This is a genomic window from Hymenobacter piscis (assembly GCF_018760735.1).
Taxonomy (GTDB): Bacteria; Bacteroidota; Bacteroidia; order Cytophagales; family Hymenobacteraceae; genus Hymenobacter; species Hymenobacter piscis.
In genome coordinates this window covers 114,576-171,516 of the sequence record NZ_JAHHZN010000008.1, presented here as the reverse complement: position 1 = coordinate 171,516, position 56,941 = coordinate 114,576, and the positions used below count along the sequence as shown (strand labels likewise).

Annotated in this window: 47 protein-coding genes (1 of these 47 running past the window's edge); 22 read left to right on the top strand and 25 right to left on the bottom strand. The window is 64.2% G+C overall.

Going from position 1 to position 56,941, the window contains the following annotated elements; translation table 11 throughout:
- Positions 1-379 carry the 5' portion of a GNAT family N-acetyltransferase gene (locus KLP40_RS10985; RefSeq protein WP_215593826.1) on the bottom strand. The gene continues 71 nt to the left of window position 1, outside the view, so only the first 379 of its 450 coding nucleotides appear in the window; its start codon is at positions 377-379; the stop codon falls past the left edge of the window.
- Between the two features lie 196 nt (positions 380-575).
- Here KLP40_RS10985 and KLP40_RS10980 point away from each other — a divergent pair, with 196 nt between their 5' ends.
- The 6 genes from KLP40_RS10980 (at position 576) to KLP40_RS10955 (ending at position 8,908) form a co-directional block, all read left to right on the top strand.
- On the top strand, positions 576-2,501 hold the full coding sequence (locus tag KLP40_RS10980; protein ID WP_215593825.1) for a tetratricopeptide repeat-containing sensor histidine kinase: 1,926 nt from the start codon (positions 576-578) through the stop codon (positions 2,499-2,501).
- Positions 2,502-2,560: 59 nt separating this feature from the next.
- Positions 2,561-3,268, top strand: a complete 708-nt coding sequence (locus KLP40_RS10975; RefSeq protein ID WP_246558774.1) for a phosphodiester glycosidase family protein — start codon at positions 2,561-2,563, stop codon at positions 3,266-3,268.
- A 299-nt stretch (positions 3,269-3,567) separates the two neighbouring features.
- Positions 3,568-5,769, top strand: coding sequence for a TonB-dependent receptor (locus KLP40_RS10970; protein WP_215593823.1), 2,202 nt, complete (start codon positions 3,568-3,570; stop codon positions 5,767-5,769).
- A gap of 303 nt (positions 5,770-6,072) precedes the next feature.
- On the top strand, positions 6,073-6,780 hold the full coding sequence (locus KLP40_RS10965; RefSeq protein WP_215593822.1) for a hypothetical protein: 708 nt from the start codon (positions 6,073-6,075) through the stop codon (positions 6,778-6,780).
- 186 nt (positions 6,781-6,966) lie between these two features.
- A complete protein-coding gene (locus tag KLP40_RS10960) occupies positions 6,967-8,025 on the top strand; it encodes a sensor histidine kinase (protein WP_215593821.1) in 1,059 nt (352 codons plus the stop codon).
- A gap of 85 nt (positions 8,026-8,110) precedes the next feature.
- The gene (locus KLP40_RS10955; protein WP_246558773.1) at positions 8,111-8,908 is read left to right on the top strand and encodes a LytR/AlgR family response regulator transcription factor; all 798 of its coding nucleotides are present in this window, start codon (positions 8,111-8,113) and stop codon (positions 8,906-8,908) included.
- A 13-nt stretch (positions 8,909-8,921) separates the two neighbouring features.
- On the opposite strand, the gene KLP40_RS10950 is transcribed toward KLP40_RS10955, so the two are convergent.
- From KLP40_RS10950 to KLP40_RS10915, 8 genes are all read right to left on the bottom strand, one after another.
- Entirely contained in the window at positions 8,922-9,365 is a 444-nt protein-coding gene (locus KLP40_RS10950; protein ID WP_215593820.1) for a hypothetical protein, read from the bottom strand.
- A 12-nt stretch (positions 9,366-9,377) separates the two neighbouring features.
- Positions 9,378-10,157: a LytR/AlgR family response regulator transcription factor gene (locus KLP40_RS10945; protein WP_215593819.1), complete on the bottom strand. Its 780-nt coding sequence runs from the start codon at positions 10,155-10,157 to the stop codon at positions 9,378-9,380.
- A 255-nt stretch (positions 10,158-10,412) separates the two neighbouring features.
- Positions 10,413-11,471: a sensor histidine kinase gene (locus tag KLP40_RS10940; RefSeq protein WP_215593818.1), complete on the bottom strand. Its 1,059-nt coding sequence runs from the start codon at positions 11,469-11,471 to the stop codon at positions 10,413-10,415.
- 36 nt (positions 11,472-11,507) lie between these two features.
- A complete protein-coding gene (locus KLP40_RS10935; protein ID WP_215593817.1) occupies positions 11,508-12,464 on the bottom strand; it encodes an alpha/beta fold hydrolase in 957 nt (318 codons plus the stop codon).
- A gap of 302 nt (positions 12,465-12,766) precedes the next feature.
- Positions 12,767-13,891 carry a 3-isopropylmalate dehydrogenase gene (gene leuB / locus KLP40_RS10930; RefSeq protein WP_215593816.1) on the bottom strand — a complete coding sequence of 375 codons (1,125 nt, stop codon included), beginning with the start codon at positions 13,889-13,891 and terminating at the stop codon, positions 12,767-12,769.
- Entirely contained in the window at positions 13,879-14,478 is a 600-nt protein-coding gene (gene leuD / locus KLP40_RS10925; protein ID WP_215593815.1) for a 3-isopropylmalate dehydratase small subunit, read from the bottom strand. Before leuD ends, leuB begins: the two co-directional genes overlap by 13 nt.
- A gap of 120 nt (positions 14,479-14,598) precedes the next feature.
- Complete coding sequence (gene leuC, locus KLP40_RS10920) at positions 14,599-16,008, bottom strand: 3-isopropylmalate dehydratase large subunit (RefSeq protein WP_215593814.1); 1,410 nt, start codon at positions 16,006-16,008, stop codon at positions 14,599-14,601.
- Positions 16,009-16,263: 255 nt separating this feature from the next.
- Complete coding sequence (locus tag KLP40_RS10915) at positions 16,264-17,430, bottom strand: 2-isopropylmalate synthase (RefSeq protein ID WP_215593813.1); 1,167 nt, start codon at positions 17,428-17,430, stop codon at positions 16,264-16,266.
- Between the two features lie 271 nt (positions 17,431-17,701).
- Here KLP40_RS10915 and KLP40_RS10910 point away from each other — a divergent pair, with 271 nt between their 5' ends.
- On the top strand, positions 17,702-18,187 hold the full coding sequence (locus tag KLP40_RS10910; protein ID WP_215593812.1) for a hypothetical protein: 486 nt from the start codon (positions 17,702-17,704) through the stop codon (positions 18,185-18,187).
- A 7-nt stretch (positions 18,188-18,194) separates the two neighbouring features.
- Here KLP40_RS10910 and ilvA read toward each other — a convergent pair whose 3' ends face one another.
- The 6 genes from ilvA to KLP40_RS10880 all read right to left on the bottom strand — a co-directional run bounded on the left by ilvA (position 18,195) and on the right by KLP40_RS10880 (position 26,327).
- Positions 18,195-19,469 carry a threonine ammonia-lyase IlvA gene (gene ilvA, locus KLP40_RS10905; protein ID WP_215593811.1) on the bottom strand — a complete coding sequence of 425 codons (1,275 nt, stop codon included), beginning with the start codon at positions 19,467-19,469 and terminating at the stop codon, positions 18,195-18,197.
- 164 nt (positions 19,470-19,633) lie between these two features.
- Complete coding sequence (ilvC, locus tag KLP40_RS10900) at positions 19,634-20,728, bottom strand: ketol-acid reductoisomerase (RefSeq protein ID WP_215593810.1); 1,095 nt, start codon at positions 20,726-20,728, stop codon at positions 19,634-19,636.
- Positions 20,729-20,924: 196 nt separating this feature from the next.
- Positions 20,925-21,515 (bottom strand): acetolactate synthase small subunit, encoded by a 591-nt coding sequence (ilvN, locus tag KLP40_RS10895; protein ID WP_246558772.1) that lies wholly within the window; start codon positions 21,513-21,515, stop codon positions 20,925-20,927.
- Positions 21,516-21,741: 226 nt separating this feature from the next.
- Positions 21,742-23,487, bottom strand: coding sequence for a biosynthetic-type acetolactate synthase large subunit (gene ilvB, locus KLP40_RS10890; RefSeq protein ID WP_215593808.1), 1,746 nt, complete (start codon positions 23,485-23,487; stop codon positions 21,742-21,744).
- Entirely contained in the window at positions 23,444-25,171 is a 1,728-nt protein-coding gene (gene ilvD / locus KLP40_RS10885; RefSeq protein WP_215593807.1) for a dihydroxy-acid dehydratase, read from the bottom strand. The genes ilvB and ilvD overlap by 44 nt, the downstream gene beginning before the upstream one ends.
- A gap of 253 nt (positions 25,172-25,424) precedes the next feature.
- On the bottom strand, positions 25,425-26,327 hold the full coding sequence (locus KLP40_RS10880) for a branched-chain amino acid transaminase (RefSeq protein WP_215593806.1): 903 nt from the start codon (positions 26,325-26,327) through the stop codon (positions 25,425-25,427).
- 571 nt (positions 26,328-26,898) lie between these two features.
- On the opposite strand from KLP40_RS10880, the gene KLP40_RS10875 reads away from it, so the two are divergent.
- Complete coding sequence (locus KLP40_RS10875; protein WP_215593805.1) at positions 26,899-28,443, top strand: hypothetical protein; 1,545 nt, start codon at positions 26,899-26,901, stop codon at positions 28,441-28,443.
- A 108-nt stretch (positions 28,444-28,551) separates the two neighbouring features.
- On the opposite strand, the gene KLP40_RS10870 is transcribed toward KLP40_RS10875, so the two are convergent.
- The gene (locus tag KLP40_RS10870; RefSeq protein WP_215593804.1) at positions 28,552-29,397 is read right to left on the bottom strand and encodes a hypothetical protein; all 846 of its coding nucleotides are present in this window, start codon (positions 29,395-29,397) and stop codon (positions 28,552-28,554) included.
- Between the two features lie 11 nt (positions 29,398-29,408).
- Positions 29,409-29,873 (bottom strand): ABA4-like family protein, encoded by a 465-nt coding sequence (locus KLP40_RS10865; RefSeq protein WP_215593803.1) that lies wholly within the window; start codon positions 29,871-29,873, stop codon positions 29,409-29,411.
- Between the two features lie 154 nt (positions 29,874-30,027).
- Between KLP40_RS10865 and KLP40_RS10860 the strand changes: the two genes are divergently transcribed.
- Positions 30,028-30,726 carry a hypothetical protein gene (locus tag KLP40_RS10860; protein WP_215593802.1) on the top strand — a complete coding sequence of 233 codons (699 nt, stop codon included), beginning with the start codon at positions 30,028-30,030 and terminating at the stop codon, positions 30,724-30,726.
- 175 nt (positions 30,727-30,901) lie between these two features.
- On the opposite strand, the gene KLP40_RS10855 is transcribed toward KLP40_RS10860, so the two are convergent.
- The 3 genes from KLP40_RS10855 to KLP40_RS10845 all read right to left on the bottom strand — a co-directional run bounded on the left by KLP40_RS10855 (position 30,902) and on the right by KLP40_RS10845 (position 35,017).
- Entirely contained in the window at positions 30,902-31,357 is a 456-nt protein-coding gene (locus KLP40_RS10855; RefSeq protein ID WP_215593801.1) for a hypothetical protein, read from the bottom strand.
- A gap of 117 nt (positions 31,358-31,474) precedes the next feature.
- Positions 31,475-33,637 (bottom strand): dipeptidyl peptidase 3, encoded by a 2,163-nt coding sequence (locus tag KLP40_RS10850; RefSeq protein WP_215593800.1) that lies wholly within the window; start codon positions 33,635-33,637, stop codon positions 31,475-31,477.
- A 255-nt stretch (positions 33,638-33,892) separates the two neighbouring features.
- Positions 33,893-35,017, bottom strand: a complete 1,125-nt coding sequence (locus tag KLP40_RS10845; protein ID WP_215593799.1) for an AMP-binding protein — start codon at positions 35,015-35,017, stop codon at positions 33,893-33,895.
- Positions 35,018-35,180: 163 nt separating this feature from the next.
- Here KLP40_RS10845 and KLP40_RS10840 point away from each other — a divergent pair, with 163 nt between their 5' ends.
- Positions 35,181-35,384, top strand: a complete 204-nt coding sequence (locus tag KLP40_RS10840) for a hypothetical protein (RefSeq protein WP_215593798.1) — start codon at positions 35,181-35,183, stop codon at positions 35,382-35,384.
- Between the two features lie 336 nt (positions 35,385-35,720).
- Here KLP40_RS10840 and KLP40_RS10835 read toward each other — a convergent pair whose 3' ends face one another.
- From KLP40_RS10835 to KLP40_RS10815, 5 genes are all read right to left on the bottom strand, one after another.
- The gene (locus KLP40_RS10835; RefSeq protein WP_215593797.1) at positions 35,721-36,071 is read right to left on the bottom strand and encodes a DUF6370 family protein; all 351 of its coding nucleotides are present in this window, start codon (positions 36,069-36,071) and stop codon (positions 35,721-35,723) included.
- Between the two features lie 97 nt (positions 36,072-36,168).
- Positions 36,169-36,993 carry a 1,4-dihydroxy-2-naphthoyl-CoA synthase gene (gene menB, locus KLP40_RS10830; protein WP_215593796.1) on the bottom strand — a complete coding sequence of 275 codons (825 nt, stop codon included), beginning with the start codon at positions 36,991-36,993 and terminating at the stop codon, positions 36,169-36,171.
- Positions 36,994-37,111: 118 nt separating this feature from the next.
- Positions 37,112-39,031, bottom strand: coding sequence for a 2-succinyl-5-enolpyruvyl-6-hydroxy-3-cyclohexene-1-carboxylic-acid synthase (menD, locus tag KLP40_RS10825; RefSeq protein WP_215593795.1), 1,920 nt, complete (start codon positions 39,029-39,031; stop codon positions 37,112-37,114).
- Positions 39,032-39,095: 64 nt separating this feature from the next.
- Positions 39,096-40,310 (bottom strand): chorismate-binding protein, encoded by a 1,215-nt coding sequence (locus KLP40_RS10820; RefSeq protein WP_215593794.1) that lies wholly within the window; start codon positions 40,308-40,310, stop codon positions 39,096-39,098.
- A 234-nt stretch (positions 40,311-40,544) separates the two neighbouring features.
- A complete protein-coding gene (locus KLP40_RS10815; protein WP_215593793.1) occupies positions 40,545-40,961 on the bottom strand; it encodes a PaaI family thioesterase in 417 nt (138 codons plus the stop codon).
- A gap of 190 nt (positions 40,962-41,151) precedes the next feature.
- On the opposite strand from KLP40_RS10815, the gene KLP40_RS10810 reads away from it, so the two are divergent.
- The 12 genes from KLP40_RS10810 to KLP40_RS10755 all read left to right on the top strand — a co-directional run bounded on the left by KLP40_RS10810 (position 41,152) and on the right by KLP40_RS10755 (position 56,882).
- A complete protein-coding gene (locus KLP40_RS10810) occupies positions 41,152-41,775 on the top strand; it encodes a histidine phosphatase family protein (protein WP_215593792.1) in 624 nt (207 codons plus the stop codon).
- 455 nt (positions 41,776-42,230) lie between these two features.
- Positions 42,231-43,115, top strand: coding sequence for a sugar phosphate isomerase/epimerase family protein (locus tag KLP40_RS10805; RefSeq protein ID WP_215593791.1), 885 nt, complete (start codon positions 42,231-42,233; stop codon positions 43,113-43,115).
- 159 nt (positions 43,116-43,274) lie between these two features.
- Positions 43,275-44,951, top strand: coding sequence for a GMC oxidoreductase (locus tag KLP40_RS10800; RefSeq protein WP_215593790.1), 1,677 nt, complete (start codon positions 43,275-43,277; stop codon positions 44,949-44,951).
- 11 nt (positions 44,952-44,962) lie between these two features.
- Positions 44,963-45,577 (top strand): gluconate 2-dehydrogenase subunit 3 family protein, encoded by a 615-nt coding sequence (locus KLP40_RS10795; RefSeq protein ID WP_215593789.1) that lies wholly within the window; start codon positions 44,963-44,965, stop codon positions 45,575-45,577.
- Between the two features lie 217 nt (positions 45,578-45,794).
- Complete coding sequence (locus KLP40_RS10790; protein ID WP_215593788.1) at positions 45,795-46,949, top strand: Gfo/Idh/MocA family protein; 1,155 nt, start codon at positions 45,795-45,797, stop codon at positions 46,947-46,949.
- A 96-nt stretch (positions 46,950-47,045) separates the two neighbouring features.
- Positions 47,046-48,098 carry a sugar phosphate isomerase/epimerase family protein gene (locus KLP40_RS10785; RefSeq protein WP_215593787.1) on the top strand — a complete coding sequence of 351 codons (1,053 nt, stop codon included), beginning with the start codon at positions 47,046-47,048 and terminating at the stop codon, positions 48,096-48,098.
- Positions 48,099-48,110: 12 nt separating this feature from the next.
- Entirely contained in the window at positions 48,111-48,584 is a 474-nt protein-coding gene (locus KLP40_RS10780) for a c-type cytochrome (RefSeq protein WP_215593786.1), read from the top strand.
- A 378-nt stretch (positions 48,585-48,962) separates the two neighbouring features.
- Positions 48,963-50,222, top strand: coding sequence for a nucleoside permease (locus KLP40_RS10775; protein WP_215593785.1), 1,260 nt, complete (start codon positions 48,963-48,965; stop codon positions 50,220-50,222).
- Positions 50,223-50,224: 2 nt separating this feature from the next.
- On the top strand, positions 50,225-51,109 hold the full coding sequence (locus tag KLP40_RS10770) for a hydroxypyruvate isomerase family protein (RefSeq protein ID WP_215593784.1): 885 nt from the start codon (positions 50,225-50,227) through the stop codon (positions 51,107-51,109).
- Positions 51,110-51,354: 245 nt separating this feature from the next.
- Entirely contained in the window at positions 51,355-52,125 is a 771-nt protein-coding gene (locus KLP40_RS10765) for a 3-keto-disaccharide hydrolase (protein WP_215593783.1), read from the top strand.
- 189 nt (positions 52,126-52,314) lie between these two features.
- Complete coding sequence (locus KLP40_RS10760) at positions 52,315-54,033, top strand: pyruvate dehydrogenase complex dihydrolipoamide acetyltransferase (protein ID WP_215593782.1); 1,719 nt, start codon at positions 52,315-52,317, stop codon at positions 54,031-54,033.
- Between the two features lie 278 nt (positions 54,034-54,311).
- Positions 54,312-56,882 (top strand): TonB-dependent receptor, encoded by a 2,571-nt coding sequence (locus tag KLP40_RS10755; RefSeq protein WP_215593781.1) that lies wholly within the window; start codon positions 54,312-54,314, stop codon positions 56,880-56,882.
- Positions 56,883-56,941: the final 59 nt, after the last annotated feature.

Sequence of the window (56,941 nt, the reverse complement as noted above, 5' to 3'; positions counted from 1 at the left end):
AACTCTCGTAGAACGCCTGCAGGTAGCGCTGGGCCCCGATCTGGATGGGCTGGGAGCCGAACAGTTGCGCCAGGGCGGCCAACGACTCGCGCAGGAGCTCCCGGCCGTGGCCGCCGCGGCGGTGGCGCGGGCTCACCACCACCCGCCCGATGCTGGCCTCGGGGTAGCTGATGCCGGCCCCGAACAGGCGGCTGTAGGCGGCCAGTTCGCCCGCCGCCGTGTAGCCCAGCAGGTGCCAGGCGGCCTGGTCCTGGCCGTCGATATCCTGAAACGGGCAGGTTTGCTCCACCACGAAAACTTCGGAGCGCAGTTGCAGCAGGGCGTAGAGTTCGGCCGTAGTCAGGTCGGCGAAGGGTTTGAGGGTCCAGGTCAGGGGCATGGGGCAAAGGTAGCAGGGCGGAGCGGGTGGTCAAGGGCAGGGGGCTGCCCGGCCCGGCTGGTATTTATCTATTTTGTTGGATATTCGCGGTAAGCCTGACGGTGGCTGCGGGAGACATATTTCCGCCCCGCCCGCTCCGCCCGGCAAATCCGTGTTTTGTATGGCGTTCAGCGGCCGTTTTCTACTGTTCTGCGCGATGTGGCTGCTGAGCGTGACCGGCGTCGCTCAGCCCTCGGCCCACCGCTCCGCCATCGACAGCCTGCGCCAACTGGTGCTCCAGACCCCCGCCGACAGCAGCCGGGTGGAGCTGCTCTACCGCCTCAGCGACCAGTTCTGGGCTTCCAATACCGATTCGGCGGCCGCGTATGCCCACCGGTCTTTGGCCCTGGCCCGGCAGCTGGGTCACCGCCGGGGCGAGGGCGCGGCGCTCAACCGCCTGGGCGCGGCCCTGCGCGAGAGCAACCTGGCCGAGGCCCTGCGCCTGTTTCAGCAGTCCCTGCGCATTGGCCAGCAGCTGCGCGATACCAGTCTGCAGGCCCAGAACCTGCGCAGCATCGGCATCATCTACGTGTACCTGCGCGACCGGCAGGTGGGCCTCTCGTACTACTTCCGGGCCCTGGCTCTCGACCGCCTGCTGGGCGATGAGCGCCGCGAAGTGGTGGAAATCAGCAACATCGGGCTGGCCTACGACCTTTACGGGGAGGTCGATTCGGCAGCCTACTACCAGGAGCGGGCCTACGCCCTGGCCCGGCGCCTGCACTCCTCCACCAACTACATTCTCTACGGCCTGGGCAATGTAGCCCGCCAGCGCGGGCAAGTAGCCCAGGCCCGGGCCTATTACCGGCGCAGTCTGGCCGAGTCGGAGCGGCGGGGCCACCTGCGCAGCCTCAACTTCTCCTACCTGGGCCTGGCCGCCCTGCACCAGCAGCTCGGCCAGGCCGATTCGGTGATTTATTACGCCCGGCTGGGTGTGCAGGCCGCCCGGGCCAACGGCTTCCTGCGGGGCGTGCTCAATGGCAGCGTGCTGCTCACCCGGGAGTTCGACCGCTTGAACCGGCCCGACAGCGCCTTCCGCTACCAGAGCCTGCTGGTGGCCATGAAGGACACGCTCTTTGGCCAGGAAAAAGTGATGCGCCTGCAAAACGTGAACTACGAGGCCCGGCAGCGGGCCCAGCGGGCGGCGGCCGACGCGCGCGAGCTCACCAGCCGCTACCAGACCTACGGGCTGCTGGCCGGTCTGGGCGGCCTGTTGCTGCTCATCGGCCTGCTCGTGCGCCACGACCGGCAGCAGCAGCGCACCAACGCCGCCCTGCAGGCTTCCCTGGCCGAGCTCCGGGAAGCCCAGCTGATGCTGGTGCAGCGCGAGAAAATGGCTTTTCTGGGCGAAATGACGGCCGGCGTAGCCCACGAGCTGCAAAACCCGCTGGGCTTCGTGAAGCAGTTTGCGGCCGTGAGTGCCAACCTGGTGGATGAAATCAGCGGGGCCCAGCAGCTGGCCCGCAACGAGCGGCTGGAGCACGACATCTACGAGGGGCTAAAGGAAAATCTGCGCGAAATCAGCCAGCACGGGCAGCGGGCCACGGCCATCATCAAGGGCATGCTCGAACACGCCCGCACCGGCCAGTCGCCCCGCGCCGCCACCGACCTCAACGAACTAGCCCGCACCAACCTGCACCTGGCCTACGAGGGCGTACGCCACCAGTTTCCGGACTTTACGGCCACCCTCACGCCGGCCCTGGCGTCCGGGCTGCCTGCGTTGCCCGTAGTGGCCGCCGACCTGGGCCGGGTGCTGCTTAACCTCTGCACCAACGCCCTGTACGCCGTGCGCCAGCGCCAGCGCACGGCCCCCGCCGGCTACGTGCCCAGTGTGGAAATCGGGAGCCGGCCGCTCCCCGCGGGCGGGGTCGAGCTCTGGGTGCAGGACAACGGCACGGGCATTCCGGCGGCCGTGCAGGCGCGCATCTTCGAGCCCTTCTTCACCACCAAGCCCGCTGGCGAGGGTACTGGTCTGGGTTTGTCTTTATCGCACGATGTGGTGGTAAACGGACACGGCGGCACCCTGCGGGTGGAGTCGGAGGAAGGCGTGGGCACCCGGTTCGTGCTCACGCTGCCGGCGGGGTAGGGGGTGCGGATGGCGAATGAAACAAGATGAGGAGCCGCCGATACGCACTGCTGGTCGTTTTGAGTGGGCTGCTGCTACTCTGGCAACACCGGGCCGCGCCCGCCGCGGCGGGTACTTCTGACGACGACGACCGGTTTCTGGCATTTGAGGTAGACCCGCGCCGCCAGCACCTGCAACTCTACTACCAGGACGAGGCCGGCACGCGGCTGGGCAGCCTGGGCCGGCTGCGCGACTGGTTGGCCCGGCGCGGCCGCCGGCTGGTGTTTGCCTGCAACGGCGGCATGTACCGCCCCGACCACCGACCCGTGGGTTTGTTTGTGGAAAACGGCCGGACGCGCACGCCCCTGGATACCGGCCGGGGCGCGGGCAACTTCTACCTGCCGCCCAACGGCGTGTTCTACCTCACAGCTGCCCGCCGCGCCGGCATCTGCGCCACGGCTGCGTTTGATGGGGTGGGGTCGGTGCAGTTTGCCACCCAGTCGGGGCCGCTGCTGCTGGTGCACGGCCGCTTGAACCCGGCATTTCGGGCTGGTTCGGCCAATGTGCAGGTGCGCAACGGCGTGGGGCTGCTGCCCGATGGGCGGGTGCTGCTGGTGATGTCGCGCCGGAAGGTCAGTTTCTACGATTTCGCCCGCTACTTCCAGCGCTGCGGCTGCCGGGAGGCGCTGTATCTGGATGGGTTCGTGTCGCGCACCTACTGGCCGGCCGGCGGCAGCTTCCAAACCGATGGCGACTTCGGCGTGATGGTAGGCGTGACGCAGGAGTGAGTTGGTTGTCAGTTACTCGTTGTCAGTTGTCAGTAAAAAGGAGCGTCATTCCGAGTGCAGCCGAGGAATCTCGCGTGCTGACACTGGGACGGTAACCAGACGACAGAAGTAGTGTGGCAACCTCAGCACGCGAGATTCCTCGGCTCCGGCTTCGCCTTCGCTCGGAATGCCGTTCTTTCTTTAACAACCAACAACCAACTCAACCGACGCTTCATCCCGGAAATCCGACGGTTCGGTAAGGGCGAGTTTCAGCGGCTCCGGCGGCGACCCACTTTTGGGCAACCTTCCCCGCTACCGCTATGAAACGCCTGCTGTTCCTGCTCCTGTTGCTGCTGCCCGTGCTGACTGCCCGGGCCCAATCTGCCACCCTGCGCGGTACCGTGCGCGATGCGGCCGGCCAGCCCCTGCCGGGCGTGAACGTGTTTCTGCGCGGCACCTTCGATGGCACCAGCACCGATTCGGTGGGCGGGTTCCGGTTTGAAACCGGGGCCGCCCCCGGCTCCTACGTGCTGCAGGCGAGCCTGCTGGGCTTCATTACCAGTGAGCAGCCCCTGACGCTGCCCGCGCCGGCCGCGCCGCTGAGTTTCGTGCTCCGCAGCTCGCCCCACGCCCTGGGCTCGGTGGTGATTACGGCCGGGGCTTTCGAGGCCAGCGACGAGCACCGCAGCGCCGCCCTCACCACCCGCGACATCCAGACCACCGCCGGGGCCCTGGCCGACGTGGCGGCCGCCTTCAACACCCTGCCCGGCACCACCCGGGTGGGCGAGGACGGCATGCTGTTCGTGCGGGGCGGGGCGGCCGCGGAAACCAAAGTCTACCTCGACGGGCTGCCCGTGCAGAACCCCTACAACGCCACGGTGGCGGCCGTGCCGGCCCGGGGGCGATTTTCGCCCACCCTGTTCAAGGGCACCGTGTTCAGTACCGGCGGCTACTCGGCCCTCTACGGGCAGGCGCTGTCGGGCGTGCTGCTGCTCCACTCCACCGACCTGGCCCCCGAAACGCAAACCGGCCTGTCGGCCACCTCGGTGTTCCTGGGGGCCTCGCGCACCAAGCGCTGGGAGCGGACTTCGCTGGCTCTCACGGCCGACTACACCAACCTGGCGCCCTACGCCGCCCTGCTGCCCCAGAATGTGCGCTGGGACCAGGCCCCGCGCGGCCTCGCCACCTCGGTGGCGTTGCAGCACCGCACCGGGGCCGCCGGCATGCTGAAAGTGTACGGCACCTGGAACGGGCAGCAGCTGCAAATCGGGCAGCCCAGCCCCGAGCCGGCCGGCACCCAGACGGTGGGTTTGCGCAGCGGCAATGCCTACCTCAACACTACCTTCCGCAGTCCCCTGCGCCGGGGCTGGAGTCTGCAAAGCGGCCTGGCCCTAAGCCGCGACGACCAGCGCCTGCGTCCCGATTCCGTGCGCCTGCGCACCCTGGAGCAGGCCCTCACGGCCCGGGTGGTGCTCATCAACGATTCGGCCGCAGCCCGCTTCAATGTGAAGGTGGGAGCCGAGGGGCTGGTGCAGCAGGTCAGCCAGACGGTGCAGCCCCACGCTGCGCAGGCCCTGACTTACCGGCCGGAGTTCCGGGAGAAGCGGCTGGCCGGCTTCGTGGAAAGTGACTTTCAGCTCTTCAACCGGCTGGCCGGCCGGGTGGGGGCACGCGCCGAGTACTCGGGCCTGCTGGGCCGCTGGAACGCCGCCCCGCGCCTCGCCCTGGCCTACCAGACCACCGACAACAGTTCCGTTTCGGGAGCCTACGGCCACTTCTACCAGACGCCTGATAACAACCTGCTGCTGGTGGCCGCGCCCCAGCTGCGCTTCGAGCAGGCCCGCCACGCGGTGCTCACCTACCAGTACACCCGCGCCGGCCAGCTGCTGCAGGTGGAAGCCTACCACAAAACCTACCGGCAGCTCACCCGCTTCGATGGCCTCAACCCCCGCAACCCGCGGGCCTTCGACAACGGTGGCGCCGGGTACGCCCGGGGCGTGGACGTGCTCTGGCGCGACCGGAAAACGGTGAAATACCTGGAGTACTACCTCAGCTACGGCTTCCTCGACACCCGCCGTCAGTACCGCCAGGACCCCGTAGCGGCCGTGCCCACCTTCGCCGCCCGCCACAACGTGTCGCTCGTGACCAAGTACTGGGTGCCGGCCCTGCACACCCAGTTCGGGGCCACGGCCAGCTACGGCAGCCCCCGCCGCTACCACGACCTCAACCACCCTGAGGCCGGCTATAACCAGGGCCGCCTGCCCAGCTACCAGGACCTGAGCCTGAACGCCAGCTACCTCACCCGCCTGTTCGGGCAGTTCACCGTGGTGCACGCCGCTGTAACCAACGTGCTGGCCCGCCCCAACGTGTTCGGTTACCGCTACGCCACCCAGCCCGCCGCCGCCACCGGCCAGCTCAACCGCGTGGCCATCGGCCCCACGGCCCCGCGCATGGTGTTTCTGGGCGTGTTCGTCTCCATCAACAAGCAGAACCCCGCCAGCGTGAACGAGCGGCCGGAATGAGGTGAAATGGTGAGGTGGTGAAATGGGGAGTTTGACGTGCTGGCGGCGCTGATGGCGCGAAGTAGACTTTGGTAATTGTCGGCTAGCCGTCTATAAAAACCCGCCGTGCTACTGGCGCCGACAGGCATCTGGCACGTCAAACTCACCATTTCACCATCTCACCACCTCACCACCTCACCACCTCACCATTTTACCTCCCCTGACGCTTCATCCCCTTTATCCGACGCTTCGGTAACGGCAAATTTCAGGGGCGGCGGGTGGGGTGCACCTTTGACTCATCCTCCACCACAAATCCCTTTTGGTATGAAGACGACCCTGCTCACCCTCGCCCTGGCTGCCGCTTCCTTCGCGGCCCTGGCCCAGCAACCCGCCGCCCCCAAAGCCGCCCCGGTAGCCGCCGCCGCGCCCGCGGATGCCTACGACACGCTCCTGGCCGGAGCCATTGCCGAGCTCATGAGCACCGGCGACCCGGCCGTGCTGCGGGCCAGCGCCGCCAAAATGGAGCGCGCCGCCGCCGTGAAGCCCCAGGACTGGCTGCCCCGCTACTACCGGGCGTACGCGCTCATCATTCAGGTTTTTCAGAGCAAGGAAGACGGCGACGCCAAGGATCAGCTCCTCGACCAGGCCGAAAAAGCCCTGGCCCAGGCCCGCCAGCTGGGCGGCGACGAATCGGAGGTGCTGGTGCTCCAGGCCTACCTCTACCAGGCCCGGCTGGGCATCTCGCCCATGCTGCGCTCCATGAAATACTCGGGCCTGGTGGAGGAGGCCGTGGCCAAGGCCAAAACCCTGAATCCGGCCAACCCCCGCGCCTACCTGGTGGCGGCCAACAACGTGTACTACACGCCCGCCATGTTCGGGGGCGGGGCCGAAGCGGCCCGGCCGCTTTACCAGGAAGCCAGGGCCCGCTTTGCCGCCTTCCGGCCCGCCTCGGCCCTGGCCCCTAACTGGGGCGAGTGGCAGGTGCTGGGCCGCCTGAAAAAGTACGAAACCACCACGGCCGCCGCCAAATAGCCGGCCCCGTGGCGCGCCGTAGCGCGAACTTTGTAGTTCGCGCTACGGCGCCGTAGAAACGAAACCGTCCGAACGGCGCTGGGGCACGAACTACAAAGTTCGCGCTACGGCGCGTATGGCAGGCCAGGTACCCTGGTTCCGCAACGGCGGTGTATCTTTTCGCTTCGCTTGTTACGCTGCCTGCTCATGGAACAATCCTCGGTGTTGGGTAAATACTACCCCAAGTACCACTGGCTGAAAACGCTGGGCCTGATGCTGGTGCTGTCGGTGGGGCTGAGCTTCGCCTTTTGCCCCGGCTGCGCCCTCCGGAGTGAGGATTTTCTCGTCACCTTCGGCTACAACTTCTGCTACACTACCGGCCTGTGGCTGGCCAACGGCGTGCCCTCCGAACTGCTCAACCGCTACGTCGACTGGACGGAGAACCCGCTGCGGCGGTTCATGACCACGGTGGCCGTGTCGCTGCTGGCCTCGAGCGTCGTGATTTTCGGGGTGACGACGGCGTTCCGGGTGGGTTATTTTCACAAGCCGCTCTGGAGCATCAGCTGGAAGGCGTTTGTGGTGCCGCTGGGCATTACGCTGGTCGTGTCGCTGTTCATGCACAGCCGCTCGTTTCTGCTGAGCTGGCGCGAGGTGTCGGTGCGGGCCCAGCGGCTGGAAAAGGAAAACGCCCAGGCCCAGGCCGACAGCCTGCGCCGCCAGCTTGACCCGCACTTCCTGTTCAACTCGCTGAACGCGCTGACCTCCCTGGTGGAGGAAAACGACCCCGCGCGGGCCTCCCGCTTTATCCGCCAGCTCAGCCAGGTGTACCGCTACGTGCTCGACTCGCAGGACCAGGAAGTGGTGACGCTGGCCGAGGAAATGAAGTTCGGCGAGGCCTACCTGTTTCTGCAGCGCACCCGCCTGGGCGAAGGGCTGCAGGTGGCGCTGCCGCCGCAGCCGGCCGCCGCGCTGGAAAGCTGGCTGGTGCCGCCGCTGGCCCTGCAGCTGCTGCTGGAAAACGCCCTGAAGCACAACGCCACCTCCCAGCGCAACCCGCTGCGCATCCGCATCGAGCTAAACGAGGCTGCCCGTACGCTGCTGGTGCGTAACTCTCGGCAAACCCGCCGCCTGGCCGAGGGCGAGTCTAGGGGCGTGGGCCTGAAAAACCTGCAGGCCCGCTACGCCTTCCTCACGCCCCGCCCCGTGCTGATTGAAGCCTCCGAAACCGAGTTCGTAGTAACGCTGCCGCTGCTGGAGTTGCAGTAGCCATGCGGTGTCCAGGCACCCAGCAGCCCGTTACGTATCTTGCCCGCCCCTTCTGCTACGCTCCTGCCGCCCTTTACTTTCGCCTATGCTCCCAACCGTTACCCCCCTGCGTGCCCTGATTGTGGAAGATGAGCCGCTGGCTGCCTCCCGGCTGGCCGGTTTGCTGAAAAAACACCCGCAGCCGGTAGCCGTGGTGGGCACGGCCGAATCGGTGGCGGAGGCCGTGCTGCTGCTGCAAAGCCTGCAGGCGGCTCCGCCCGACGTGCTGTTCCTGGATATTCACCTGGCCGACGGGCTGAGCTTCGAGCTGTTCGAGCGGCTGGATATCCGCACGCCCGTCATCTTCACCACCGCCTACGACAAGTACGCCCTGCGCGCCTTCAAGGTGAACAGCGTGGACTACCTGCTCAAGCCCATCGACCCGGAGGAGCTGACGGCGGCCCTCGACAAGCTGCACCGCCAACAGCAGCAGGCTGCGCCCCAGTTCGATGCGGCTTTGCTCACGCGCATGCTGCAGCAGGCCCAGCCCGTCCGCGAGTACAAAACGCGCTTCGTGGTGCGGGTGGGCGAGCACCTGAAGGCCATTCCGGTGGAGCAGATTGCCTACTTCGCCAGTCTGGAGAAAGTCACGCTGCTGCACACCCGCGAGGGCCGCCGCTTCGTAGTCGACTATACCCTGGAACAGCTGGAAGGTCTGCTAGATCCGCTGGAATTCTTCCGCCTCAACCGCGCCTACCTGACCCACGCCGAGGCCATCCACGACATCATCCACTACACCAACTCCCGCCTGCAAACCATCCTCAAGCCCGCCGCTCCCGACAACGACACCGTGCTGGTCAGCCGCGAAAAGGTCAACGCCTTCAAGGCTTGGCTGGATCGGTGAAACACCTGTCTGGCTAATGCGGATCAGGTTGCACGCGCACGAGGCGGCCTTGTTCGCCCATTTTATCATACTCGATGAGCGTATCGCCACTCAGGTAGTAATCAAAACGGAAGTTGTCAGTATAAATGGCTACTCCGGGTTGATACTGGTTGCCAGGCTTATAGCGTACTTTTATGGCCGACTCGTATAGGAAGTAACGGTCGTCTGGGGAAGGTTGCCCGGTTTCCCTCTCGCGGTCAGTAAACGTGGTGTAGGCGCCCGTAGAATCGGCCTTGATTTTTACCAGCGTAAAACCTCCTTTATCATAGCCAGCCCAGGTGCCTTTCAAGCGTTGCAAACCACCCGTAGCAGGTGGTGACACTGATGTTGTCACCGTTGAAGAGATGGTAGAATCTGAGTGGCAAGCACCCAACAGGCAGATAATTGCAGCGTAGGCTACAAAATATGTGTGCTTCATTAGGCCAATATACTATCCTTCCAGCCAATTTTTAACAGCTCCTGCCTTCTCCCGGCTCACCAGCACTTCCTCGTTCGGGGCGGGGTGGAGGTCAACCAGCAGCTTGCCGTTGAAGTGGGGGTGGAGGCGCTGCACGGCGGGCAGCTGGGCCAGCAGTTGGCGGTTGAGGCGGAAGAACTGGGCGGGGTCGAGCAGGCTTTCGAGTTGCTCCAAGGGGTACTCTACCACGAAACGGCGGCCGTCGAGGGTGCAGAGGGTGGTGGTTTCGTGGCGGCTCTGAAACCAGGCGGCCTGGGTGGCGGCCAGCGGCAACAGCTGCTCGCCGCTGCGCACCAGAAACCGGGTTTTATGCTGCCGCTCCGGCCGGGGCAGGGCATCGAGCAGGCGCTCCAGGCGCTGGGCGGTATCGTCAGGGGCGATTGGGGAGGCGGTTGGGGTGCGCCATGCGTGCAGCTTGGTGAGGGCGGCCGTCAGCTCGGTTAGCTTCACGGGCTTGAGCAGGTAGTCGACGCTGTTGGCTTTAAAGGCCCGGATGGCGTAGGCGTCGTAGGCGGTGGTGAAGATGATGGGGCTGCGCACCACCGTTTGCTCGAACACGTCCAGGCTCAGCCCGTCGGCCAGCTGAATATCGGACAGAATCAGGTCGGGGGCGGGGTGGGTATCGAGCCAGTTCAGGGCCCCGGCCAAGGTATCGAGCACGGCCAGCACCCGGGCCTCGGGCGCGGCCTGGCGCAGCAGCCGTTGCAGCCGCTCGGCGGCCGGGTATTCATCTTCGAGCAGCAAAACGGTCATTCAGTTGGGATTGATGAGGTGATGGGGTGACAGGTGATGAGGTGATGGGGTAATGGGGGAATGAGGTAGAGAAAGAACGTCATTCTGAGCGAAGGCGCAGCCGTAGTCGAAGAATCTTGCGTGCTGACGTTGGCAGGGCAAACTACGCAACGAAGCGGTAGAGATTCTTCGACTACGGCTGCGCCTTCGCTCAGCATGACGTTCTTTCTCTACCCTGTCACCTCCTCACCTGTCACCCCATCACCTCCTCACCTGTCACCTCATCACCTCATCACCTGTCACCTCCTCACCTGTCACCCCATCACCCATCAACAACGGCAGCTGCACCCGGAACCAGCCGTCGTCGGTGCTGACGGTGACGGGGTGGGGGGCGCGCAGGAGCTCGTAGCGGTGGCGCACGTTGCGCAGGCCGGTGCCGGTGCCCGGGGCCAGGCCGGCCGAGCGGGGCCGGAGCGTGTTTTCGACGGTGAAGTAGCCGGTGGCGGGGTGGGCGCTCAGGTGGAGCTGCAGGGGCTGGTCGCGGGAGGCCACGTTGTGCTTGAGGGCGTTTTCTACCAGCAGCTGCACGCTGAGCGGGGCCACGCGGCGCTGGCGCAGGGCCGTCGGCACGTCGATGCGCACGCGCAGGTTGTCGCGGAAACGGGCCTTGTGCAGGGCCAGGAAGGTATCCACAAAGGCCAGTTCCTCGTGCAGGGGCACGGTGGGTTGGTCGCGGGCCAGCAGCACGTAGCGGTACACGTCGGCGAGCTGCTCCACGAACTCCTGGGCCGGCTCGTTCTCGGGTTCGATGAGGGCCGAGAGGGTGTTGAGGGAGTTGAACAGGAAGTGCGGGTCGAGCTGACTTTGCAGGGCTTCGAGCTGACTTTGCACCCCGGCGCTTTGCAGCTGCTCGGCCCGGCGCACGTTCTGCTCCCACTGCTGGAAGAAGCTCCTGCTCTCGTAAATGAGCTGAATGACTACCGTGGGTACCATGTTCAGCCCGAATTCGCGCCAGAAGAACTCTGCCGTAAGGTGCCCCTGCTGGGCCAGGGCCAGCAACTCGCCCAGCGCCAGCGTAACGGCTGCCGTGGTACTTGTATTGATGAGCGCCAGCCACCAGAGCCGCCGGCTGGTTTGCTCCACCCGTGGGAAGCGCCGGAACAGGGCCCGCCACAGCGCCCGCCCCGACAGCCAGAACGCGCAGGTGAAGGCCAGCGAGCAGGCGTAGTTGATGAGTAGTACCGGCACCGAGCGGATGCCCAGCAGGTCCCGGGGTAAGAGCACCAGCAAGGCCAGCACCGGGATGCCCAGCAACAAAAACCGACGGTCGTTCATGGGGCTAAAATAGCAGTTTGGCCTTAGCCCGGACCCTTAGCGAGGCAGGCGGCGCACGAAGCCGTGGAGGGCCTGGCTCAGCTCCGCAGGGTTGTCTATGAAGGGCGTGTGCCGGCCGGGCAATACTACCACCGTCTGGCGGGGGAAGCGGAAGGCGCGGTAGTGGTCGGGGCCGGTGAGGTAGTCCTGGGCGCCGGTAAGCACCAGCACGGGCATGGTCAGGGCGGCTGTGGCTGCGGTGAAGTCTTCCAGGTAGCGGCCGGGGTTCTGGAACAGGTTGGCGGCGAAATCGTGGTTCTGGGGCTGGCCCCGCAGCACCCGGCTCACCCGCGCCGCCCCGGAATCGGAAGCAAACTGGAGCTGGTTGTAGCGGTGTTGTTGCTGGAGCATTCCGGTGACCAGGAAATAGCGCTGGGGCAGGGGCGCGGCGGCATCCAGGGGCGGGCGGGTGGCGGCGTCCAGCAGCGTGTAGCCGTGGGCCGTGGTAGCTTCCATAGCGGCCGGCAGGTTCAGGATGCTGTTGACCAGAACCAGAGCCCGCACACGGTTGGGGTACTTTTGGGCGTAGGCCGTGGCCAGAATCCCGCCAAAGGAGTGGCTCATCAGCGTCCATTTATCCAGGTGCAGGTGCTGGCGCAGCTCTTCCATATCCTGCACCTGGCGCTCCAGGGCGTAGTTCTGGTGCGCGGCGCTGGCCGAGCGGCCGCTGCCGCGCTGGTCCAGGTAAATCATCTGCAAATCGGCTTCGAGGCGCGGGCCGGCCAGCACCTCCACGGCCTGACTGCCCGCCCCGGGGCCGCCGTGCACCAGCAGGCAGGCGGGCCCCTGGCCAGCCACGCGCACGTAGAGGCGCACGCTGTCGGAGGTTTGGAACGCCACCGGGCCGTTGGTCAGGGGGCGGGCCGGGGCGGAGAAGTGCAGGGTGAAAATCAGGGCCAGCGCGCCCAGGAAACGAAGCAGAACAAGGGCGGCGGCGGGGCGGAGCGTTTTCATAACGGGCGTTGGTAGCGGTGATAGGTTGGATTCGATGTCCCAAACATCCGCCAAAGCCCCGCCTTTCCCGAGGGCAAACCGGGTGAACCGTCGCCCGGCCCGGGTGAACCGTCGGACCCGCCGGGGCCGTCCGTCCGCCCGCAAAAAAGCCCAGGCAACTGGTCCGGCGACCAGCTACCCGGGCTTTTACCCCACCCCTGGGGTGTTTTTGAAATGAGTGAATGAGTGAGTTGGTGAATGAGTGAATGCTCAGGATGACAGTTCACTCATTCACCAACTCACTCATTCACAGAGTCACTCATTTAAATAATCGTGCTCAAGCCGAGCTGGATGTTGTTGCGGTGCATTTCGCAGTCGTGAATGTCGAGGACGGCGTAGGTGATGAAGCTGCCGACCTGCTCGGTGGTGTAGGCAGTGGCCGGGTTGAGCTCGGGGGTGACCACGCCGGAGTTAAGGGCATGCTGGACGGCGTCGCGGACGCACTCCGCCTCGGCGGGCAGACCGAAGTGGTCGAGCAGCAGGGCGGCCGACAGGATGGTGGCAATGGGGTTGGCAATGCCCTTGCCCCTGGCCTGGGGGTAGGAGCCGTGGATGGGCTCGAACAGCGCCGCTGTATCCCCCACCGAGGCGGAGGGCAGCAGCCCCAGCGAGCCGGCAATGACCGAGGCTTCGTCGGAGATGATGTCGCCGAACATGTTCTCGGTCAGGATGACGTCGAACTGGCGCGGGTTGAGGATGATCTGCATGGCCGCGTTGTCCACGAACAGGAAGTCGAGGGCCACGCTGGGGTACTCGGGGGCAATGCTCTGCACGGTTTCGCGCCAGAGGCGGGAGGTTTCCAGCACGTTCGCCTTGTCTACCAGCGTGAGCTGGTGGCGGCGCGTTTCGGCGGCCCGGAAGGCGCGGTGGGCAATGCGCAGGATTTCGTCGCGGTGGTAGGTGCAGTGGTCGTAGGCGCTGGCGCGGTCGTCGGAGCGGCCCTTTTCGCCGAAGTAGATACCGCCCGTCAGCTCCCGGAAAATGAGGATGTCGGTGCCCCGGATGCGCTCGGCCTTGAGCGGGGAGTGTTCCAGCAACTGGTCGTAGGCCGTGATGGGGCGGATGTTGGCGTACAGGCCCAGCTCCTTACGCAACGCCAGCAGGCCCTGCTCAGGGCGCACCGGGGCGGTGGGGTCGTTATCATATTTGGGGTCGCCGATGGCGCCCAGCAGCACCGCGTTGGCGCGGCGGCAGGCGGCCAGGGTAGCCGCGGGCAGGGGCGCGCCGGTGGCGTCGATGGCCGAGGCGCCCAGCAGCTGGTAGTCAAACTGAAACTCGTGCCCGAACCGGTCGGCTACGGCTTTGAGCACGCGCACGGCCTCGGCGCACACTTCCGGCCCGATACCATCACCGGGTACTACCACAATCCGTTTGCTTAAAATATCCATGGTCGGTTCTGTTCGAAGGTGGTAATGGCCGATTCCTGGCTCAGGAGAAAATCAATGTCGTCGTACCCGTTGAGGAGGCACTCTTTTTTATAAGCATCCAGCTCGAAGCGGATCGGTTCCGAGCGGCCCGGTACGCTCAGCGTCTGGGCGGCCAAATCCACGGTCAGGGCCAGGTCGGAGTCGGCGGCCACGGCGGCAAACAGGGCCTGCAGCTCGGGCTCCGTCACCTGCAGGGGCAGCAGGCCGGTGTTGAGGGCGTTGCCCCGGAAAATATCGGCGAAGTAGCTGCTGACCACCACCCGAAAACCGGCGTCGTACAGGGCCCAGGCGGCGTGCTCCCGGCTGGAGCCGCACCCGAAATTCTGGCCCGCCAGCAGAATCCGGTGGCCCTGGTAGCGCGGGTCGTTGAGCACGAAGCCGGTTTTGGGCTGGCCGTCGGCGCCGTAGCGCCAGTCAGCAAATAGGTTTTTCCCGAAGCCTTGCCGGGTGGTGGCCTTCAGAAAGCGGGCCGGGATAATCTGGTCCGTATCCACGTTCTCCACGGGCAGCGGGACCACCCCGGAGCGCAGAGTTTGAAATTGTTCCATCAGGGGTGAGAAATAGGGGTGGGGAAAGCGGGGGAGAAGTCGAGAAGCACGTCATGCTTCGACTACGCCTCCGGCTGCGCTCAGCATGACGTGCTTTCTGCTCAGGGCCAGTTGCTATGGTTACACATCTGCCAGTTGCTGCACGTACTCGGCCACGTCTACCAGCCGGCCTTCCACGGCCGTGATGGCGGCTACCAGCGGGGAGGCCAGCAGGGTGCGGGCGCCGGGGCCCTGGCGCCCCTCGAAGTTGCGGTTGGAGGTAGATACGCAGTAGGCCCCGGCCGGAATCTTATCCTCGTTCATGGCCAGGCAGGCGCTGCAGCCCGGTTCGCGCAGCTCGAAGCCGGCGGCGGCCAGCACTTGGTCGAGGCCCTCGGCCCGGGCCTGGCGGGCTACCTGCTGGGAGCCGGGCACGATGATAGCCTCCACGTGCGGAGCCTTCTGCCGGCCCTTCACAAAGGCCGCCACCGTGCGCAAATCCTCGATGCGCGAGTTGGTGCAACTGCCGATAAACACGTGGCTGATTTCCTGGCCCAGCAACGACTCGCCCGCCGTAAAACCCATGTACCGCAAGGATTTTTCGAGGCCAGCGGCCTCCGCAACGTCGGTGAGCACGGGGATGGTAGCGCCCAGCGGCATACCCAGGCCGGGGTTGGTGCCGAAGGTAATCATGGGCCGGATGGCTGAGGCCTCGAAGTGGTGCTCGGCGTCGAACACGGCGTCGGCGTCGGTGGGCAGGGTTTGCCAGTAGGCCACGGCCCGGTTCCAGTTTTCGGCCTGGGGGGCGTAAGGGCGGCCTTGGAGGTAGTCGAAGGTGGTGGCATCGGGGGCAATGAGGCCGCCGCGGGCGCCCATTTCAATGCTCATGTTGCAGACCGTCATGCGGCCTTCCATGCTCAGGGCCCGGATGGCGCTGCCGGCGTACTCCACGAAGTAACCCGTGGCTCCGCCCGTGCCCAGGGCAGCAATGATGTGCAGAATCACATCCTTGGCCGACACGCCCGCCGCCAGCTCCCCGTCCACGGTAATGCGCATGCGCCGGGGCTTATCGAGCAGCAGGCACTGCGAGGCCATTACCTGCGTCACCTGGCTGGTCCCGATGCCGAAGGCAATAGCCCCGAACGCCCCGTGGGTGGAGGTGTGCGAGTCGCCGCAAACGATGGTAAGGCCGGGCTGGGTCAGGCCCAGTTCGGGGCCGATGACGTGCACGATGCCCTGGTTCGCGTGGCCCAGGCCATACAGTTCCACGCCGTGGCGGGCGCAGTTTTCGGTGAGCTTGTCCACCTGGGAGCGGCTGAGCGGATCCTGAATGGGCTGGTTCTGGTGGCGGGTGGGCACGTTGTGGTCGGCAGTGGCCAGCATCTGCCCGGGCCGGCGCAGGGTCAGGCCCCGGACCGTCAGCTCGTCGAAGGCCTGGGGGCTGGTCACCTCGTGAATCAGGTGCCGGTCGATGTAAAAGACGGTGAGGCCGCCGGGTAGCTCGCGCACCGCGTGCGCGTCCCAGATTTTATCAAATAACGTCCTGGACATGAGAGAAGGGGTGGGGACGGTGAACGAGTGAGTGGGTGAGTGGGCGAGAAGAACATGTCATGCTGAGCGAAAAAAACGTCATGCTGAGCGAAGGCGCAGCCGCAGCCGAAGCATCTCGCGTGCTTCGTTGTGAGGCTAATTCAAGGTTAGCACGCGAGATGCTTCGGCTCCGCTCCGCTGCGCTCAGCATGACGTTCTTTTTACGCAGCATCACCCGTTCTTTTTACTCAGGGTGACCGCATAAAAAAACAGGCGTCAGCTGGCGGTAACCAGTTGCGCCTGTTCTACCAGTTGGTGCAGGTCGGTGTCGATGACTTCCTTCTGGCGGTCGGCCAACACGAGGAAGGAAGAGTAGGCTTTGTTGAGGGCCACGCGGTCGAAGTCGTAGCCGATTTTCTGGAGGCGGTAGGCCAGGGCGGCGCGGCCCGAGCGGGCGGTGAGCACAATGCTGGAATCGGGCATGCCCACCTCGCGCGGGTCGATGATTTCGTAGGTTTCGCGGTGCTTAATCACACCATCCTGGTGAATGCCGCTGGAGTGGGCAAAGGCGTTGGCGCCCACAATAGCCTTGTTGGGCTGCACCGGCATGCTCATCAGGTGCGACACCATCGCCGAGGTTTCGGCCAGCAGCTTGGTGTTGATGCCGGTGCTGAAGTTGAGGTAGGGATGCTGGCGGAGCACCATCACGGCTTCTTCGAGGGCCGTGTTGCCGGCCCGCTCGCCCACGCCGTTGATGGTGCACTCCACCTGCCGGGCCCCGCCCAACACGCCCGCAATGGAGTTGGCCGTGGCCATGCCCAAATCGTTGTGACAGTGGGTGGAGAGGCGCACCCGCTCAATGCCGCGCACGTTGTCGGCCAGGTACTTGATTTTGGCCCCGTATTCGGCCGAGAGGCAGTAGCCGGTGGTATCGGGGATGTTGAGCACGGTGGCCCCGGCCCGAATGGCGGCCTCGCACACGCGGGCCAGAAACTCGTTGTCGGTGCGGCCGGCGTCCTCGGCGTAAAACTCCACGTCCTCCACAAACGACTTGGCCAGCTTCACGGCCGCCACCGCCCGCTCCAGCACCTGCTCGGGCGTGCTCAGCAGCTTGTACCGGATGTGCGACTCCGAAGTGCCAATACCGGTGTGAATGCGCGGGTAGCGGGCCGCTTTCAGGGCCTCGGCCGCCGTGCGAATGTCGTTTTCCACGGCCCGGGAAAGGCCGCAGACGGTGGCCTCGCGGGTTTGGGCCGCAATGGCCGCCACCGCCGCAAAGTCGCCGGGGCTGGAAACCGGGAAGCCGGCCTCAATCACGTCCACGCCGAGTAGCTCCAGCTGCCGGGCAATGAGCAGTTTCTCGTCCCGGTTCAGTTTGCAGCCGGGCACTTGCTCCCCGTCGCGCAGGGTAGTATCGAAGATGTGGACTTTCTCGGTAGACATGGGCAATGACTTCGTGGCAGAAGGAAAGCCCCAAGTACACCCCCAGCCCCGGCCCCCCGAAACCGGTTTTCGGCACGCCTACTATTTCAAAAAGTTGCTGATGTGGCTGTAAGTCGCTGATTTAAAGAATATTGAATGTTTCTTGCTTACGAGGGCCAATACGATTCAGATAAAGGTCACATGCGGTTCTGTGGACGGTGGGTATGGTCTTCGTTACTTGTGTTATCTTCGAATAGAAACTACTCATCAAGTTACCATAATTGCGTTGATAATGACACTAAAAGAGTTTGTGCTGAAAGAGAACAACCATTTTGTTGCGATGGAATATTATAATTTAATCATGAATAGAATATTTTTAGTGCTTGTGACTCATGAGAAGTTAATTGCGCTAAAAGTAAATGGGATGGTTAGTATAGAAAGTGGTGGGAATATTCTCGCAAATGAGATGGTCAAATCATTAGTTGTTAGGGGTGATTTATCAAATCCATATTCATATATAAAGGAAAAATATATTAGAGATATAGAAAATATAAATTTTCTGAGTGATGAAGCATTGAATAAGCATAAAGGTAGCTTTGTGATTTCAAGAGATGATATTAAATCAGCTTGGCATAATTCGAATAAAAAATGGGGAATGGGATACTATCCTCATGATGGAAGAGTCTATATTGAAACAGTTCAAGGGGGAAATAAAGAATTGATAATATTGGGCAATCAATCGGGAGAAGAAATAGTGAATATGATTTATAAAAAATAGCTACACTTCACACCAGTAAACTCAGAAAATCCTGCTTGCCGTTTAAATACTCATACGAAAACCCCTCGGCCACCATGCGCTGCTGGATTTCGGCAATGTCGTGGGGGCGCTGCACTTCCAGGCCGACGAAAACGGGGCCTTTTTCCTTGTTGTTCTTCTTGATGTACTGAAACTGGATGATGTCGTCGTCCTCGCGCAGTACGTGGTTCACGAAGCGGCGCAGGGCCCCGGGCTTCTGGTTGAAGGTGACCAGGAAATAGTGCTTGCGGCCCTGGTGGCGCAGGGCCCGCTCCTTGATGTCCTCCATGCGGGTGATGTCGTTGTTGGAGCCGCTGAGGATGCACACCACCGTTTTGCCCCGAATCTGGGCGGCGTACTGGTGCAGCACCGAGACGCTGAGCGTGCCGGCCGGTTCCAGCACCAGGCCCTCCTCGTTGTACATCTTCAGCAAATCCTCGCACACCTGGCCCTCGGGCACCAGCGCCACCTCATCCAGCAGCTCCCGGCAGATGGCAAACGTCAGCTCGCCCGGGCACTTCACCGCCGCCCCATCCACGAAGCTCTCGATGTGCTCCAGCGGCTGCCGCTGTCCCGTCTGGATGGCCCGGTGCATGGAGGGCGCGCCCAGGGGCTGCACGCCCACCAGCCGGGTGGCGGGGCTGAGCTGCCGGAACACGCTGCTCACGCCCGCCGCCAATCCGCCGCCCCCGATGGGCATAAACACGAAATCAATGGGCGCGGGCGCGTCGCGGAGGATTTCCAGGCCCACGGTGGCCTGCCCGGCCACCACGGCCGCATCATCGAACGGGTGCACGTACACGCCCTGGCGCTGCTGGCAAAACTCCTGCGCCGCCCTCGACGAATCATCAAACGTGGCCCCGGTCAGCACAATCTCCACCTGGTCGCGCCCGAACAGGCGCACTTTGTCCACCTTCTGGGCGGGGGTGGCGGCGGGCATGAAGATGTAGCCCCGCCGCCCCAGCAACTGGCAGGCGTAGGCCACGCCCTGGGCGTGGTTGCCGGCCGAAGCGCACACCACCGGCCGGGTGGCCTCATCGGCCGGCAGCCCCGCCATCTTGTTGTACGCCCCCCGAATCTTGTAGGAGCGCACCACCTGCAAATCTTCCCGCTTCAAATAAATAGTGGCCCCGTAGGCCGCCGAAAGCCCCAGATTGTGCTGCAACAGCGTGGGGCTGATGACGCCCTGCAGCGTGCGGGCCGCCTGCTCCACCAGGGGCAGCGGCAGGGCTTGGGTGAGGGTGGCGGGTTGGGGAGGATGCATCGGGAAAATGAAAAACACCTGTCATCCTGAGCATTCCGCGAATCAAGCGGCGACGAAGGACCTTGCCACGCTGGAACGAGTCGTTATTACGATTACCGTTTTCACGTGATAAGGTCCTTCGCTCTGCTCAGGATGACAGAAGAAATATGACAGACGGTTGCGTTCTAGTTACCGTCGGCCGTGAGGGCGTAGGCTTCTTCCTGTTCTACTTTTTCGGCGGCGCGGGAGCGTAGCTCGCGCACGGTGGCGCCGGTCTGCCACAGCTCTGAGTTGCGCACTTCCTTGAGTTCGGCTTCCAGCTCCTGACGGTAGCCGGGCGTAGAGCCGCGCTGAATGGTGCGGGCGGCTTCCTGGCCCGAGGCCACGCTGTCGTACAGCTCGTTGAGCACGGGCAGGGTAGCTTCGCGGAAGCGGCCTTTCCAGTCGAGGGCGCCGCGCTGGGCCGTGACGGAGCAGTTGCTGAACATCCAGTCCATGCCGTTTTCGCCCACCAGCGGCACCAGGCTTTGGGTGAGTTCTTCCACGGTTTCGTTGAAGGCCTCGGAGGGCGAGTGGCCGCGCTGGCGCAGCACCTGGTACTGGGCCTCGATGATGCCGGCCAGCGCGCCCATCAGCACGCCCCGCTCGCCGGTAAGGTCGGAGTACACTTCCTTGCGGAAATCGGTTTCGAACAGGTAGCCCGAGCCCACCCCGATGCCCAGGGCCACGGCCTTCTCGTAGGCGTGGCCGGTGGCATCCTGGTACACGGCAAACGACGAGTTCAGCCCGCCCCCGGCCACAAACAGCCGGCGCAGGCTCGTGCCGCTGCCCTTGGGCGCTACCAGCACCACGTCTACATCGGCGGGCGGGATGATGCCCGTTTGGTCGTTAAAGGTGATGCCGAAGCCGTGGGAGAAGTACAGGGTTTTGCCGGCCGTGAGGTGGGGCTTAAGCGTGGGCCACACGGCAATCTGGCCGGCATCGGAGAGGAGGTTGGCCAGGATGGTGCCCCGCTCGGCCGCTTCTTCCAGGCCAAACAGCGTTTCGCCGGCCACCCAGCCATCGGCCTCCGCCTTGCGCCACGAAGCCGAATCGGGCCGCTGCCCCACAATCACGCGGAAGCCGTTGTCGCGCAGGTTCAGGGCCTGCCCCGGACCCTGCACGCCGTAGCCCAGCACGGCAATCGTCTCGCTTTGCAGAATGGTGCGGGCCTTTTCCAGCGGAAATTCCTCGCGGGTTACAACGTGTTCTTCTACGCCGCCAAAGTTGATGGTTGCCATGATGGTTGGGGTTATTAGTTGGTAGTTGTTTGTTGTCAGTTCTGAAAGGACTGTCATGCTGAGCGAAGCCGAAGCATCTCTCTCGCTTCGTTCGGGTTATTCACCAGCCCAGGATGTAAACCCTGGGCTACGGAGCGGCTTGGCAACGTCAGCACGCGAGATTCCTCGCGCTGCTCGGACTGACGTTCTGGTGGGGTCACATCGAAAACACCTTGTCGCGGCGGCCGAGGAACTCGTTTTCGCTGACTTCCTCGCCGGGCTGCTGGCGCTCGAACTCGCGCAGCTTGTGGTGGAAGCCCTGGCTGGTTTTGATGATGGCAATGCGGGCCGAGCGCACAAACTCGATGAGGCCGTAGGGGTGCAGCACGGCCAGCAGCTTGTCGGTTTCTTCGCGGTGGCCGGTGGTTTCAAACACCGTGTAATCCTTGCGGATGAGCACCACCCGGGCCCCATGCTCGCGCAGCAGCCGCTCCACCAGCGCCCGCTCGGCAATGACGTCGGTGGGCACTTTGTAGAGGGCCATTTCCTGCCAGATGACTTCCTCGTTGGGGTTGAAGTACACCTTCAGCACCTCCACCTGCTTTTCCATCTGGCGGGCAATCTTGCGCACCACCTCCTCCGACTCGTGCACCACGATGTTGAAGCGGTGAATCCCCTCGATTTCCGAGGGCGAGGTGTTCAGGCTCTCGATGTTGATTTTGCGCCGGGAGAAGATGATGGCCAGCCGGTTAAGCAGTCCCACCTGGTTCTCGGTGTACGCCGTGATGTTATATTCTTGCTTGGACATGAGGCGATGAAACATGAGAGGTGAGACGGGCAGCCCGCATGTCATTGCGAGCAAAGCGAAGCAATCCTTCCTTTTCAAGGGCAAAAGCTCCGACCTAGTCCAAAGCCTTTTATCGGTAGCTCCGGTCAGGGCTTGTCAGTTCTCCAGGGCTTTGCGCTTTGATAAGGACGGATTGCTTCGTCCTTCGTCCTCGCAATGACAGTTGCCTCTGGCTCGCAATGACACTTTACTTCAACCGGATTTCGCCCACGCCGCAGCCCTGGGGTACCATCGGGAAGATGTTGTTTTCGCGGGTCACGCGCACTTCCAGCAGGAAAGAGCCGGGGTGCTCCAGCATCTGGTGCAGGGCGGGTTGCAGGTCGGGGCGGCAGTCCACGCGGCGGGCGGCAATGCCGTAGCCGTTGGCTACCGTCACGTAATCGGGGCTGGCAATTTCCACGGCGGAGTAGCGCCGTTCGTGGAACAGTTCCTGCCACTGCCGCACCATGCCCAGAAACTGGTTGTTGAGCAGCAGAATCTTCACCTCAATGCCGGTTTGCATGATGGTGCCCAGCTCCTGAATCGTCATCTGAATGCCCCCGTCGCCGATGACGGCCACCACGGTGCGGTGCGGCGCGCCGTAGCGGGCCCCAATGGCGGCGGGCAGGGCAAAACCCATGGTGCCCAGCCCGCCGCTGGTAATGCTTAGGCGCGGGTGGTTGAGGCGGGCGTAGCGGCAGGCCACCATCTGGTGCTGGCCCACGTCGGTCACAATGATGGCCTCGCCCTGGGTCAGCTCGTTGAGCTGGTGAATCACCTCGCCCATGGTCAGCTCGTCCTGGGTCGGAAACAGCTCGTCTTGGATAACGGCGGCCACTTCCTCTGCGTCATGGTCGCGGAAGCGTTGGCGCCACGCGGGGTGCTGACGGGCGGCTACCAGCTGCGTGAGCAGGGGCAGGGTTTCCTTGCAGTCGCCCCACACCGGCACGGTGGCCGTTACGTTCTTGTCGATTTCGGTGGGGTCGATGTCGAGGTGGATGACCTGGGCCTGGCGGGCGTATTTGTCGAGGCGGCCCGTTACCCGGTCGTCGAAGCGCATACCGATGGCCACTAGCACGTCGCACTCGTTGGTGAGCACGTTGGGGCCGTAGTTGCCGTGCATGCCCAGCATGCCCACGTTCAGCGGGTGGCCGGTGGGCAGGGCCCCGGCTCCGAGAATCGTCCAGGCCGCCGGAATGCCGCTTTTTTCGATGAATTCCCGGAACTCGGCTTCGGCCTGGCCCAGCAGCACGCCCTGGCCCCAGAGCACCAACGGGCGCTGGGCCTGGTTGATAAGCTCGGCGGCGCGCTGCACGTACTCGGGGCGCACCACGGGCCGGGGCCGGTAGCTGCGGATGTGGGTGCAGGGCTCGTAGCCGGCGTGCTCAAACAGCTGCAGCTGGGCGTTTTTGGTGATGTCGAGCAGGACCGGGCCGGGCCGGCCGCTGCGGGCAATGTAGAAGGCCTTAGCCAGCGCCGCCGGAATATCCCGGGCGTCCGTTATCTGGTGGTTCCACTTGGTAACGGGCGTGGTGATGTTCAGAATGTCGGTTTCCTGGAAGGCATCGGTGCCCAGCAAATGCGCAAACACCTGCCCCGTGATGCACACCAGCGGGGTGCTATCAATCTGGGCATCGGCCAGGCCGGTTACCAGGTTGGTAGCGCCGGGGCCGCTGGTGGCAAACACCACGCCCACCCGGCCCGAGGCCCGGGCGTAGCCCTGGGCGGCGTGAATCCCGCCCTGCTCGTGGCGCACCAGCACGTGCGTCAGTTGCTCCTGAAAATCATACAGGGCATCGTAAATGGGGATGATAGCCCCGCCGGGGTAGCCGAAAATCGTGTCCACGCCCTCGGCCACCAAGCCCTGCAACAGGGCCACGGCCCCGGATACCTGCGGGGCGGCCAGGGCCTCAGGCGAGGCTGGCGCGGACTGAAGCTGCGGGTTCGGGAACATGGCGGTGGTCGGCTAAGTCGGTGATGCAGCCGTGGCTGGCGTCGCTCACGGTGCGGATGTATTTCAGCAGCACGCCCTGGCTGACCGGGGGCGCGGGCTGCTGCCACTGCTGGCGGCGCAGGGCCAGCTGCTCGTCGCTCAGGGCCACGTTCATGGTGTTGGCGGCGGCGTCCAGCGTAATCCAGTCGTCGTTTTCCACCAGGGCCAGCGGGCCACCGTCGTAGGCCTCGGGGCTCACGTGGCCGATAACGAAGCCGTGGGTGCCGCCCGAAAAGCGGCCGTCGGTGAGTAGGGCCACTTTGTCGCCCAGCCCGGCCCCGATGATGGCCGACGTGGGCTTGAGCATCTCGGGCATACCCGGCCCGCCCTTGGGCCCCACGTACCGAATCACGACCACGTGGCCCGGCTGAATCAGGCCCTGCACAATACCCTCGTTCAGCTCCTCTTCGGAGTCGAACACGATGGCCGGGCCGGCGAAGCGGGTGCCTTCCTTGCCGGTAATCTTGGCCACCGCGCCCCTAGGGGCCAGGTTGCCGTACAGAATCTGAATGTGGCCGTCGGGCTTGATGGGGTTGCTGGCGGGGCGCAGAATGTCCTGCTCGGGGCCCAGTGGAGCCACGTCGGCCAGGTTTTCGGCCAGGGTGCGGCCCGTTACGGTCAGTAAATCCCCGTGGAGCAGGCCGGCGTTGAGCAGGGTTTTGAGCACGGCCGGCACCCCGCCCCGGGCCGAAAGGTCTTCCATCAGGTACTTGCCGCTGGGCTTGAGGTCGGCCAGCACCGGCGTCCGGTCGCTCACGGCCTGGAAATCTTCGAGCGTGAGCCGGACGCCGGCGGCGTGGGCAATGGCCATAAGGTGGAGCACGGCGTTGGTGGAGCCGCCCAGCACGGTCGTCACCACCAGGGCGTTTTCGAAGGCCTCGCGCACCAGAATGTCGCGGGGCTTGAGGTCCAGCTCCAGCAGGCGGCGCAGGTAGGCGCCGGTGCTGCGGCATTCCTGCTGCTTCTCGGCGCTTTCGGCCGGGGCCGACGAGGAGTAGGGCACGCTCAGCCCCAGTGTTTCGATGGCGGCGGCCAGGGTGTTGGCCGTGTACATGCCCCCGCAGGCTCCCGGGCCCGGACAGGCGTTGCGGATAATGCCGCGGTAGTCCTCGTCCGAAATCCGGCCCTGTAGTTTCTGCCCGTAGGCCTCAAAGCACGATACAATGTTGAGCTGCTGCCCCTTGAACGTGCCGCCCCGGATGGTGCCGCCGTACACCATCAGGCTGGGGCGGTTGAGGCGGGCCATGGCAATCAGAGCCCCGGGCATGTTTTTGTCGCAGCCCACCACGCAGGCCAGGGCGTCGTAGTTGTGGGCCCCGGCCATGGCCTCAATGGAATCGGCAATGATTTCGCGGGACACCAGCGAGTAGCGCATGCCCGGTGTGCCGTTGGTGATGCCGTCACTGATGCCGATGGTGTTGAAGCGCAGCCCTACCAAAGCCTGCTCCTGCACGCCCTGCTTCACCGCGTCGGCCAGCTGGTTGAGGTGCATGTTGCAGGTGTTGCCCTCGAAGCCCGTGGAGCAGATGCCCACGAACGGCTTGCGCAAATCGGCCTCCGCAATGCCGGAGCCAATCAGCATGGCCTGCGAGGCCGGCAGACTGTCATCCTGGGTGTAAATGCGGCTGTATTTGTTGAGGGCCATGGTGGTAGGGGGTAGTGCCTGGTGCTTAGTGCGTAGGCTGGGTTGCCTCACCCCCCGGCCCCCTCTCCAGGGGGAGAGGGGGAGCCAGACGATTGGTGGAGTAGGCAGACGGGTTGGTGGTTGTAGAGACGCGACACTTCGCGTCTCGTCGTTGCTGATGTTGTGGGTAGAGAGGATGGACCAGTTGCTTTGGTGTCGAAAACGCTAGTTTCTGGGTTCTTACTTCTGGATTCTAAGCTCTAAGCTCTCAGTTCTAAGCTCTCACCTCTAAGCCCTCCGTTCTAACCGACTGGCCCGTGACCAGCGCGTGGTAGTGCTGGGCCAGCATGCCGCCGATGGTTTGCTGGAAGGGGCGCTCGAACACCACCTCATCCACGGAGGCAATACCGATGACCTCGGCGGCGGTGCCGGTCATGAAGGCGGCCTCGGCGGTGCGTAGCTCCTCAGGGCCGAAAAACCGCTCCGTGACGGTGATGCCGGCTTCGCGGGCCAGGTCGATGATGGTGTTGCGGGTGATGCCGCGCAGGATGCTGCCGGCCGGAGGCGTGATTAGCTCCCCGTCGCGCTCGAAGAAGAAGTTGGCCCCGGGGCCTTCGGCGACGTGGCCGTGCATGTCCAGCAGCAGGGCCTCGTCGTAGCCCCGGCCTTTGGCCTCGGTGCTGGCAATGATGGAATTCACGTAATGGCCCGCCACCTTGGCCTCGATGGGCACGGCCTTGGGGTTGGGCCGCTCGTAGGGCGAGACGGTGAGGCGCAGGCTTTGGTCGCCGAGATACTTGCCCCATTCCCACACGGCTACCAGCACGTTGCTGGTGCTGGCCGCCTTCAGGCTCATGTTGGGCGCGCCGGCAAACACCAGCGGCCGGATGTAGGCATCAGTCAGGCCGTTGCGCTCCAGCACCTCGTAGCTGAGCCGCGTCAGCTCCTCCACCGAGTAGGGCAGCGGCAGGCCAATGACCCGGCAGGAGTAGTGCAGCCGCTCGAAGTGCTCCTCGGCCTTGAAAATGCGCGTGCCGGCGGGCGTATTATAGGCCCGAATTCCTTCAAAAACGGCGTAGCCATAGTGCAAGGCCTGGGCATACACGCCGCAGGTAGCCTGCGCGGCCGGCACAAATTCGCCATCCAGGAAAGCCACGGTATCGGGAGAGTAGTACATGAAGGGAAATGAGGATTGCGTATTCAGTAGGGAGTGCCGGGTAGGGGGTAATGAGTGCTCAGCCTTGCTAGTGATCTGTTAGTCAGTCAAATGAATTTAAGTACTCCCTGCTCACTACCCGGTACTCCCTACTCTAACATTGGGGAAGCCAGGGCCGGCTTCCGGCGTCCGGCCCTGCTTCCCCACCCTGCCGGCGCATTCGGGCCGCCTGCCAGAATCAGCGCTGCCGGAGGGGAGAGAGCGTGTAAGAGCCCGGCCGGCTTCCGGGCTGGTAGAAGCCTTGGTTTGGTTCAATTCGGGATGGTATAGAGGCGAGGGCTCTGCGCCGGCCGGGCGGGGTGGCCGCTCGCCGGAGAACCTGTTGGGCCGCCGTTACGAGAGCCGAAAATAGTATCGGCCAGGGAGTGAAAAATAGTGTGGACATGGCATCTTTACCCGTTATTGTTGTCGGCAAGTACCACCGGCTACCTCGCCTCAGGAAACTATTATCCCGGCTGGGTACTATTTCTATAAAATTGTTTTTTGGAAATAAGTAATTGTAAATCAAAACGTTGACTTTTGACTGCCTACGATGCCCAACGGAAGTAACGACCCGGTTTTCCAGCTGATAAAGACCCTGAGCCGCACCGAGAAGCGGCACTTCCGCCTGTTTGCTAACCGGCAGGGCTCCACTGAGGGGCTCAAGTTTCTGCAGCTTTTCGACGCCCTCGACGGCCAGGAGCGCTACGATGAGGAGCGGGTGCTGGCCCAGGTGCCGGCCATCAGAAAAATACAACTCGCCAACCTCAAGGCCAACCTCTACCGCCAGCTGCTCTCCAGTCTGCGCATGTACCACGCGGGCCACAACCTCGATATTCAGCTCCACGAGCAGCTGGATTTTGCGCGCGTGCTCTACAACCGAGGGCTGTACCAGCACAGCCTGCGGATGCTGGAAAAGGTGAAAACCACTGCCCAGCAGGCCGAAATGCGCCACATTGTGTTGCAGGTTCTGGAATTCGAGAAGCTCATTGAGGGCCAGTACATCACGCGCAGCATCCGGGGGCGGGCCCGCCAGCTTTCCGACGAGGCCAGTCACACGGTGGCCCACGTAAGCCGGGAGCACGAGCTCTCCAACCTGGCTTTGCGCATGTATGGGCGCTACCTCAAAATCGGGCACACCCGCAACCAGCAGGATTACGAGAAGATAACGGCCTATTTCCGCGAAGGGCTGCCGGGGCTGAACCTGCGGGAAGCCAGCTTTTTCGAGCAGCTCTACTATTACCAGGCTCACGTGTGGTACTACACCATCACGCAGAATTTCAGCCAGTGCTTCCGCTACGCCCAGAAGTGGGTGGATTTGTTCGAGCACAACGACCTGATGCGGGAACAGCAGCCCATGCTCTACCTTAAGGGCCTGCACAACCTGCTCGTGACCACCTACAACATGCTCTATTACAGCCGGTTTGAGCAGGTGCTGGCCCGGCTGGAAGCCTACGCCCAGGACCCCGACCGGCGCACCAATCCCAACCTCGAAACGCTACTGTTTCTGTACCTCTACACCAACCGCCTCAACGGCTACTTCATGCGCGGGCAGTTCACCGAGGGGCTGCAAATCGTGCCCGAGCTGCTCGAAAACTTGGAGCGGTTCCGCCTCCAGCTCGACCCGCACCGCCGCTTAGTGTTCTACTACAAAATTGCCAGCCTCTACTTTGGCAGCGGCCAGCCCGGCCCGGCCATCGAGTACCTCAACAAGGTCATCTACTTCAAGGAAGCCAGCCTGCGCGAAGACATCCAGTGCTTCGCCCGCATCCTGAGCCTGATTGCCCACTACGAGGCCGGCCGCGACGAAGCCCTGGATTATCAGATCCGGTCGGTGTACCGCTTCCTGGGCAAGATGAACGACCAGCAGCCCATGCAGGAGGCCATTTTCCGCTTCCTGCGCACCCTCGGCGACTGGACGCCGTCCCAGCTCAGGGAGGCCTTCACCAAGCTCAAAAACCAGCTCACCCGCATTGCCGAAAACCCCTACGAACGGCGCCCCTTCCTCTACCTCGACATCATTTCCTGGCTGGAAAGCAAAATCGAAAACGTCCCCGTCCAGGACATCATCCGCCGCAAATTCACCCGCCTGCGGTAGCGGTGAATGAGTGAAGTGGTGAATGCGTGGGATGCCAACGTCAGGCATAAAGCCACAACATCAGCATCTCACGCATTCACCACTTCACTCATTTACCACTTCACTCATTTACCACCTCACCAACGGCACGCCGCGCAGGGCCTGGATGAAGAGGGCCGCCACGGCGGCTACGTACCCCGCGGTGCCCAGCCAGATGAGCGCGCCGGCGTGGCGCGGCAGCCAGCGGCTGAGCGCCCAGCCCAGCAGGGGCAGGAGTTGGAGGGCGTGCAGGCCCAGGAAGTGGGCTGCGCGCAGGTCGCCGGCCCGGGTGCTCCAGCCCAGACCGGGCAGGCCCGGGCCGCCATCGGGGGCGCCCACGGTGTGCTGGCTGAGGTGAATCATCATGCCGCCCAGCACCGAGCCCACCAGAAACACCAGCAGCCCCAGCCGCACGCCCCACACGTAACCGGCCGGGCCCTGGGGCCGGTGCCGCCAGACTAGGTAAACGGCCCAGCCGGTGAGCAGGGTGTTCATCAGAATGAACACGCCCATGAGGCCGAACAAAACCCCGTCGAAGGTGGTGGCGGCGTTGTAGTGGGAGGTGGTGCCCCGGGCTGCCTGCCCGAAAATGCAGGCCATTTCCACCCCCATGCTCAGGGCCACGCCCCAGCTGAGGCGGCGTACGTCGGGCTGCGTGGCCGCCGGCAAATCGGCCAGCAGCCAGCCCAGCGTCCAGACGTAGGCCACGATGGAGGCGGTGAACTTGAGCGGCTTCAGCCACACCGGCGCGCCCGTCACGAGGCGCCCGTCCAGGGGCAGCAGCACCAGCGTAGCCACCAGCAGGCCCAGGTGCAGCCAGCCCGTCAGGCTCAGGACCGGGTTCACGCGGTGGAGCACCCGCAGCCAGCTCGGCCCAGTGTTCAATTGGGAGTTGGCGGCAGTGTTTTTCGGCGAAGCAATGGCGACTGATAACATGGCGGTGGTGGTTAGGAAGGAACCGAAGCAACGGGTGTAACTGCCGACACGGGCGCGTAGAAGCGGCGGACCAGCGCGTAGAGCAGCAGCCCCACCGGCCCGAACAGGAAGGTGAGCAGCAGGCAGGGGACCAGCAGCAGGTGGGGCACGCCGCGGCGGCGGGCATCGAGGCTTTCCCAGATGCCCAGGCTCAGATCAAAACACAGGTAATGCACCCAGCCGGCCAGCAGGGCCCAGGGACTGCGGAACAGAGCGGCTACCTCACGCAGGGACCCAAAGCCGCCCTCGGTAGCGTGCGGACCCAGATAATGACTGCCAATGAGCAGGGCGTAGGCCCCGGCCAATACCAAGGGAAACGCCCCGCTGAGTACGAGCCGGTGGGTGCCGCGCCAGCGCGGAGCCAGCACCAGCAAGGCCCAACCCAGCAGGGCGATGGGGTTGGCCAGGGAAAACAGCAGGTCGGGGGAGAGGAACATATACCACCACGGTTGGTTTGCACCCGTAAACATGTCCAAAAGCCGCCACTTGGCCCACCGGATGCGGGGTGAACCCGCAGACCGGGCCGGTGGAACGGCGTTGCCGCCCGGGTGAGCCGGGCGCCGCTCCCGCCTCTGCCCCTACCTTTGCCCCGTGAAAGTTGCCCGTTTGGTTGTTGTAGTGCCGTTGCTGACGGCTGGTTGGCTGGCCGCCCGGCCGGCGGCCGCCACCGTTATTGCCCGGTTCGACACCACGTTTGTGCGCAATGGGCACCGGCGGCCCGTTTTTCAGTTCGACCAGCGCTTCTCCATTCTCAATGGCAAGGTGGTGGGCATCAACGGGGTGAAAGGCGGGCTGGAGTGGCGGGGGCGCTGGCGGGCGGGCCTGGGCGTGTACCGCCTCTCGGGGGGCGTGCCCACCCGGGCGGCGCAACCCGTCGGCACGCCCCCCGGTACCCGCGACGAAGTGCGCTTCCGCTACCTGGCCGGCTACGGCGAATACGTGTTCATTGGCAACCGCCGCTGGGAGCTGAGCACGCCCCTGCAGATCGGCATCGGGAGCTACTATACCAAGTATTCCTACCCCGATGGGGGCGTGTACCGCACGCCCTCCGAAATCCTGTACCTGGTGGAGCCCTCGGTAGCCGCCCACTACCGCGTGTTCCGGTGGGTAGGGCTGGGCGCGGGCACCGGCTACCGGCAGATTTTCGCCTCCGGCCCCAAGCCCGCGGACGAAATCAGCGGCTACATCTTCTTCGCCCGCGTCAAGCTCTTCCTCGGCGACCTGCACAAAGTTGTGCGCGGCCGGGAGCGGCTCTTCACCCAGAAAGGGCTGAAAAGAGTGAATGAGTGAGCTGGGGAATGGACCTGTCATCCTGAGCGGAGCGAAGGACCTTATCCCGTAAAAAAGGCTCTTATAACGACTCTTTTCTATTTGATAAGGTCCTTCGCTCCGCTCAGGATGACAGGTCCATTCCCCAGCTCACTCATTCGCCACTTCACTCATTCACCGAGTCACGCATTCCCCGCTACCGGCCGGGGGTGAGGGCTTTGGCCGAGAGGGCGCGGCGCAGCACGTAGCGGCGCACGTACCGGCTGGCATCGGCGGCGGCGCGGCTGTTGACGGGCGTTTCCAGAATCTGCACGATTTCCCAGCCCAGGCCACCCATGTAGTTGATGGCGCTGATGGGCGTGGCAAATACTTCGAGCCGGCCGGCCTCGCGCTTCATCTGCTCCGAGCCGCCCAGCTTCTCGTAGCCGTAGCCGAAATCCACGTAGATGTCCTCGGTTTTGCCTTTGTCGGGGGTGCCGGTGCCGCTGTTGATGACGCCCACGTGGGTCAGCTCGCAGTATTCGTAGCGGGCGGGTTGCACCATCACCGTGGCTGGCGCGGCGGCTGGCTTGGCCGGGGCCGTTTGGGCCAGGGCGGTAGTACCGGCCGCCAGGCTGGCGCCCAGCAGCAGGAAGGAGAAGAGGTATTTCATGGGGTTGTGGGGAACTGAGGGTCTGGGTTTCGAGGAACTGGGTTGCGGGGGAAGCGGAGAGTCTGGGGAATGAATATATACCAACTCAGTTCCCCAGACCCCCAGACCCTCAAAACCCTAGTTGAAATTCGGCAGGAGCTTGTACTTGCGGCCGTAGTCGAGCATTTGCTCGCTGAAGCTGGCGGGGTAGTCCAGCTTCACGTCTACCATCTGACCGTCGCGCATGACGGGGGTAAGGTGGGGCTGCACGAAGCCGGCGTAGGGGGCAATGCCCAGCTTCTGGTAGCGGGCCAGCACTTCCTTGTGCAGCACAGGGTCTACTTTCACGCCGTAGGTTTCTATCAGGGCCTTGCCGGCCGCGTAGTCGCCCTCGCTCGTGATGCGCTGCAGCTCCCGCAGCAGCTGCCCGAACAGGCCGCGCAGCTTCTCGTAGTCGGTCACGCGGAAGTAGGTTTTGCCCTCGCGGGTCACGCGCTCAATCACGTTGTCCTTTTTGCCCTTCTCGAAGGCCCACTTGGCCACCATCTGGCGGTTGCGCATGTGGGCTTCTTCCACCGTTTCACCCAGCTGCAGGCGCACGAGCTGGGTCATCAGGCCGTTGCGGATGTAGCTGTCGTACTCGGCCTTGGCCACGTCGGCCGAGGGGACCACGCCCAGCTGCACCAGCTTGGGGTCGGGCAGGTAGTAAAGGGCCACGAGGTCGGCGCGGGCTTCTTCCAGGGCCGAGGCGTAGCTTTTCAGGGTTTCCTTGGGCGTACCCACGCCCTTGTTGATCTGGCCCGAGGCGTGCCCGATGACCTCGTGCATGTCGGTGTGGAGCTTGCCGGCCAGGCCGGAATACTGCCGGGCCCGCTCCTGCTCGGCTTCATCAAAGGCGAATTCCTCCAGCATCCCGCCCGCGTCGGCCGCCCCGTAGGCATCCACGATGTTGCCCAGGTTCACCGATTTGGAGCCGTGCTCCTTGCGAATCCAGGTGGCATTGGGCAGGTTGATGCCGATGGGCGTGCCGGGGGCCGCGTCGCCACCTTCCACCACCACCGTAATCACCTTGGCCGTGATGCCCACCACGTTCTGCTTCTTGTGCTCGGGCTTGATGGGCGAGTTGTCCTCGAACCACTGGGCCTCGTCGCCGATGGCCTGGATGCGCTTGGTGGCCTCCAGATCCTTGAACGACACCACCGACTCGTAGCTGGCGCGGTAGCCCAGCGGGTCGCCGTAGACCTCAATAAAGCCGTTCACCACATCGGTGCGCGACTTGGTATCGTGCACCCAGGCAATGTTGTACTCGTCCCACTTCTTCAGGTCGCCGGTCTGGTAGAATTCCACCAGCTTCTGCAGGGCCAGCTTCTGCTCGGGCGTGTCGGTCACGTCCATGGCCTTCTTGAGCCAGAAGACCACCTTGGTCAGGGCCTCGCCGTACATGCCCTCGGTGCGCCAGACGCGCTCCGTAATCCGGTTCTGACGGTCCTTCACCAGCTTGGAGTTCAGGCCGTAGGAAATGGGCGTGGCGTCCTTGGGATTGATTTTCTTCTTGTAAAACGACTCTACTTCGGCCTGCGAAACACCTTCGTAGAAGTTGGTGGCCGAGGTCTTCACCAAATCCTGGCCGGCTTCCTGGTTCACCCGCTTGGGGGCCACGGTGGGGTCGAAGATAATGGGCGTCATCGTGGCCAGAAACTTGGTCACCGATTCGCCCTTTTCCAGGGGTAGCAGCTTGGAGTCGGTGGCGAAAATCAGCTCCCGGAAGTAAGCCGGCGTGCTTTCGGGCACGAACTTGCGGGTGCTGTAGTGGTGGTGGATGCCGTTGCTGAACCACACGCGCTTGGCATAGGTGGCAAACTTCTCGGCCTGGTCGATCTGGGTCTGGTTGGTGCTGGCGGTGCGACGGTCCTCGTTGGCCTGCCACACGGCCTCCAGGGTGCGGCGCACGCGCAGGTTATGCTTGTAGTTCTGGTCGTAAATGATGTCGCGCCCGCTCAGGGCCGCCTCGTACAGATAGTACAGCAGCTCCTTCTGGCGGGGCTCCAACTGCTCGAAGCCGGGCACCTGGTAGCGCAGAATGCGCAGGTCGGCGAATTGCTCCAGCACCACTTTGAAGGGCGGCTGAGCAGGTACCGCCGGGGCGGCGGCCGTAGCCGCGCCCAGCTGGTTCACGGCATCGGCCGTGGCGGTGCTGACGGCGGCGGTAGGTGGGGTGGTTGTGGTGGAAGTGCTGGCGCAGCCGCTGCCGAGTTGCGTGAGCAACAGGAGCACCGCCGCCGAGAAGCGAGTGGGAGTCATGAACGGGGAACTAGAAAAGGAACTTGTACAAATCAACGGATAATTTCACAATTGCTAGGGACTGGGGTAATGGGGGACTGAGGGTCTGGGGGTACAAGACAAAAACTGTCATCCTGAGCATTCCGCGCATCAAGCGGCGACGAAGGACCTTGCACCACCTGCTGTTGGGATACAAGGTCCTTCGTCGCCGCTTGATGCGCGGAATGCTCAGGATGACAGGACTTCTTCTAGCCTCTCAGCCCCCTGGACCCCCGGTTACCGCTTCAGGCTGCGCAGGGTGGCGGGGCGGTCGAGCTTGCCGGAGGCAGTGGTGCGGAAGGCGGGCAGGAACACCAGCTCCCGGGGCACTTCGTACTTGGCAAGGCGGCCGCCCAGCAGGGCCAGGAGCTGGCGCTGCTGAGCCTCAGGGAGGGTGGGCCCTTCGAGGAAGGCGGTGACCTGCTCGCCCAGGCGCTTGTCGGGCCGGCCGGCCACGAAGGCGCGGTGGGGCAGGCCCAGCTCCGTGAGGGCCACTTCCAGCACCTGCTCCACCTTTTCGGCCTGCACCTTCACGCCCCCGCTGTTAATCACGAAATCAACCCGCCCCAGCCACTCGAACGTCTGGGCGTCGTCGGCCAGCGTGATGCGGTCATTGGTGGTGATGAGCTGGTTATCGGTTACGTCGGCGCGTACGGTGAGGCAGCCGCGGGCATCCTGACCCACCGTAACGCCGGGCAGCACCCGGTAGCTGGCCTGGGCCTGGGGGCCGTTGAGGCGGCGCAGGGCAATGTGGGAGGCCGTTTCCGTCATGCCGTAGGTGAGGTAGAGGGGCACCCGCAGCGCCTGCAGCTCCCGCTCCAGGCTGCGCTCCACGGCCGCCCCGCCCACCAGAATGGCGCGCATCCGGTTCAGGCGCGGGGCGTGGCCGGCGGCCAGCACGGCCCGCAGCTGCAGGGGCACGAAGGAAGCAAAGTCGAACTCGGCCGCAGTGGGCACCAAAGCCAGCGGGTCGGCCTGGGGCTCCACAATGGTCAGGTGCATATTCCGCTCCAGCCCGCGCACGAGCATCATCAGCCCGCCCACAAACTCGCAGTTCAGGCACACCAGCATCCGGTCGCCGGGCCCCAGGTCGAAGTAGTCGCCGGTGCGGCGGGCGGAGGCTTCGAGCTGGCGGCGCTTCATCTGCACCAGCTGGGGCTGGCCGGTGGAGCCGGAGGTGCGCAACCCGAATTCCTGAGCTCCGTTGAGCCACTGGCGCACGAAATCCAGCACCCGGGCCTCGTAGCCGTTCAGGTCCCGGGGGGCGTTGGCAGGGTACTGCCGGATGTCGGCGTAGCGGAACTCGCGGCCGTTGAGCAGCAGCGAATCGGGAAGCAGGGGGCTGGAATCGGGAGCCGGCATGGGCAGGGGGCTGGGAAGAAGCAGGAGGTCTGGGCGCAAAGGTTTCCAGAAACAACCACAACCCCAACCGCCGGGTTGTGTTGGGGCGGCTGGTGGCGCAATTGGACTTGACAATGAGGGGATTAAAGTCGTATCTTAAGCTTTTCACCAACCGCGCCCCGCCATGTCTGCCCAGCCCGTGAGTCCGTTTGCCCTGGCCCGCACCTTCGTTTTCCGCCGCTACCTCACCGTCCGCCACCGCCTCACCGACCTGCGCGCCGCCGCCGAGGCCGTACGCCTGCGCCGCAAGCAGGAGCGCCACGACCGGCGCATGCGCGACTTCTACGGCTGGTGCGAGGCCTGCCGCGCCCTGGGCTCCATCTTTTAGGGCCGCAAGACCCGGCAGCACGTCCGTCCCCGGCAAGCTCGGCACGTCGTTCGGCTGTATTCGTCCGCCAACAAGGCCCGTCCGCAACGCTGCACGGACGGGCCTTGGTCTGTATGGGGGTGGGGGCTACTGCCGGCAACAGGCACGAGAATAAATTTGTGGTAGCGGCCCTATTCCAGAAGCCGAGGCAAGCAAAACACCCGGCTACATGGCACCTCCCACGTCGGCCGCGGCCCCTGATTCCACTCCTTGCCGGCTCGTGCATTGCCAAAACGCCGCGCTACCCCTTCCCGGGTGGCGCGGCGTTTTACTCGGTAAATCAATCCGGCGCGCCGGTTACCGGGCCGTTTCGGGCAACAGCCGGAAGTAGGTAGCCACAAACCGGTCGTTCACCACTTGCCCCTGCACCTCGGCTCTGCGGATTTTCTGGCAGAACCCGTCCGCGGCGTGCGCGTCGCCGTGGGAGTCCACGGTGGTGCCGTCCACGAAGTAGCTCTTGCCCTCGATGCGTACGGCCAGGTCGCAGCTTTTGCCCGGCAGGTCCAGGCGGCACTGCCCGCAGGCGGCCTCCACCACCTGCACCGGCTGGGTTTTATCGGGGGTGGCCGCAGCTTTGGGAGCCGACTGGGCCAGCGCTGCAGTGACCGGGGCCGTGCTGAGCAGCAGCAGGAGCAATAAGGATTTCATCAGGTAAATACAAGAGACGGACGAGGGTGAAAAAGGCGTAAAAAAGCCCGCAGAAGCCAGCTTGGCCGGTTCTTTCGGTGACCAGATGCCGCTCCGGTTACGGGAACTTGGGATACTTGTCGAAGTCGGGCTGGCGCTTCTCCACGAAGGCGTTGCGGCCTTCCTTGGCTTCCTCGCTCAGGTAGTAAAGCAGGGTGGCGTTGCCGGCCAGCTCCTGAATGCCGGCCTGGCCGTCGAGCTCGGCGTTGAAGCTGGATTTGAGCATCCGCAGTGAGAGCGGGCTCTTCTGCAGGATTTTGTGGCACCAGCTCACGGTAGCCGCCTCCAGCTCGGCCAGGGGCACCACCTTGTTCACCAGGCCCATGTCGAGGGCCTCCTGGGCATCGTACTGGTCGCAGAGGAACCAGATTTCGCGGGCCTTCTTCTGACCCACGATACGCGCCAGGTAAGAGGCACCGAAACCGCCATCAAACGAACCCACTTTCGGGCCGGTCTGGCCGAAGCGGGCGTTGTCGGCGGCAATGGTCAGGTCGCAGACCACGTGCAGCACGTGGCCGCCCCCGATGGCCCAGCCGGCCACCATGGCAATGACGGGCTTGGGCAGGGAGCGGATGAGTTTCTGCAGATCGAGCACGTTGAGGCGGGGCACGGCGTCGTCGCCCACGTAGCCGCCGTGGCCACGCACGCTCTGGTCGCCGCCCGAGCAGAAGGCCTTGCCGCCCTCGCCCGTCAGAATCACCACCCCGATATCGGTCCGGTCGCGGCAGATGTGCATGGCCTCAATCATCTCCTGCACCGTGAGCGGGGTGAAGGCGTTGTGCACCTGGGGGCGGTTGATGCTGATTTTGGCAATGCCGCCGTGCTGGGTGAAGAGGATTTCTTTAAACTCCTTGATGGGAGTCCAGGTGATTTGTTCAGCCATAAAAGGGGGGCGTTCTAAGCGAAGCGAAGCATCTTACCACGTCCGCGCCGCAAGGTGGGGAATAAGCCAACGAAAGCAGCCGTGGGCAGATGCTTGCTTCGTCAGCGTAAGAGGTCAGTTAGGAAAAGGACGATTTTACCGCGTTCCGGTAATGGTCGAAGAAGGCGGCATTGGTCGGGCTGTCGGTGGTGATTTCGAGCAGGGCCGCGCCGCCTTCCGCTGCAAAGAAAACCGGTAGCACCGACTCTAGTTCAGAAAAATCCGCCACCGGGAAGTAGCGCAGCCCAAAATCCCGGGCCGTATTGGCGGCCGTGAGCGGCTGGCGTGTCTCGAAAAACTCCTCCAGCTCCGGCTGCTGGCGGGGCCCCTCAATGAGGCGAAAAATGCCGCCCGCGTGGTTGTTGAGCAGCACCACCCGCAGGTTGGGCACCGGGTAGTTGTGCCAGAACGCGTTGCGGTCGTAGAAAAAGGCCACGTCGCCGGTGAGCAGTACGGTGGGCCGCCCGGGCCGGGCCAGGGCGCTGCCCACGGCCGTGCTGGTGCACCCATCAATGCCGCTGGTGCCCCGGTTGGCGAAGATTTCGGCCGCGTGGCCCGCCGGCAGCCCCAGAATGTTGGCGTAGCGCACGGCCATGCTGTTGGCCAGGTGCAGGGCCGCCCGCGCGGGCAGCTGCTGCAACACCCTGTGAATAGCCGAAAACTCGTTGAACGGCTGGTCGGGCCGCTGCATGAACTCTGCTAAAAAGCCGGTGGCCCAGTTCTCGGCCGCCAGCCAGGGGCGCAGGTAAGCCGCTTTTTCGGTGCCGCCCTCCGCCGATACGGGCCAGGTCAGGCGGGGCCGCGGGGCCACGCGGGTGGCATCCTGGGGCATCACCTCACGGGACCCCTCCGGGGCCGCCCCCCTCTCCTCGGGGAGAGGGGGAATGTTCTGACGGACTGCTTTAGGGCTGTTGATGTCAGGCTCCCCCTCTCCTGAGGAGAGGGGGTTGGGGGGTGAGGTCAACGCCGCGAAGAAGTCCGCGGGCTCCAGGCGCACCACCTGGGTCAAGGCCTGGAAAGTGTCGGCGACGGGACCGGCGGCCTGGATGTGCCAGTGTTGGGCCGGGCGGTGCTGGCGCAGGTAGAGCTTGAGGGCCTTGGAGATGAGCGACTGGCCGAAGGTGATGAGCAGCTCGGGCCGCAGGGCCTCCTTGAGGCCCGCCTCGGGCACGGCCATGAACACATCCTGGCGGCCCAGGGGGAGCAGGCGCTGGTCGTAGCTGGCGGCGGCGGGCTGGTGCAGGTTGGCAATCAGGTCGCCCACCACCGGTACCTGCCAGGCGGCGGCAAACTGGTGCAGGGCGAGCTGCAAGTCTGTATCGGCGGGGTGCTGGCCGGCCACTACCAGCACGCGGCTGGTGGCGCGCAGGGTATCGGCCAGCTCCCGCAGGACGGCGGCGGGCAACTGGGGGCGGCCGGGCAGCTCCCGCGTTACTTTTACCGGCCCGAAGGTCAGCTCCTCGTCGGCCTTAGGGTAGAACGGCTCCCGCAGCGGCACGTTCACCTGCACCGGCCCGGCCGGAAACTGCTCGGCCAGGGTGATGGCCTCGCTCACGAGGCGGGCGGCGTGCCACCGGGCGTCGGGGTGGGTGGTGTCGGTGGGAAAGGTGAAGGCGCCCTTGGCGTGCACGCCGTAGAGGTTGGTCTGGCGGATGGTCTGGCCGTCGAGCTGGTCAATCCACTCCGGGGGGCGGTCGGCGGTGAACACCACCAGCGGAATCTGCTGGAAAAAGGCTTCTGCCACGGCCGGGGCGTAGTTGAGGCCCGCCGTGCCGGAGGTGCAGACCAACGCCACGGCCCGCCGCTGGGACTGGGCCAGCCCGAGGCCAATGAAGGCGGCGGCCCGCTCATCGGGCACCGTGCGCACCGTAATGGCAGGGTGGCGGGCGAAGGCAATGGTCAGGGGCGCGCACCGGCTCCCCGGCGACAACACCACGTCGGTAATGCCCAGCTGCGCGCAGATTTCGGGGATGTTATGGACGGCTTGCAGAGTGGACATGGGGAATTTTCGGGAGTATTGAAAGAACTGTCATGCTCAGCATGACCCGGTTTTTGATACGCATTCATCCCAAAACCGCGCCCACGGTGCGTAGCTTCAGCTCCGTTTCTTCCCATTCGCGGGCCGGGTCGGAGTCGGGAGTGAGGCCGGTGCCGGCGTAGAGCACGGCCTGACCGGGGCGCAGCTGCAGGCAGCGCAGGTTTACGTAGAGGCGGGCCGCGCCGGGCGCGGGCAGGTTTACGGGCCCCAGGAAGCCGGCGTAGTAGGCGCGGTCGTAGCCCTCGTGGTCGCGGATAAAATCCAGGGCCGCCTGCCGGGGCATGCCGCCCACGGCCGAGGTGGGGTGCAGCAGCCGCAGCATATCGGTGCCGAGGGAGGCGAAGGGCACGTTGCGCAGGTCCACGGCAAAGTCGGTGCGCAGGTGCAGCACGTCGCCGGCCACTACGGTGCGCGGGCCGGTTTCCTGGTACTCACGCAGGCGCAGCTGCTTGAAGCAATTGACGATGTAGCGCGCCACCAGGGCCTGTTCCTCAATTTCCTTCTGCCGCCAGATGGCCTCGCTGGGCCGGTTTCCGGGCAGCAAAGGCTGGGTGCCGGCCAGGGCCATCGTCCGGAACACCTGGTCTTCGCCCACCTCGGCCAGCACCTCGGGCGTGGCGCCCAGCCAGGTGCCCGCCCCCGGCGCACTCACCAGCGACACGAAGGCGTTGGGGTAGCGCTGCTGCAACTCCCCGAAGGCCCGCAGCGCATCAAACCCGGCGGGCAGCTCCCGCTGCACGGCCCGGCTCGAGACCACCTTTTGCACCCGCCCGCTCCGGATGGCCTCCACCCCGGCCGCCACCAGCGCCTCGTACTCGGTGCGGGAGGCGGGTTTGGGGGCATGCCGGGGCCGCACGTGCCAGTCGAGGGGAGCGGGGCGGGGCAGGGCCGCGAACCGCTGCCGCAGCTCGGGCAGGCGGGCGGCGGCGGCCGGACTCACCCATACTTCCTCGGGGCGGGCTAGGTCGAAATACACATCGGCCGGCAGGAATAGGGGCGGGTTGTGGTCGGATTCCTGGAAGGGGAAGAAGGCGAAGCCGGCCGGGGCGGCGGCCTCCAGCACCGGCGGCAGCCCCACGTAGGCTGCTTCTACCCGCAGACTCAGGCAGAGCCGGGCCTGGGCCGCCCCGGGCAGCCGCCACAGGGCCACCGGCCGGCCGCTGCTCAGGGCCAGCGCCACCAGCTGCCGCAGCCGCTCCGGCGGCGTCAGGTCAGGATTCCAGGCAACGGGTTGGAGCATGATTGAGTAGTGAGTATTGAGTATTAAGTAGGGAGATGAGGGCGGGGCGAAGTTGGTTGAGGCATAAGTTGAAGTATAACAACATTGTCATGCTTCAACTTATGTCCGCGCAGCCGAAGCATCTTTACCGCAACGGTAAATCCGGATGCCAGAGTTAACGCCCCCGCTCCGTAGGCCAGGGTTTAAACCCTGGCCTACTGAACCGTGCGGGCGACGCCGTTGGAGCGTTTCTTCTCACTTCAAATCGATAACCGACATGGTAATGCGGCTGATGCAGACCAGGGCGCCGGTTTGCTCGTGGGTGATGCGGATTTCCCAGACCTGAGTGCTGCGGCCCACGTGAAGGGCGGAGGCTCGCCCGATAACGTAGCCGTCGCGCACGCCCTTAAGGTGGTTGGCATTGATTTCGAGGCCCACGCAGGCCTGTTTGGTGGGGTCAGCCAGGCGGGTGTGGGCGGCAATGCTGCCCAGGGTTTCGGCCAGGGCCACCGAGGCGCCGCCGTGCAGCAGGCCCATGGGCTGGTGGGTGCGCCCGTCCACGGGCATGCGGCCTTCGAGGTAGTCGGGGGTAAGGGCCGTCAGTTTAATGCCCAGCACGTCGGCCAGGGTGGGGCGGGTGGATACCCACTGGTTGAGTTGCTCCAGGGTCATGCGGGAAGTAAGCTAGGGCGGGGGAGAAGGACCGGGCGGCGGCGCCAGGCATAGTTTGGTTGCACAACCGGCCAGCTGCCCGATTGGCCGGCCGGCCGGGCCATTTACTACGGCAAAAGTGGCCGTAACGACAGGCATCCGGGTAAAAAGACCGTACTTTAACGGGGCAAACAGCAAAACTAGCGGGAAAATGGGCGTCAAAAAAATCTACCTCATTCGCCACGGGCAAACCGACTACAACCTGCGCGGCATCGTGCAGGGCAGCGGCGTCGACTCCTCCCTGAACGAGGCTGGGCGGCGGCAGGCGGCCCGTTTTTTTGCGGCCTACCGGCACGTGCCCTTCCAGAAAGTGTACACCTCTCTGCTGCGGCGCACCCACGAGTCGGTGGCCGGATTTCTGGCGCTGGGCCTGCCCCACGAGCAGCACGCGGGCCTGAACGAAATCAGCTGGGGCACCCGCGAAGGCACCCGCATCACGCCCGAGGAAGACGAGGAATACCACCGCGTGCTCCAGGACTGGCGGGCCGGCCACACCACTTCCCGCCTGGAGGGCGGCGAAAGTCCCGAGCAGGTGGCCGCCCGCCAGCGCCCGTTCGTGGAGCTCTTGCTGAGCCGGCCCGAGGAGGAAACGGTGCTTGTGTGCATGCACGGCCGCGCCATGCGGGTGCTGCTGTGCCAGCTGCTGAACTATCCTCTGAGCCAGATGGATTACTTCGAGCACCACAACCTGGGCCTCTACCAGCTCGATTACACCGGCTCCTTTTTTACGGTGCGCAGCTTCCTGAACGTGCAGCATTTGCAGGAAGCGCGCTAGCCGGGGCCGGACTTCAGCAAAGGCCGTTCAGCTGGATATGTATAACCGCCGCCAGCCTCGCGCTGCGGCCCCGGTTTCGCTGCCGGAAGAAGGGCGCCGGCGCCGGAAATGTGCTGCTGATCGGTTCTTAATATAGTGTTTTAACAATCGATTGCGCCCGGACTTTCGCTGGTTCGGGCAGAGAAAGTATGTCCTTGCCGGCTCCCAAAAGGGGAGTTTGGAGCCCCCCCATGCCGTAACGGCCGTTGGGCTGGTAAACTAACGCGCTGGCTGCATTTTGTTTAGTGAGAACAACTTGTAACTTACTCGCTCTGAGTGCCAGGCAGCATGTGCGCTGTCTGCCCGCAAGTGACAAAGTCCGGAACGGCTTCCCACAAGGCCGTCGGCGCCCGCCCGCAAAGGCAGGCGTCTATCCGGAAAAGCGCAGTTCTGTCTCCCGCCCCATTCCTGCCGTTATGCTCCACTCCCGTCGTGCCTTCGTGAAATCTGCCGCGCTGCTTTCCGCCGGCGTGCTCGCCTCTCCCGCTTTGCTGGCCAAGGGCCCGACCGACATCGGCCTGCAGCTCTACACCCTGCGCGACGCCATGCTGAAAGACCCGGTGGGCACGCTGGCGCAGGTGGCCAAGATGGGCTACACCACCGTGGAAGGCGCCACCTACACGGGCAGCCTGAAGTTCTACGACATGACGCCGGCCGCTTTTGCTCAGGTGCTCAAGAAAGCCGGCCTGCGGATGCCCAGCAGCCATTACCTGTTGGGTGAGCAGCAGAACAATGGCCAGCCCACGGCCGGCACCATTCTGCACGGCTGGGACAAGGCCGTGGACGACGCGGCCCAGGTGGGCATCAAGTACATGGTGTGTGCCTGGCTCACCGAGTCGGAGCGCGGCAGCCTCGACCACTACAAGCTGCTGGCCGAGCGACTGAACAAGGCCGGGGAACGGTGCAAAAAAGCCGGCATCCAGCTCTGCTACCACAATCACGACTTCGAGTTTGTGGCTCAGGATGGCAAGCTGCCCTACGACGTGCTGCTCACCACCGACAAGGACCTGGTGAAGATGGAACTGGACCTGTACTGGGCCACCAAAGCCGGCCACGACCCGGTAGCGCTGTTCAGCAAGAACCCCGGCCGCTTCCCGCTCTGGCACGTGAAGGACATGGCCAAAACGCCGCCGCACAGCTTCACGGAAGTCGGCAACGGCTCCATCGACTTCAAGCGCATCTTCGCCCAGGCCAAAACGGCGGGCCTCCGGCACTTCTTCGTGGAGCAGGACCAGACCCCCGGCTCGCCCTTCGACAGCATCCAGCAAAGCATCAGCTACATCAAGCGCAGCCTGGTGTAGGTCCAGAAGAGCGTCATGCTGAGCGGAGCGAAGCATCTCGCGTGCTGACGTTGCCAAAGTAATTTGATTACCCGCCGGCGAGATTCCTCGGCTCCGCTCGGAATGACGTTCTGGTAAATACTCTGCCTTCATCCGCCTACCCTCATCCCACCACATTCTATGGAAAAGAACACGTATGACGCCATTGTCATTGGGTCCGGCATTTCGGGCGGTATGGCGGCCAAGGAGCTAACCGAGAAGGGCCTGAAAACCCTCATGCTGGAGCGGGGGCGCAACATTGAGCACATCAAGGACTACGTGAATGCCAACAAGAACCCCTGGGAATACGAGCACCGGGGCGGCAAAACGCAGCAGATGATCAAGGACCACCCGGTCCTGAGCCGCGACTATACCCTCAACGAAAGCAACCTGGATTACTGGGTAAATGAGAAGGAAAGCCCCTACGTGGAGGCCAAGCCCTTCGACTGGTTCCGGGGCTACCACGTGGGCGGCCGCTCCCTGATGTGGGGCCGGCAGTCGTACCGCCTGAGTGACTATGATTTCGAGGCCAACGCCAAAGACGGTATTGCCGTGGACTGGCCCATCCGCTACAAGGACCTGGCCCCGTGGTACAGCCACGCCGAGAAGTTTGCCGGCATCAGCGGCTCGCGCGAGAACCTGCCCCAGCTGCCCGACGGCGACTTTATGCCGCCCATGGAGATGAACATCGTGGAGAAGGACGTGGCGGCCCGCCTCAAAAAACACTACGAGCACCGCCGCATGATCATCGGCCGCACGGCCAATATCACTCAGAACCATAACAACCGCGTGAGCTGCCAGTACCGCAACAAGTGCTGGCTGGGCTGCCCGTTCGGGGCGTATTTCAGCACGCAGTCGGCCACGCTGCCGGCGGCGGTGGCGACCGGCAACCTCACGCTGCGGCCGTTTTCCATCGTCACGCGCATCCTCTACGATAAGGACACCAAGCGGGCCAAGGGCGTGGAAATCCTGGACGCCGAAACCAACCAGACCTACGAGTACTACGCCAAAATCATCTTCCTGAACGCCTCGGCCCTGAACTCGGCCTGGGTGCTGATGAACTCGGCCACCGACGTGTGGCCCGGCGGCCTGGGCAGCAGCAGTGGCGAGCTGGGCCACAACGTGATGGACCACCACTTCCGGGCCGGGGCCTCCGGCGAAATGCCCGGCTACGAAGACAAGTACGTGTACGGCCGTCGCGCCAACGGCATTTACGTACCCCGCTACCGCAACCTGTTCGGCGACAAGCGCGACTACATCCGGGGCTTCGGCTACCAGGGCGGGGCCGGCCGCGAGGGCTGGGGCCGCGAAATTGCCGAGATGAACATCGGCGGCGACTTCAAGGACGCACTGACCGAGCCGGGCGACTGGACGATGGGAATCATGGGCTTCGGCGAAACGCTGCCCTACCACGACAACCAGATTTCGCTCTCCAAAACCCAGAAAGACAAGTGGGGCCTGCCGGTGCTGGTGATGGATGCCAGCATCCGCGACAACGAGCAGAAAATGCGCATCGACATGATGGCCGATGCCCAGGAAATGCTGGAAAAGGCCGGCGTGAAGAACGTGAGGACCTACAACAACGGCTACACGCTGGGCGGCGGCATCCACGAAATGGGCACCGCCCGCATGGGCCGCGACCCGAAAACCTCGGTGCTCAACCAGTACAACCAGGTCTGGGACGCCCCCAACGTGTACGTAACCGACGGCGCAGCCATGACCTCGGCGGCCTGCCAGAACCCCTCGCTCACCTACCTGGCCCTCACGGCCCGCGCCGTGGACCACGCCGTGCGCGAGCTGAAAAAACAGAACGTCTAACCCCGCCCATCATGAACAGAAGAGACGCCGTAGCCCGCGTAGCCCTCCTCATGGGCGGCACGCTCATCGGAGCCGACTACTTCCTGTCCGGCTGCACCGCCGACACCGACAAGAAGACCGCTACCAAAGCCAAAACCGCCCCGGCCAAGCCCGAAAAGCTGGCCGAGGTGCTGAACGCCCAGCAAATCAACCTGCTCAACGAAGTAGGCGAAACTATCCTGCCGGCCACCAAAACCCCGGGGGCCAAGGAGGCCAATGTGGGCGGCTTCATGGCCGTGATGGTGCGCGACTGCTACAAGCCGGAAGAGCAGAAAATCTTCCTCGACGGCCTGACTAAGCTGGAGGATGCGGCCAAAAAAAGCGGCGGCAAGGACTTTCTGGCCCTGGATGCCGCGCAGCGCACCACCCTGCTCACCGCCCTCGACAAGGAAATGAAGCAGTACGAGAAGGCCAAAACCCCGGAGCAGCCCAACCACTACTTCCGCATGGTGAAGGAGCTGACGCTGCTGGGCTTTTTCACCTCCGAGCCCGGCGCCACCAAAGCCCTGCGCTACCTCCCCGTCCCCGGCAAATACGACGGCAACGTGCCCTACAAAAAAGGCGACCGGGCCTGGGCTACGACGTAGCCTTTAGCTCTAGTCGCCTCACCCCCTAGCCCCTCTCCGAAAGGAGAGGGGGAACTAGACCTAAAAGCACTATCTAGAAAGCTAGATCTAGAGCCCCTCTCCTTTTTCGGAGAGGGGTTGGGGTGAGGCGACTAGAGTTACAACGAAGCGGTAGAGATGCTTCGGCTGCGCTCAGCATGACGGCCAGTAGATTACCTAATAACATAACAGGCACTGTATGAAATTACGCTTGGGCATGATTGGCGGGGGGCAGGGCTCCTTTATTGGGGCGGTGCACCGCATGGCGGCGGCGCTGGATGGGCTGTACGAGCTGACGGCCGGGGCCTTCAGCAGCAACCCGGCTACCTCCCGCGCCACTGGCCAGGAGCTGGGCCTGGACGCCGGGCGGGTCTATGACTCGTACCAGCAGCTGCTGGAGCAGGAGGCGCAGCGGCCGGCCCAGGAGCGGGTGCAGGTCATCAGCATCGTGACACCCAACCACCTGCACTTCGCGCCCGCCAAAATGGCTTTAGAGCTGGGCTTCGATGTGGTGCTGGATAAGCCGATGACGTTTTCCCTGGCTGAGGCCCGGGAGCTGGCCGCCGTGGCGCAGACCACTGGCCGTCGGCTCTGCCTCACGCACACCTACACCGGTTATCCCATGCTCAAGGAAGCCCGCCATTTGGTAGCATCGGGGGCTTTGGGCACTGTGCGCAAGGTGTACGTGGAGTACCCGCAGGGCTGGCTCAGCAGTTTCGAGGAAGGCAACGCCGACAACAAGCAGGCCGCCTGGCGCACCGACCCTGCCCGTAGCGGCGTGGCCGGTGCCATGGGCGACATCGGCACCCACGCCTTCAACTTGGCCGAGTACGTGAGCGGGTTGGAAGTAAGCCAGCTCTGCGCCGACATCCACACCGTGGTGCCCGGCCGCCAGCTCGACGACGACGGGGCGGTGCTGCTGCAGTTTGCCGGCGGGGCCAGCGGCGTGCTGGTAGCCACCCAGGTGGCGGCCGGCGAGGAAAACAACCTGCGCCTGCGCATCTACGGCGAAAAAGGCGGCCTGGAATGGCAGCAGGCCGACGCCAACACCCTGCTGGTGAAGTGGCCCGACCGGCCCACGGAAATTCGCCGCACGGGCGCGGGCTACCTCTGCGCCGCCGCCCGCCACAACAGCCGCATCCCGCCCGGCCACCCCGAGGGCTACCTCGAAGCCTTTGCCAACCTCTACCGCAACTTCGCCCTCACCCTGCGCGCCGACCTGGGCGGCCCGCCCGCCCCGCCCGAAGCCGCCGACTATCCCGGCATCCGGGACGGGCTGCGCGGCATGGCCTTCATCGAAACCGTCATTGCCTCGGGCCGCTCCGCGCAGAAGTGGACTGATTTTACCGTGTAGTTGTCAGTGAGTAGTTGCCCGTTGTCAGTTCGCTCGACAACCAACAACTCCCCACTGACAACCGACAACTACCTCCTGATAACTAGCTAGCCGCCTATGCGAACCATCAAAGGCCCCGGTATCTTTCTGGCGCAGTTCCTCAGCGACCAGGCCCCGTTCAACAACCTGGACAGCATCTGCGCCTGGGCGGCCGGGCTGGGCTACAAGGGCGTGCAGCTGCCCACCACCGACCCGCGCATCATCGACCTGCAGCTGGCCGCCGAAAGCCAGATCTACGCCGACGAGCTGAAGGGCCGGGTGCAGGCGGCGGGGCTGGAAATCACGGAGCTTTCCACGCACCTGCAGGGGCAACTGGTAGCTGTAAATCCGGTGTATGATGTGCTGTTTGACGGCTTCGCGCCGGAAGCCGTGCGCGGCAACCCGAAGGCCCGGCAGCAGTGGGCCGTGCAGCAGCTGAAGTACGCCGCCCAGGCCTCGCAGCGGCTGGGACTCACGGCCCACGCTACCTTCAGCGGGGCGCTGCTCTGGCCCTACCTGTACCCCTGGCCCCAGCGGCCGGCCGGCCTCGTGGAGGACGGCTTTGCCGAGCTGGGCCGGCGCTGGCGGCCGATTCTGGATGCGTTTGACGCGTGCGGAGTGGATGTGTGCTACGAGGTGCACGCCGGCGAAGATCTGCACGATGGCGTCAGCTACGAGCGGTTTCTGGCCGAAGTACACCAGCACCCGCGCGCCTGTTTGCTCTACGACCCCTCGCACTTCGTGCTGCAGTGCCTCGATTATCTGGAGTACATCGACATCTACCACGAGCGGATTCGGGCGTTTCACGTCAAGGATGCGGAGTTCCGGCCCAACGGGCGGCAGGGCGCGTACGGCGGCTACCAGAGCTGGACCGACCGCGCCGGCCGTTTCCGCTCCCTCGGCGACGGGCAGGTGGATTTCAAGGCCATTTTCAGTAAGCTTACCCAGTATGATTACCCCGGCTGGGCGGTGCTGGAGTGGGAGTGCGCCCTCAAGCACCCCGAAGACGGTGCCCGCGAAGGCGCGCCCTTCATCCAGAGCCACCTGATCCGCGTCACCGACAAGGCCTTCGACGATTTTGCCGCTTCCGGCATCGACCAATCCCTCAACCACCAGCTTCTCGGTCTCTAACGCTTCCTTTCCATGAAAAAGGCTTTTCTATTGCTCGCCTGCGGGCCCCTGCTGCTGGCCTGCGGCTCCGATAACACCGCTTCCACCAAAGCCCAAGAGGAATACACCCTGGCCGACGAATCGGCTCCCGCTCAGGACAGCACCACCACCGCCAACCTCAGCGCCGTGGCCCGCCAGCCCCAGGTAGATACCAGCGTCACCAAAATCGGCACGGCCCCGACCGGCGGGGCCGTGGCCGTGGGAGCCAAGCTGATGGAGGGCTCCGACTGCGCCAGCTGCCACCGCGAAAATGAAAAGCTGATCGGCCCCGGCTACCGGGAAATTGCCGCCAAATACCCCAACACCGCCGCCAACGTGACCATGCTGGCCAAGAAGATCATTACCGGCGGCAAAGGCAACTGGGGCGAAATCCCGATGACGCCCCACCCCGCCCTCTCCCAGAAAGACGCCGAGGAAATGACCCGCTACATTCTGGCGCTGAAGTAGTCGGAGCAGCGGCAGTTGAGGTGAACGGTCATGCTGAGCTTGCCGAAGCATCCCTACCGCTTCGTTGGCCGATTGTAGAGACGCAATATTTTGCGTCTCGTCGTTGAACGACTGTCTCCAGTACCAGCAACATCAGCGTCTCGGCGTTGAACAACCGGTTCCCGCACCAGCCAAAACAACGTCAGCAACAAGGAGACGCAAAATATTGCGTCTCTACATCACCCAGTCAATCGTCTGGCTCCCCCTCTCCCCCTGGAGAGGGGGCCGGGGGGTGAGGCGCAATCGTTGCAATGTCAGCACGCGAGATGCTTCGACTGTGGCTGCGCCTCCGCTCAGCATGACGTTTAAAATCAACCTATTCCTAATCCCCACCTGCCCATGACTGCTTCCATCCGCATACGGCTATCCATCATGATGTTCCTGGAGTTCTTCATCTGGGGCGCGTGGTTCGTGACGCTGGGCACGTACCTGCTGCGCAACCTCGGCGCGTCGGGCACGCAGGTGGGGGTGGCGTTTCTGACGCAGTCCATCGGGGCCATTGTGGCGCCGTTCATCATCGGGCTCATTGCCGACCGGTTTTTCTCGGCCCAAAAGATTCTGGGCGTGCTGCACCTAGCTGGCGCGGTGCTGTTGTGGCGGGCCTCAGTGGCGCCTGATTTCGGCAGCTTCTACCCCAGCATCCTCACCTACATGGTGCTGTACATGCCCACGCTGGCGCTGGTAAACTCCATCAGCTTCCGGCAGATGCAAAACCCGCAGAAGGAGTTTGCGCCCATCCGGGTGCTGGGCACGCTGGGTTGGATTGTGGCCGGCCTCACCATTGGCTGGCTGAACTGGGAGCAGACCAACAGCCTGCAAAGCACCTTCCTGATGGCGGCCGGGGCCTCGGCCCTGCTGGGCGTATTCAGCTTCACGCTGCCGGCCACCCCGCCCGTGAAAAAGGACCAGACCAGCTCCCTCGGCAACCTGCTGGGGCTGGAAGCCATTGGCATGCTGCGCAACCGTTCCTACCTGATCTTCTTCCTGGCGTCCATTGCCATCTGCATTCCGCTGGCCTTTTACTACGGGTTTACCAATCCGTTTCTCAACGAAGTCGGAATGAAGTCGGCGGCGGGGGTGCAGAGCCTGGGGCAGGTATCGGAGCTGCTGTTTATGCTGGCCATTCCGCTGTTTTTTAGTCGGCTGGGCGTGAAGAAGATGCTGGCCATCGGCATGGCGGCCTGGGTGCTGCGCTACGTGTTTTTCGCCTATGGCAACGGCCTGGGCAATTACTGGATGCTGATTGCGGGCATCGTGCTGCACGGCGTCTGCTACGACTTCTTCTTCGTGACGGGCCAGATCTACACCGACAACCTGGCCGGGGAGCGGTTCAAAAGCTCCGCCCAGGGCTTCATCACCCTGGCCACCTACGGCGTGGGCATGCTCATCGGCACGCTGCTCTCGGGCCGCATCTTCGACGCGTACCAGACCACGCCCACCACCCACGACTGGCGCATGATCTGGCTGATTCCGGCCGGCATTGCCGTGGTGGTGCTGCTGGCCTTCCTGGCCTTCTTCCGGGAGCAGCCCCAGCCGCAAACCACTGCCGCCGCTGATACCCTGCGCGACCCCGCCACCCCACTCACCCAGGCCGTTTAGCCATGGCCACCTGGAACCGACGAGCCGCCCTGAAGGGCCTGATAACCGGCACGGCAGCAGTAGGTACGCTGGGCGTTTCGGCGGCGTGTGCAGCCGAGGACCAAAAAACCGCTTCAATACCCTTGAAGAACAACCTGAAACAGTCGGTGTGCCGCTGGTGCTTCGGCAAGATGCCCCTGGACGAGCTGTGCGCGGCGGCTAAGGAAATGGGCCTCCGGGGCATCGACCTGGTGGGCCCCGCCGAGTGGCCCACGCTCAAAAAGTACGGCCTCGACTCGCCGATGTGCAACGGCGCGGAAATCAACCTCACCGACGGCTTCAACGACCCCGAATTCCACGCCCAGCTGCGGCAGCGCTACGCCGCCATGATTCCGCAGGTGGCGCAGGCCGGCTACACCAACCTCATCTGCTTCAGCGGCAGCCGCCGCGGCCTCTCCGACGAGGCCGGCCTCACCAACTGCGTGGCGGGCCTCCAGCCGCTGATGGAACTGGCCGCCAAGCACAAAGTGGTGCTGGTGATGGAGCTGCTCAACAGCAAAATCGACCACCCCGACTACCAGTGCGACCGGACCGCCTGGGGCGTGGCGCTGGCCAAACGGCTGAATTCCGAGCACTTCAAGCTGCTCTACGATATCTACCACATGCAAATCGACGAGGGCGACGTCATCCGCACCCTCACCGCCCACCACCGCTATATTGCCCACTACCACACCGCCGGCGTACCCGGCCGCCACGAGCTCGACGACACCCAGGAGCTGAACTACCCCGCCATCATGCGCGCCATCCAGGCCACCGGTTTCCAGGGCTACGTGGCCCAGGAGTTCATGCCCCGCCAGGCCGACGGGTTAAAGTCGTTGCGCGAGGCGGTGCGGCTGTGCGACGTGTAGCGCCGAACCCATCAGAACGTCATTCCGAGCAGCGCGAAGAATCTCGCCTCATTGAACGATGTAGGGACGCGACACTTCGCGTCTCCCGCCAGAACGAATCGGCCGCCCCAACGTCAGCAACGAGGAGACGCGAAGTGTCGCGTCTTTACAATCGATCAATGAAGCGGTAGAGATGCTTTGGCAAAGCGGATGCCAGATGAAGCATGACGTTCTTTACTTCCACCTGCCTTACCCTTTCCCTGCCCATGAAACCCGCCTTATTCCTTCCCGCTTTACTTATCAGCCTGTCTGCCGTGGGCCAGAACCAGCCGCAAGGCAAACCCGAGGAAACCGAAGTCTGGAAACCGGTGCCGAAGGTGGTAGCGGCTACCGGCGTGTTCACCGCGCCGCCCTCCGATGCGGTGGTGCTCTTCAACGGCCGCGACCTGACGCAGTGGGTATCGGTGGAGGACCGCACCAAGCCGGCCGGCTGGAAGGTGGCCGACGGCGTGCTGACCGTGGATAAGAAGACGGGCAACATCGAAACCAAGCAGAAATTCACCAACTACCAGCTGCACTTAGAGTGGCGGGTGCCCGCCACCATCAGCGGCAAGGGGCAGGTGCGCGGCAACAGCGGCCTGTTTCTGGCCTCGCTGGGCAAAGGCGACCTGGGCTACGAGCTGCAGATTCTGGACTCGTACCAGAACGAAACGTACGTGAACGGCATGGCCGGCAGCATCTACAAGCAGTTCATCCCGCTGGCCAACCCCACCCAGAAACCCGGCCAGTGGCAGTCGTACGACGTAGTATGGACCGCGCCCACCTTCAAGCCCGACGGCTCCTTGCTGACGCCCGCCCGCGTGACGGTGCTCTTCAACGGCGTACTGGTGCAGAACAACACCGAGTTGAAAGGCGCCACCGTGTACATCGGCCCGCCCAGCTACCAGCAGCACGGCCCGTCGCCCATCAAGCTTCAGTCGCACGGCGACCCGAGTGAGCCGATCAGCTTCCGCAACATCTGGGTGCGGGAGCTGTAGTAGGTACACCGAACGAGGGTCGCCAGGCCGCCGCCAGTGGGGTGGGGCAGACCTCACAAAGAATGGTTTAGAGGCGGCAGCAGGCGAAAATTCGCTCCCGACCGGCACCGGCTTCGGCGAGACTTTCGTTTGCACCCCCGGATTTTCGGGCTAATTTTGACCCCACTCAACCCAACGACGACGACGCAGATGGCCGAACTCATAAAAATGCCCAAGATGAGCGACACGATGACCGAAGGGGTCATTGCTTCGTGGCTCAAAAAAGTAGGCGACAAAGTAAAATCCGGGGATATTCTGGCCGAAGTGGAAACCGATAAGGCCACCATGGAGCTGGAAAACTACGAGGATGGCACCCTGCTGCACATCGGTCCGAAGGAAGGCGAAGCCGTAGCCGTGGATGGCCTGCTGGCCATTGTCGGCAAGGAAGGCGAAGATATTTCCGGCCTGCTCAACGGCTCGGCTGCTGAGCCGGCTCCCGCTGCCGAAGCACCGAAAGCCGAAGCCCCCAAAGTGGAAGAGGCTCCCGCTGCTCCCCAGCCCGAAGCCCCCAAAGCCGAGGCCCCCAAGCCGGCCGCCCCGGCCGCTCCCGCCGGCAACGGCAAGAAGGCCACCGTCATCCGGATGCCGAAAATGAGCGACACGATGACCGAGGGCACCATTGCCGCCTGGCTGAAGAAGGTCGGTGACAAAGTAAAATCCGGCGACATCCTGGCCGAAGTGGAAACCGACAAGGCCACCATGGAGCTCGACAACTACGAAGATGGCACCCTGCTCTACATCGGCCCCAAGGAAGGCGAAGCCGTGGCCGTAGACGGCGTGCTGGCCATCATTGGCGAAGAAGGAGCCGACGTGCAGGCCCTGCTCGGGGGAGCTCCCGCGCCGGCCGAAGCCGCCCCGGCTGCGGCGGCCGAAGCCTCTGCTCCGGCTTCCGCTTCCACCTCGGCGCCCGCGCCGGCTGCCGAAACCGCGCCCGCCGCTGCCGGTGGCCGCATCTTCGCCTCGCCCCTGGCCAAGAGCATTGCCAAGGACAAAGGCATCGACCTGAACACCATCAAAGGCTCCGGCGAAAATGGCCGCATCGTGTCCCGCGACCTGGAAGCCGCCCCGGCCGCGGCTCCGGCACCGGCCGCTGCTCCGGTGGCCCAGCCCGCCGCCGCTCCGGCTCCGCAGGCTGCTCCGGCTGCTGCTCCGGCCCCTGCGGCCGCCCCGGCCGCCCAGCCCGCCGACGGCACCTACACCGATACGCCGGTGTCGCAGATGCGCAAAGTCATTGCCCGCCGCCTCTCCGAGAGCCTGTTCACGGCTCCGCACTTCTATCTGACGATGGAAATCCTCATGGACCGGGCCATGGAAGTGCGCACCCAGCTCAACGGCCTCTCGCCGGTGAAGCTCAGCTTCAACGACATGGTCATCAAGGCCGCCGCCGTGGCGCTCAAGCAGCATCCGGCCGTCAACTCGTCCTGGCTGGGCGACAAAATCCGTCAGAACCACGTGGTCAACATCGGGGTGGCCGTGGCCGTGGATGAGGGTCTGCTGGTGCCCGTGGTGCGCAACGCCGACGGCAAAGGCATGTCGCAGATTGCCACCGAGGTCAAGGAGCTGGCCGGCAAGGCCAAGAGCAAGAAGCTCCAGCCCGCCGAGTGGGAAGGCAGCACCTTCACCATCAGCAACCTGGGCATGTTTGGCATCGAGGAATTCACGGCCATCATCAACCCGCCGGATGCCTGCATCCTGGCCGTGGGCGGCATCAAGCAGACCGCCGTGGTGAAAGACGGTGAACTGGCCGTGGGCAACGTGATGAAGGTAACGCTCAGCTGCGACCACCGCGTGGTGGACGGCGCTACCGGCGCGGCCTTCCTGCAAACGCTCAAGAGCCTGCTCGAAGATCCGCTGCGCATGCTTATCTAAGCTCAGCCGCCGCTTTTTCTGAAAGAAGCCAGTCCCTTGCCGGGGCTGGCTTTTTTTGTTGGTACTTCGGGCCCTGTGCTAGCCGGCCTGCCAGCGGATGGCGGGGCAGGGAAAAAAGGGGAAACGCCGGAAATCAATAGTACTGCGGCGCCTGAGGGGTTGATTGGGAAGGGGAGGAGGAGATAATTCCTTGGTTTTCCGGCAAAACGGCTATACTTGCCGCCGGTGGGCGTTGCGCCGGCGGCACCCGATTGTGAATTGCTCAATCGAGACTCTGTATGAAGAAGAATCTACTTGCCATTACGCTCTGCGTGGCCAGCGCCACTACCGCTTTCGGGCAGGGACAGACGCTTGCCGGCCGGGTCCTCGATGCCGCCGGCAAACCCGTGATTGGGGCCACGGTGGTGGAAAAAGGCACCAACAACGGCACCGCCACCGACAACGACGGCCGCTTCGTGCTCAAGGCCCGCTCGGCCGCGCCGCGCCTGCAAATCAGCTCCATCGGCTACGGAGCCCAGGAGGTGGCCGGCAGCGGGGAAGTGAGCGTGCGCCTGGCCGACGCCACCAACAGCCTCGGCGACGTGCAGGTGGTGGGCTCGCGCAGCCAGAACCGCTCCGTCACGGATTCGCCTTCGCCCGTCGACGTGATTGACCTGCGCGAAGTGACCACCAAAACCGGCCAGCTCGACGTGAACCAGTTGCTGCAATTCGTGGCGCCCTCCTTCAACTCCAACCGCCAGACCGGCTCCGACGGGGCCGACCACGTGGATCCGGCTTCCCTGCGCGGCCTCGGCCCCGACCAGACCCTGGTGCTGGTGAACGGCAAGCGCCAGCACCAGTCGGCGCTGGTGAACCTGTTCGGCTCCCGCGGGCGCGGCAACACCGGCACCGACCTGAACGTGATTCCGGCCGCCAGCATCGAGCGGATTGAGATTCTGCGCGACGGCGCGGCGGCCCAGTACGGCTCCGATGCCATTGCGGGCGTGATTAACATCGTGCTCAAAACCGCCGTCAAGGAACTCACGGCCAACGTCAACTACGGGGCCTACGAGGCCAAGTACCGCCGCGACAACGAGCAGTTCGACGGCGGCAACTTCAACGCCAACGTCAACTACGGCCTCGGCCTGGGCGAGAAGGGCAGCTTTATCAACACCACCCTCGACTTCAACCAGCGCCAGCACACCCAGCGCGCCGCCGTGCCGGCCCCCGATGGCCTGGCCCGCCGCGAGTACGGCGACCCCAAGGTGTCGAACCTCTCGGCCTACCTCAACTCCAAGTTCGCCCTCACCGACCAGACCCACATTTACGTGTTCGGGGGCGGCAACAAGCGCCAGGGCGACGCCTACGCCTGGACCCGCTTCGCCGACGACGACCGGAACGTGCCCGCCATTTACCCCAACGGCTTCGACCCCATCATTACCAGCGACATCTGGGATGCCTCGGCCGTGGCGGGCCTGCGCACGAAGCTGGGCGGCTGGGACCTGGACCTGAGCAACAACTTCGGCTCCAACCGCTTCGAGTACGGGGTGAAAAACTCGCTGAACTCCTCCCTGGGCGCGGCTTCGCCCACGTCGTTTGATGCCGGGGGCTTCCAGCTCCAGCAGAATGTGGTGAGCCTGGGCCTGACCCGCAACTACGCCAGCGTGCTCAGCGGCCTGAACGTGGCCGCCGGGGCCGAATTCCGCCGCGAGTGGTACTCGCTCTTCGCGGGCGAGGAAACCTCCTACGCCAACTACGACCCGGCCGGTACGCCCGATGAGCAGCGCCGGGCCAGCGGCTCCCAGGGCTTCCCCGGCTTCCAGCCCACCGATGCCATCAAAGCCGACCGCGACAATGTGGGCGTGTACGTGGATGCCGAGCTGAGCGTGACCCAACGCTGGCTGCTGGCCGGCGCCCTGCGCTACGAAAACTACACCGACTTCGGCGGCACGCTCAACTACAAGGTCTCGACCCGCTACAACCTGACCGACTTCCTGACCCTGCGCGGCACCTACAGCACCGGTTTCCGGGCGCCCTCCCTGGCCCAAATCAACTTCAACTCCACCTTCACCAACTTCATTCAGGGGCAGCCGGTGGAAGTGCTGCTGGCCCGCAACAACAGCCCCGTTACTCAGAAGCTGGGCATTCCGACCCTCAGGCAGGAAACCTCCAACAGCGCCAACGTGGGCCTGACCAGCCGCATCGGCTCCTCGCTGAGCCTGACCGTGGACGGCTACTACATTAAGGTGCAGGACCGGGTGGTGCTCACCAGCCAGTTCGGCAACGACGACCCGGTTATCGGCCCCGATTTGGTGGCCCTGAACGTGGGGCAGGCCCAGTTCTTCGCCAACGCCGCCGACACCCGCTCCCTGGGCCTCGACGTGGTGCTCAACCACACTGCCACCTTGGGCACCGGCCGCCTGAGCTCCACGCTGGCCGCCAACTTCAACCAGCTCAAAATCGACCGGGTGCAGACCTCCGGCCGCCTCACGGGCCGGGAGGACGACTTCTTCGGGCCCCGCGAGCAGGCCTTCGTGAAGGCGTCGGCGCCCCCGTCCAAAATCAACCTCACCTTTGATTACCAGCTCGGCCGCTTCGGCACACTGCTGCGCCTGGTGCGCTTCGCCGGCGTGGACCTGATTGACTGGGACGGCAACCCGATGAACTACGACGCGCGCGTGACCACCGACCTGACGCTGAGCTACGCCCTCACCGACCACCTGCAGATGATTGTGGGCAGCACCAACCTGTTCAACCGCTACCCCACGCTGTTCAACCCCCAGCTCACGGAAACCGGCGGGGCCTGGGACCCGGTGCAGATGGGCGCCAACGGCCGCTTCTACTTCGCCAAGCTGCAGGCCAAATTTTAGTCGATGAAAGGAACGACGACGAGACGCAATATTTTGCGTCTCGTCGTTGAACAACCGAA

What these genes read in the sequence shown, in the direction of transcription:
- leuB (WP_215593816.1), bottom strand. Translation starts at nt 13,891, where the DNA reads ATGGATATTTTAAGCAAACGGATTGTGGTAGTACCCGGTGATGGTATC.
- ilvN (WP_246558772.1), bottom strand. Translation starts at nt 21,515, where the DNA reads ATGTCCAAGCAAGAATATAACATCACGGCGTACACCGAGAACCAGGTG.
- KLP40_RS10760 (WP_215593782.1), top strand. Translation starts at nt 52,315, where the DNA reads ATGGCCGAACTCATAAAAATGCCCAAGATGAGCGACACGATGACCGAA.
- KLP40_RS10945 (WP_215593819.1), bottom strand. Translation starts at nt 10,157, where the DNA reads ATGACCGTTTTGCTGCTCGAAGATGAATACCCGGCCGCCGAGCGGCTG.
- KLP40_RS10855 (WP_215593801.1), bottom strand. Translation starts at nt 31,357, where the DNA reads ATGAAATACCTCTTCTCCTTCCTGCTGCTGGGCGCCAGCCTGGCGGCC.
- KLP40_RS10915 (WP_215593813.1), bottom strand. Translation starts at nt 17,430, where the DNA reads ATGTCTACCGAGAAAGTCCACATCTTCGATACTACCCTGCGCGACGGG.
- KLP40_RS10815 (WP_215593793.1), bottom strand. Translation starts at nt 40,961, where the DNA reads ATGACCCTGGAGCAACTCAACCAGTGGGTATCCACCCGCCCCACCCTG.
- KLP40_RS10790 (WP_215593788.1), top strand. Translation starts at nt 45,795, where the DNA reads ATGAAATTACGCTTGGGCATGATTGGCGGGGGGCAGGGCTCCTTTATT.
- KLP40_RS10785 (WP_215593787.1), top strand. Translation starts at nt 47,046, where the DNA reads ATGCGAACCATCAAAGGCCCCGGTATCTTTCTGGCGCAGTTCCTCAGC.
- KLP40_RS10980 (WP_215593825.1), top strand. Translation starts at nt 576, where the DNA reads ATGTGGCTGCTGAGCGTGACCGGCGTCGCTCAGCCCTCGGCCCACCGC.
- KLP40_RS10970 (WP_215593823.1), top strand. Translation starts at nt 3,568, where the DNA reads ATGAAACGCCTGCTGTTCCTGCTCCTGTTGCTGCTGCCCGTGCTGACT.
- KLP40_RS10875 (WP_215593805.1), top strand. Translation starts at nt 26,899, where the DNA reads ATGCCCAACGGAAGTAACGACCCGGTTTTCCAGCTGATAAAGACCCTG.
- KLP40_RS10935 (WP_215593817.1), bottom strand. Translation starts at nt 12,464, where the DNA reads ATGAAAACGCTCCGCCCCGCCGCCGCCCTTGTTCTGCTTCGTTTCCTG.
- KLP40_RS10770 (WP_215593784.1), top strand. Translation starts at nt 50,225, where the DNA reads ATGGCCACCTGGAACCGACGAGCCGCCCTGAAGGGCCTGATAACCGGC.
- KLP40_RS10800 (WP_215593790.1), top strand. Translation starts at nt 43,275, where the DNA reads ATGGAAAAGAACACGTATGACGCCATTGTCATTGGGTCCGGCATTTCG.
- KLP40_RS10940 (WP_215593818.1), bottom strand. Translation starts at nt 11,471, where the DNA reads ATGAACGACCGTCGGTTTTTGTTGCTGGGCATCCCGGTGCTGGCCTTG.
- leuC (WP_215593814.1), bottom strand. Translation starts at nt 16,008, where the DNA reads ATGTCCAGGACGTTATTTGATAAAATCTGGGACGCGCACGCGGTGCGC.
- menD (WP_215593795.1), bottom strand. Translation starts at nt 39,031, where the DNA reads ATGTCCACTCTGCAAGCCGTCCATAACATCCCCGAAATCTGCGCGCAG.
- KLP40_RS10950 (WP_215593820.1), bottom strand. Translation starts at nt 9,365, where the DNA reads ATGAAGCACACATATTTTGTAGCCTACGCTGCAATTATCTGCCTGTTG.
- KLP40_RS10835 (WP_215593797.1), bottom strand. Translation starts at nt 36,071, where the DNA reads ATGAAATCCTTATTGCTCCTGCTGCTGCTCAGCACGGCCCCGGTCACT.
- KLP40_RS10780 (WP_215593786.1), top strand. Translation starts at nt 48,111, where the DNA reads ATGAAAAAGGCTTTTCTATTGCTCGCCTGCGGGCCCCTGCTGCTGGCC.
- KLP40_RS10755 (WP_215593781.1), top strand. Translation starts at nt 54,312, where the DNA reads ATGAAGAAGAATCTACTTGCCATTACGCTCTGCGTGGCCAGCGCCACT.
- menB (WP_215593796.1), bottom strand. Translation starts at nt 36,993, where the DNA reads ATGGCTGAACAAATCACCTGGACTCCCATCAAGGAGTTTAAAGAAATC.
- KLP40_RS10955 (WP_246558773.1), top strand. Translation starts at nt 8,111, where the DNA reads ATGCTCCCAACCGTTACCCCCCTGCGTGCCCTGATTGTGGAAGATGAG.
- ilvC (WP_215593810.1), bottom strand. Translation starts at nt 20,728, where the DNA reads ATGGCAACCATCAACTTTGGCGGCGTAGAAGAACACGTTGTAACCCGC.
- ilvA (WP_215593811.1), bottom strand. Translation starts at nt 19,469, where the DNA reads ATGCATCCTCCCCAACCCGCCACCCTCACCCAAGCCCTGCCGCTGCCC.
- KLP40_RS10865 (WP_215593803.1), bottom strand. Translation starts at nt 29,873, where the DNA reads ATGTTCCTCTCCCCCGACCTGCTGTTTTCCCTGGCCAACCCCATCGCC.
- KLP40_RS10965 (WP_215593822.1), top strand. Translation starts at nt 6,073, where the DNA reads ATGAAGACGACCCTGCTCACCCTCGCCCTGGCTGCCGCTTCCTTCGCG.
- KLP40_RS10960 (WP_215593821.1), top strand. Translation starts at nt 6,967, where the DNA reads ATGGAACAATCCTCGGTGTTGGGTAAATACTACCCCAAGTACCACTGG.
- KLP40_RS10845 (WP_215593799.1), bottom strand. Translation starts at nt 35,017, where the DNA reads ATGCCGGCTCCCGATTCCAGCCCCCTGCTTCCCGATTCGCTGCTGCTC.
- KLP40_RS10880 (WP_215593806.1), bottom strand. Translation starts at nt 26,327, where the DNA reads ATGTACTACTCTCCCGATACCGTGGCTTTCCTGGATGGCGAATTTGTG.
- KLP40_RS10910 (WP_215593812.1), top strand. Translation starts at nt 17,702, where the DNA reads ATGACACTAAAAGAGTTTGTGCTGAAAGAGAACAACCATTTTGTTGCG.
- KLP40_RS10850 (WP_215593800.1), bottom strand. Translation starts at nt 33,637, where the DNA reads ATGACTCCCACTCGCTTCTCGGCGGCGGTGCTCCTGTTGCTCACGCAA.
- ilvB (WP_215593808.1), bottom strand. Translation starts at nt 23,487, where the DNA reads ATGTTCCCGAACCCGCAGCTTCAGTCCGCGCCAGCCTCGCCTGAGGCC.
- KLP40_RS10765 (WP_215593783.1), top strand. Translation starts at nt 51,355, where the DNA reads ATGAAACCCGCCTTATTCCTTCCCGCTTTACTTATCAGCCTGTCTGCC.
- KLP40_RS10775 (WP_215593785.1), top strand. Translation starts at nt 48,963, where the DNA reads ATGACTGCTTCCATCCGCATACGGCTATCCATCATGATGTTCCTGGAG.
- KLP40_RS10870 (WP_215593804.1), bottom strand. Translation starts at nt 29,397, where the DNA reads ATGTTATCAGTCGCCATTGCTTCGCCGAAAAACACTGCCGCCAACTCC.
- ilvD (WP_215593807.1), bottom strand. Translation starts at nt 25,171, where the DNA reads ATGGCCCTCAACAAATACAGCCGCATTTACACCCAGGATGACAGTCTG.
- KLP40_RS10840 (WP_215593798.1), top strand. Translation starts at nt 35,181, where the DNA reads ATGTCTGCCCAGCCCGTGAGTCCGTTTGCCCTGGCCCGCACCTTCGTT.
- KLP40_RS10795 (WP_215593789.1), top strand. Translation starts at nt 44,963, where the DNA reads ATGAACAGAAGAGACGCCGTAGCCCGCGTAGCCCTCCTCATGGGCGGC.
- KLP40_RS10820 (WP_215593794.1), bottom strand. Translation starts at nt 40,310, where the DNA reads ATGCTCCAACCCGTTGCCTGGAATCCTGACCTGACGCCGCCGGAGCGG.
- leuD (WP_215593815.1), bottom strand. Translation starts at nt 14,478, where the DNA reads ATGGAACAATTTCAAACTCTGCGCTCCGGGGTGGTCCCGCTGCCCGTG.
- KLP40_RS10810 (WP_215593792.1), top strand. Translation starts at nt 41,152, where the DNA reads ATGGGCGTCAAAAAAATCTACCTCATTCGCCACGGGCAAACCGACTAC.
- KLP40_RS10805 (WP_215593791.1), top strand. Translation starts at nt 42,231, where the DNA reads ATGCTCCACTCCCGTCGTGCCTTCGTGAAATCTGCCGCGCTGCTTTCC.